The 48,697-nt window shown below is 74.5% G+C and carries 25 protein-coding genes; 12 read left to right on the forward strand and 13 right to left on the reverse strand.

Annotation, left to right across the window (positions count from 1 at the left end):
• Window positions 1-128: 128 nt before the first annotated feature.
• The 3 genes from ACZ6EJ_RS07040 to ACZ6EJ_RS07050 all read right to left on the reverse strand — a co-directional run bounded on the left by ACZ6EJ_RS07040 (window position 129) and on the right by ACZ6EJ_RS07050 (window position 3,295).
• Window positions 129-1,154, reverse strand: coding sequence for a 6-phosphofructokinase (locus ACZ6EJ_RS07040; RefSeq protein WP_469265110.1), 1,026 nt, complete (start codon window positions 1,152-1,154; stop codon window positions 129-131).
• A gap of 139 nt (window positions 1,155-1,293) precedes the next feature.
• A complete protein-coding gene (locus ACZ6EJ_RS07045; protein WP_469265111.1) occupies window positions 1,294-2,022 on the reverse strand; it encodes a type 1 glutamine amidotransferase in 729 nt (242 codons plus the stop codon).
• 34 nt (window positions 2,023-2,056) lie between these two features.
• On the reverse strand, window positions 2,057-3,295 hold the full coding sequence (locus ACZ6EJ_RS07050) for a MurT ligase domain-containing protein (RefSeq protein ID WP_469265112.1): 1,239 nt from the start codon (window positions 3,293-3,295) through the stop codon (window positions 2,057-2,059).
• Between the two features lie 114 nt (window positions 3,296-3,409).
• Between ACZ6EJ_RS07050 and def the strand changes: the two genes are divergently transcribed.
• Window positions 3,410-3,955, forward strand: coding sequence for a peptide deformylase (gene def / locus ACZ6EJ_RS07055; protein WP_469265113.1), 546 nt, complete (start codon window positions 3,410-3,412; stop codon window positions 3,953-3,955).
• Window positions 3,956-3,970: 15 nt separating this feature from the next.
• On the opposite strand, the gene ACZ6EJ_RS07060 is transcribed toward def, so the two are convergent.
• A complete protein-coding gene (locus ACZ6EJ_RS07060) occupies window positions 3,971-4,630 on the reverse strand; it encodes a TetR/AcrR family transcriptional regulator (protein ID WP_469265114.1) in 660 nt (219 codons plus the stop codon).
• A gap of 187 nt (window positions 4,631-4,817) precedes the next feature.
• Here ACZ6EJ_RS07060 and ACZ6EJ_RS07065 point away from each other — a divergent pair, with 187 nt between their 5' ends.
• Entirely contained in the window at window positions 4,818-6,044 is a 1,227-nt protein-coding gene (locus ACZ6EJ_RS07065; RefSeq protein WP_469265115.1) for an acyl-CoA dehydrogenase family protein, read from the forward strand.
• Window positions 6,045-6,098: 54 nt separating this feature from the next.
• On the opposite strand, the gene ACZ6EJ_RS07070 is transcribed toward ACZ6EJ_RS07065, so the two are convergent.
• Entirely contained in the window at window positions 6,099-6,587 is a 489-nt protein-coding gene (locus tag ACZ6EJ_RS07070) for a glutathione peroxidase (protein WP_469265116.1), read from the reverse strand.
• Window positions 6,588-6,601: 14 nt separating this feature from the next.
• On the reverse strand, window positions 6,602-7,150 hold the full coding sequence (locus ACZ6EJ_RS07075; protein ID WP_469265117.1) for a GNAT family N-acetyltransferase: 549 nt from the start codon (window positions 7,148-7,150) through the stop codon (window positions 6,602-6,604).
• Window positions 7,151-7,270: 120 nt separating this feature from the next.
• Between ACZ6EJ_RS07075 and ACZ6EJ_RS07080 the strand changes: the two genes are divergently transcribed.
• Window positions 7,271-7,507, forward strand: a complete 237-nt coding sequence (locus ACZ6EJ_RS07080; protein WP_469265118.1) for a DUF6011 domain-containing protein — start codon at window positions 7,271-7,273, stop codon at window positions 7,505-7,507.
• A gap of 4 nt (window positions 7,508-7,511) precedes the next feature.
• On the opposite strand, the gene ACZ6EJ_RS07085 is transcribed toward ACZ6EJ_RS07080, so the two are convergent.
• Both ACZ6EJ_RS07085 and ACZ6EJ_RS07090 read right to left on the reverse strand, forming a co-directional pair.
• Window positions 7,512-8,384, reverse strand: coding sequence for an acyl-CoA thioesterase (locus tag ACZ6EJ_RS07085; RefSeq protein ID WP_469265119.1), 873 nt, complete (start codon window positions 8,382-8,384; stop codon window positions 7,512-7,514).
• A gap of 55 nt (window positions 8,385-8,439) precedes the next feature.
• A complete protein-coding gene (locus tag ACZ6EJ_RS07090; protein WP_469265120.1) occupies window positions 8,440-10,953 on the reverse strand; it encodes a DEAD/DEAH box helicase in 2,514 nt (837 codons plus the stop codon).
• 137 nt (window positions 10,954-11,090) lie between these two features.
• Here ACZ6EJ_RS07090 and ACZ6EJ_RS07095 point away from each other — a divergent pair, with 137 nt between their 5' ends.
• On the forward strand, window positions 11,091-11,882 hold the full coding sequence (locus ACZ6EJ_RS07095; RefSeq protein WP_469265121.1) for a metal-dependent hydrolase: 792 nt from the start codon (window positions 11,091-11,093) through the stop codon (window positions 11,880-11,882).
• Between the two features lie 67 nt (window positions 11,883-11,949).
• Complete coding sequence (locus ACZ6EJ_RS07100; protein WP_469265122.1) at window positions 11,950-13,485, forward strand: ATP-dependent DNA ligase; 1,536 nt, start codon at window positions 11,950-11,952, stop codon at window positions 13,483-13,485.
• 45 nt (window positions 13,486-13,530) lie between these two features.
• Here the strand turns inward: ACZ6EJ_RS07100 and ACZ6EJ_RS07105 are convergent, their stop codons facing one another.
• From ACZ6EJ_RS07105 to ACZ6EJ_RS07120, 4 genes are all read right to left on the reverse strand, one after another.
• Entirely contained in the window at window positions 13,531-14,892 is a 1,362-nt protein-coding gene (locus tag ACZ6EJ_RS07105; protein WP_469265123.1) for an NAD(P)/FAD-dependent oxidoreductase, read from the reverse strand.
• Between the two features lie 227 nt (window positions 14,893-15,119).
• Window positions 15,120-16,901, reverse strand: coding sequence for an ABC transporter ATP-binding protein (locus tag ACZ6EJ_RS07110; protein WP_469265124.1), 1,782 nt, complete (start codon window positions 16,899-16,901; stop codon window positions 15,120-15,122).
• Window positions 16,898-18,748, reverse strand: a complete 1,851-nt coding sequence (locus ACZ6EJ_RS07115; RefSeq protein WP_469265125.1) for an ABC transporter transmembrane domain-containing protein — start codon at window positions 18,746-18,748, stop codon at window positions 16,898-16,900. Before ACZ6EJ_RS07115 ends, ACZ6EJ_RS07110 begins: the two co-directional genes overlap by 4 nt.
• A gap of 360 nt (window positions 18,749-19,108) precedes the next feature.
• Complete coding sequence (locus ACZ6EJ_RS07120) at window positions 19,109-19,693, reverse strand: MarR family winged helix-turn-helix transcriptional regulator (protein ID WP_469265126.1); 585 nt, start codon at window positions 19,691-19,693, stop codon at window positions 19,109-19,111.
• A gap of 114 nt (window positions 19,694-19,807) precedes the next feature.
• Here ACZ6EJ_RS07120 and ACZ6EJ_RS07125 point away from each other — a divergent pair, with 114 nt between their 5' ends.
• On the forward strand, window positions 19,808-21,616 hold the full coding sequence (locus ACZ6EJ_RS07125; protein WP_469265127.1) for an ABC transporter ATP-binding protein: 1,809 nt from the start codon (window positions 19,808-19,810) through the stop codon (window positions 21,614-21,616).
• Window positions 21,617-22,000: 384 nt separating this feature from the next.
• Entirely contained in the window at window positions 22,001-22,855 is an 855-nt protein-coding gene (mltG, locus tag ACZ6EJ_RS07130) for an endolytic transglycosylase MltG (protein WP_469265128.1), read from the forward strand.
• 51 nt (window positions 22,856-22,906) lie between these two features.
• Here mltG and ACZ6EJ_RS07135 read toward each other — a convergent pair whose 3' ends face one another.
• Window positions 22,907-24,025, reverse strand: a complete 1,119-nt coding sequence (locus ACZ6EJ_RS07135) for an NAD(P)-binding domain-containing protein (RefSeq protein WP_469265138.1) — start codon at window positions 24,023-24,025, stop codon at window positions 22,907-22,909.
• A gap of 139 nt (window positions 24,026-24,164) precedes the next feature.
• On the opposite strand from ACZ6EJ_RS07135, the gene ACZ6EJ_RS07140 reads away from it, so the two are divergent.
• The 5 genes from ACZ6EJ_RS07140 (at window position 24,165) to ACZ6EJ_RS07160 (ending at window position 48,482) form a co-directional block, all read left to right on the forward strand.
• A complete protein-coding gene (locus tag ACZ6EJ_RS07140) occupies window positions 24,165-24,632 on the forward strand; it encodes a secondary thiamine-phosphate synthase enzyme YjbQ (protein ID WP_469265129.1) in 468 nt (155 codons plus the stop codon).
• Between the two features lie 75 nt (window positions 24,633-24,707).
• Window positions 24,708-25,112 carry an FKBP-type peptidyl-prolyl cis-trans isomerase gene (locus tag ACZ6EJ_RS07145; protein ID WP_469265139.1) on the forward strand — a complete coding sequence of 135 codons (405 nt, stop codon included), beginning with the start codon at window positions 24,708-24,710 and terminating at the stop codon, window positions 25,110-25,112.
• Between the two features lie 744 nt (window positions 25,113-25,856).
• Entirely contained in the window at window positions 25,857-26,075 is a 219-nt protein-coding gene (locus tag ACZ6EJ_RS07150; protein WP_469265130.1) for an MbtH family protein, read from the forward strand.
• Between the two features lie 385 nt (window positions 26,076-26,460).
• Complete coding sequence (locus ACZ6EJ_RS07155) at window positions 26,461-40,911, forward strand: amino acid adenylation domain-containing protein (protein WP_469265131.1); 14,451 nt, start codon at window positions 26,461-26,463, stop codon at window positions 40,909-40,911.
• A complete protein-coding gene (locus ACZ6EJ_RS07160) occupies window positions 40,908-48,482 on the forward strand; it encodes an amino acid adenylation domain-containing protein (protein WP_469265132.1) in 7,575 nt (2,524 codons plus the stop codon). The genes ACZ6EJ_RS07155 and ACZ6EJ_RS07160 overlap by 4 nt, the downstream gene beginning before the upstream one ends.
• The last annotated feature ends 215 nt before the right edge of the window (window positions 48,483-48,697 follow it).

Here is a 48,697-nt window from a genome sequence, read left to right on the forward strand (position 1 = left end):
GTCCGGGGGGGCCTCTTTCTCCCCCTCTGGTGGGGGACCCCTCTGTTTTGTGCCTGTTTTCCGGCCAAGACCAAACCCCCCCCCGCCCCCCCGCGCGGCGGGGGCCGGTTCGAGGGACCGCGGCCCCCCTACAGCACGCACTCCGCCTCGGCGTACCGCTCGGCCGGGACCGTCTTCAGCGTCGCCACCGCTTCCGCCAGCGGAACCATGGCGATGTCGGTGCCGCGCAGCGCCGTCAACATGCCGAACTCGCCCCGGTGCGCCGCCTCCACCGCGTGCCAGCCGAACCGGGTCGCCAAGACCCGGTCGTACGCCGTCGGGGTGCCGCCGCGCTGGACGTGGCCGAGGATGACCGGGCGGGCCTCCTTGCCGAGCCGCTGCTCAAGCTCCACGGAGAGCTGCGTCGCCACACCGGCGAACCGCTCGTGGCCGTACACGTCCTTGGCGCCCTGTTCGAACTGCATGGAGCCCTCACGCGGCTTCGCACCCTCGGCCACCACCACGATGGCGAACTTCTTGCCCGCCGAGAAGCGCTTGCCGACCAGCTCGGTCAGCTCGTCGATGTCGAAGGGGCGCTCGGGGACCACGATCGCGTGGGCGCCGGCCGCCATGCCGGAGTGCAGCGCGATCCAGCCGGTGTGCCGCCCCATGACCTCGACGATCAACACCCGCTGGTGCGACTCGGCGGTGGTCTTCAGCCGGTCCAGCGCCTCGGTGGCCACGCCGACGGCGGTGTCGAAGCCGAACGTGACGTCGGTGGAGGCGATGTCGTTGTCGATCGTCTTGGGGACCCCGACGATCGGGAGACCGGCCTCGGAGAGCAGGTGGGCGGCCTTCAGGGTGCCCTCGCCGCCGATCGGGATGATCGCGTCCAGACCCAGGTCCGCCACATGGCCGCGGGCGCGCTCCACCCCGTCGCGCAGATGCGCGGGCTGGACGCGGGAGGAGCCGAGGATGGTGCCGCCGAGGGACAGGATGCCGCCCACCGCGTCCAGGTCGAGCTTGCGGTAGTCGCACTCCAGCAGGCCCCTCCACCCGTCGTGGAACCCGATGACCTCGTCGCTGTGGTCCACCACCGCGCGGTGTACGACGGAGCGGATGACGGCGTTGAGGCCGGGGCAGTCGCCTCCGGAGGTGAGTACGCCAATGCGCATGGCCCGAGAACCTTTGCAACGTGGGTCGACGACCGGACCACGTCGTCCGGCGGGATGCCCGCCACCCTACCGGCGCAGGGTGGCGGGACCGAACCGGCCGTCCGCCTGCTGGACGCCGCTCGGCTGAGCGGAAACCGCCTCAGGCGGGCTGGGTCGCCGAGGCGATCCGCTCGGCGCGCAGCGCCTCGTACCAGCGGTCGTCCGTGGGCGGCAGCGCGTTCACGTCGAGGGCCAGCTTCAGCAGCAGATCGGCGATCTGCGGGTTGCGGGCCATCACGGGGCCGTGCATGTACGTCCCGAACACCGTGTCGTTGTACGCGCCCTCCGTGCCGTCCCCGGTCCCGTTGCCCCGGCCGAACTGCACCCGCGCGAACGGCCGTGCCGTCGGGCCGAGATGGGTGACGCCCTGGTGGTTCTCGAACCCGGTCAGCGGCGGCAGGCCGAGGCGGGGGTCGATGTCCGCCAGCACGTCGCCGACGCACCGGGCCCCCTCGCCGCGGGTCGAGACCACGTCGAGCAGCCCGAGCCCGGCCTCGCGCTCGCCGAGGTCGTTGACGAACTCGTGGCCGAGGATCTGGTAGCCCGCGCAGACCGAGAAGATGATCGCGCCGTTGGACGCGGCCCGGCTCAGCCCGCCGTCGCGGCGCAGCCGCTCGGCCGCCAGCCGCTGCGGCCGGTCCTCGCCGCCGCCGATCAGGTAGATGTCGCCCGACGTGGGCACCGGCTGGTCGCTGCGCACGTCGACGCGCTGCACGTCCAGACCGCGCTGCCGGGCCCGCCGCTCCACGACCAGGGCGTTGCCCTGGTCGCCGTAGGTGCTGAGCAGGTCGGGGTAGACCCAGACCAGACGCAGACCGTTGTTGCTCATGCTTCGTCCTCTCCGGAGGTGGCCGGGGCCGGGGTCAGTTGCCGACACGACGGCGCAGATCCTGGAAGGCGGTGTAGTTGGCGATGACCTCGATGCGGCCGGGCGGGGCGTACTGCACGGCCTCGTCGAGGTTCTCGCAGACCCGGAAGTCCAGCCCGGCCACTTCCAGGCGGACCGCGAGGTCGAGCTTGCGGTCGCCGAGCACGAAGATCGGGTGGCCGGAGAGCTGGGTGTAGTCCACGTCCCACAGCCAGGAGGTGTCCGTGCCGTCCGCGCCGCGCGCGTTCACGGACAGGATCACCGGCGTCGGGGGCGGGTCGATCAGGGAGAACGTCTCCAGCCAGCCCGCCGGGTTCTTCGCCAGCAGCAGGCGCAGCTCGCGGTGGTGGAAGGTGACGACGTCGTAGCGTCCGGCCACCGCCTGCACCTGGTACATCCGCTCCAGCGCGACCTGCGGCGGCACCCCGAAGACGGCGGCCACGGCCGCCGAGCTGGTGGCGTTCGCCTTGTTGGCCCGGCCCGGCAACTGGAGGTGGATCGGCCAGGCCGACCCGTGCGGGTCCAGGACGTAGTCGCCGTTGAGCGCCCAGCTCGGGGCGGGGCGCCGGAAGCCGCACTGCCCGCAGAACCAGTCGTCGCCCGGACGCTGCATCACCCCGCCGCAGGAGGGGCAGGACCAGGCGTCGTCCTTCCACGCCTGACCGGCCGCCACCCACACCACGTTGGCGGAGGACGAGGCGGCCCAGACGATCAGCGGGTCGTCCGCGTTCGCGATGATCACGGCCTTGGAGCCGGCCAGCCCCTCGCGCCAGTGCTCCGCGAGCATCCGGGTCTCCGCCGCGCGGTCGAGCTGGTCGCGCGAGAGGTTGAGCAGCGCGATCGCCTTCGGCGTGGTGTCGCGGGCGACGCCCGCCAGGTACTTCTCGTCGACCTCGATCACGCCGTACTTCGCGTCCGAGCCGCCGGCCAGCGCCGAGGTGATGCCCGCGGGCATGTTCGCGCCCAGCGCGTTGGACACCACGGGCCCGGCGGCCCGCAGCGCCTCGGCGATGAGCCGGGTGGTGGTCGTCTTGCCGTTCGTCGCCGAGACGAGGATCACGTCCAGGTGCTGCGCCAGCCGCCCCAGCAGGTCGGGGTCGAGCTTGAGCGCCACCCGGCCGCCGATCACCGATCCGCTGCCCCGCCCCGCGGCGCGTGACACCGCCGCCGCGGCCTTGCCCGCCGTCACGGCCAGTTTGGCCCGCGGCGACAACGGCTCCGTGTTGCCTGCCATCGTCCTAGATCCTCCTTGCATCGGTCCGCGCCCAGCCTATCGATGTCCGGCGCGGCGACCGCACCGCGGCACCGCGGGAACGCCCCGGCCCCCGCGGAACGTAGGCTTGCCGCCATGCGAAACCGCCCGATCCCCGGCAGTTCCGGACTCGTCCGGGAGATGAGCCTGCTCGGCGACCCGGTGCTCCACCGCCCCTGCGAGGACGTCACCGACTTCGGCCCGTCGCTCGCGCGGCTGGTCGAGGACATGTTCGCCACGATGTACGCCGCACAGGGCGTCGGGCTCGCCGCCAACCAGATCGGCGTCCCGCTCAAGGTGTTCGTCTACGACTGCCCGGACGACGACGACGTCCGCCATCTGGGGCACGTGGTCAATCCCGCCCTGGTCGAGGCGGACGGACTCACCGTACGCGGACCGGAGGGCTGTCTGTCGCTTCCCGGCCTGGAAGCGGCCACGGACCGCTTCGACCGCGCGGTGGTCGAGGGGCTGACGATGACGGGCGAACCGGTGCGGATCGCGGGCGCCGGCTGGTTCGCCCGCTGCCTCCAGCACGAGTGCGACCATCTGGAGGGCCGGGTCTACGCCGATCGGCTGACCGGTCTGCGGCGGGCCAGGCTGCTGCGCGCGGCGCGCCGGGCCCCCTGGGGCCGCGAGGGCTGACGGCGGACCGGCGGGTCAGAACCCCGGACCGCCCTGGAGGTCGCCGGCCTCCGAGAGCCGGCCCCACAGCAGGTCGGCGAGGCTGCTCACCAGGCGCTCCCGCGAGCAGGGGCGGTCGCCGAGCCACCAGTCGCCCGCCGCGTGCATCATGCCGACGATGCCGTGGCCCCAGATCCGGGCCGTCTGCTCGCCGCCGGGCCCCAGGTCCACCCGCTCGGCGATCACCTGTCCCAGCTCCTCGCCGAGCCGGCGCAGCAGCGGGGCGGAGTGGCGGCCCACGTCGAAGCCCTGCTCGGGGGAGGCGGCGGCGGGGTCGCCGGGGCTGTCGGAGGGGTGCATCAGGAAGCGGTAGACCTGCGGGCGCGCCTCGATCGCGGCGAGGTAGGTGTCGAGCGTCGACTCCACCCGTTCGCGGCGGTCTGCCGGGGCGTCCAGGGCCGCGCGCAGGGCGCTCAGGAGGGCGTCGGTGTGGCGCTTGGCGAGGGCGCGGTAGAGCCCGCCCTTGTCCCCGAAGTGGCGGTAGAGGATGGGCTTGGTGATCCCGGCCTCGGCGGCGATCGCGTTCATCGAGGCGCGGGGGCCGTCCCTGAGCACCACCCGGTCCGCGGCTTCGAGCAGCTCGCGGCGGCGTCCGGCCGCGGTCCGCCGCGGCCCGGCGCCTGCTGCGGTCTCCATGTTCGTCTCTCCCACCCCAGGTCACGCGGCGCCCTCGCACCGCTTCTGCACGCCTGCGCAACGTAACACCCCGCCGAACGGGGCGGCCGATCGGTTCCGGGGTGGTTGACAGTTGCTACTTGCCGGTAACACACTGTTGTTACCGGAAGTAACACTCGTTTTTCGCCGCAGTGCCCGGAGGGGAAACATGGCCGAGTTCACGCTTGAGCTCAACGACGACCAGAAGCAGGTCCGCGACTGGCTCCACGGCTTCGCGGCGGATGTCATCCGCCCCGCCGCCTCGGAGTGGGACGAGCGTGAGGAGACGCCCTGGCCCGTCATCCAGGAGGCGGCCAAGGTCGGCATCTACTCGCTCGACTTCTACGCCCAGCAGTTCTTCGACCCTACGGGGCTCGGCATCCCCATGGCTATGGAAGAGCTGTTCTGGGGCGACGCGGGCATCGCCCTGTCGATCGTCGGCACGGGCCTGGCGGCCGTGGGCGTCCTCGCCAACGGCACCGAGGAGCAGATCGGCACCTGGATACCCCAGATGTACGGCGACCCCGACGACGTGAAGCTCGCCGCCTTCTGCTCGTCCGAGCCCGACGCCGGCTCCGACGTCGCCTCGATGCGCACGAGGGCCGTCTACGACGGGGCCAAGGACGAGTGGGTCCTCAACGGGACCAAGACCTGGGCGACCAACGGCGGCATAGCCAACGTCCACGTCGTGGTCGCCGTCGTCGACCCCGACCTCGGCTCCAAGGGGCACGCCTCCTTCATCGTCCCCCCGGACACCCCCGGCCTCACCCAGGGGCAGAAGTTCAAGAAGCACGGCATCCGCGCCTCCCACACCGCCGAGGTGGTCCTGGAGGACGTCCGCGTCCCCGGCCACTGCCTCCTCGGCGGCAAGGACAAGCTCGACGAGCGCCTCGCCCGCGCCCGTGAGCGCGCCCAGGCCGGCGGCGAGCGGATGAAGAACGCGGCCATGGCCACCTTCGAGGCCTCCCGCCCGGCCGTCGGCGCGATGGCCGTGGGCACCGCGCGCGCCGCGTACGAGGTCGCCCTCGACTACGCGCGCACGCGCAGCCAGTTCGGCCGGCCGATCATCGACAACCAGGGCATCGCCTTCCAGCTCGCCGACATGCGCACCCGCATCGACGCGGCCCGGCTGCTGGTCTGGCGGGCCTCCTGGATGGCCACCACCGGCAAGCCGTTCACCGCGGCCGAGGGCTCCATGTCCAAGCTCTACGCCAGCGAGACCGCCAAGGAGGTCACCGCGCAGGCGATCCAGATCCTCGGCGGCAACGGCTTCACCCGGGAGTACCCGGTCGAGCGGATGCACCGCGACGCGGCCATCTACACCATCTTCGAGGGCACCAGCGAGATCCAGCGCCTGGTGATCGCCCGGACGCTGTCGGGGATGCCGATCCGCTAGCGGGAACGGGCGGGGGGCCGTACGGGACACCCGTACGGCCCCCCGGACGCACGCTCAGCCGGGCAACTGGCCCTCGATCGCCGCGACGACCTGCGCCGACTCCGGCTCACTGCCCGGGCGGAAGCGGGCCACCGGCTCGCCGGCCGGCGAGAGGAGGAACTTCTCGAAGTTCCACTGGACGTCCCCCGCCTCCCCGTCCGCGTCCGCCACCTTCGTCAGCTCCGCGTACAGCGGGTGCCGCCCCGCGCCGTTGACGTCGGTCTTCTCCAGCAGCGGGAAGCTGACGCCGTACGTCGTCGAGCAGAACTCCCGGATCTCCTCCGCGCTGCCCGGCTCCTGCCCGGCGAACTGGTTGCAGGGCACGCCCAGGACGGTCAGCCCCCGGTCCCCGTAGGTCTGCTGCAACCGCTCCAGGCCCTCGTACTGCGGGGTCAGGCCGCACTGGGAGGCCACGTTCACCACCAGGACCGCCCGGCCGCCGTACGCGCCCAGCGTGGTCGGCTCACCCGCGAGGGTGCGCAGCTCGATGTCGTGCAGTGTCATGGAGTTCTCCCGGATCATCGCGTGGCGCCGCCCGCCGCCGGCGCGGCGGCGAGCTCCTTGCAGTAGAAGGTCGTCGGTTGCAGGATGCCCGCCGGATCGGCCGCGTATCCCGGCACGGTCCCCACCTCCGTCCAGCCCGCCCGGCAGTAGACCTGCTCGGCCAGACTGCCGGTCTCGGTGTCCAGGACCAGCAGCGTGATCCCCTCGGCGACGGCGTGCGCCTCCACGGCGTCCAGCAGCGCGCGGCCCAGCCCCCGGCCGCGGGCCGAGGCGCGGACCATCAACTTGGCGACCTCGGCGCGGTGGCGGGCGTTCGGCAGCGGCGCCCGGATCAGCGCGATCGTCCCCGACACCCGCCCGCCGTCGCGGGCGATCCAGATGCCGACCCGCCCCTCCTCGACGGCCGCCGCGCGCTCCCGCCACCAGGCGGCGGCCGCCTCCCGGTCCAGCGGGGCCAGGAAGCCGACCGAGAAACCCTCCTCGACGGTCTCCACCAGCAGTTCGGCCAGCTCGTCGGCGTACGTCACCAGTTCGGGTCCGGACACGTGGACGATCTCGGTCATGGGGCGGGGTCCTCTCCAACGGAAACGGGTCCGGCGCAGGGCCGGGCGGGCCGGGCGCACGGGACGGGCCGGGCGCCGCTCCCTATGCTGTCCCCCGAGAGCGAAGGAGCAGATCCTCCCGTGCAGTCTCCCGAACCATTCCCCGAGCCGTCGCCCGCAGTCGGCCGGGAAGCGCACCGCGGTGGAACGGCGGCCCGCCGCCTCGTCCGCTGCCGCCTCTGCGGCCGGCCCCTCACCGGCGCCGACTCCCGGCGCACCGGCCTGGGGCCGTCCTGCGACGCCAAGCTGCACCCCGCGCCGCCACGCATCCGCACCCGCCGCCACGAGGTCGACCAGGACCCGCTGCCGGGCGTCTGACCTCCTACGCGTCCAGCCGCCGGAACAGCCCCTCCTGCACCACCGACACCAGCAACCGCCCCGAGCGGTCGTAGATGCGACCGCGCGCCAGCCCCCGGCCGCCCGTCGCGATCGGCGACTCCTGGTCGTACAGGAACCACTCGTCCGCCCGGAACGGGCGGTGGAACCACATCGCGTGGTCCAGCGACGCCATGTCGAAGCCGCGCGGCCCCCACAACGGCTCCACCGGGATGCGCACCGCGTCCAGCAGCGTCATGTCGCTCGCGTACGTCAGCGCGCAGGTGTGCACCAGCGGGTCGTCGCCCAGCGGGCCCACCGCCCGCATCCACACCGCGCTGCGCGGGTCGGCCTCCTCGACCTCCTCGGCCGTCCACCGCAGCCGGTCCACGTAGCGGATGTCGAAAGGCTGGCGGCGGGCCATCCGCTCCAGCGCCTCCGGCAGCGCGCCCAGGTACGCGCGCACCTCCTCGGCGACCGTCGGCAGCTCCTCCGGGTCCGGGACGATGCGGGCCGGCGGCAACTGGTGCTCGAAGGCGGCCTCCTCCGGGCGGTGGAAGGACGCCGTCAGGTTGAAGATCGTCCGGCCCTCCTGCACGGCCGTCACCCGCCGGGTGGTGAAGGACCGGCCGTCGCGGACCCGCTCCACCTGGTACACGATCGGCACGCCGGGGCGGCCCGGACGCAGGAAGTAGGCGTGCAGCGAGTGCACCGGCCGGTCCGCGCCGACCGTCCGCCCCGCCGCCACCAGGGCCTGGCCCGCCACCTGCCCGCCGAAGACCCGCTGCAGGGACTCCTCGGGGCTGCGGCCGCGGAAGATGTCGACCTCGATCCGCTCCAGGTCCAGAAGGTCCACCAGACGCTCGGCCGGGTTCGTCATGCGCTCGCTCTCCACTTCCGCGGCCGGTGCGCCGCCGTCTTGGTCAGGGGTCCGTTCACAACTGCCCGACCTCGGTGACCCGGACGACCGCCCGGCCCTCCTCGTCGGACGCGGCCAGGTCCACCTCGGCCTTGATGCCCCAGTCATGGTCCCCGGCCGGGTCGGCGAACGCCTGCCAGACCCGCCACAGCCCGTGCGCCGGGTCCTCCTCGATCTTCAGCAGCTTCGGGCCGCGCGCGTCCGGACCGGTGCCGAGATCGTCGTGGGCGTCCCAGTACGCGTCCATCGCCTCGCCCCACGCCTCCTCGTCCCAGCCCGAGTCGCCGTCCAGCTCGCCCAGGTCGCGGACCCGGTCCAGCGCCGCCAGCTCCACCCGGCGGAACATCGCGTTGCGCACCAGCACCCGGAAGGCGCGGGCGTTCGCGGTGACCGGCTTGACCTCGTCGGCCCGCTCCTGCGCCTGCTCGGCCGTCTCGACCTCGGGATTGGCGAGCTGCTCCCACTCGTCCAGCAGACTGGAGTCCACCTGCCGCACCATCTCGCCCAGCCAGGAGATCAGGTCCTGGAGGTCCTCCGACTTCAGGTCGTCGGGGATCGTGTGCTCCAGCGCCTTGTACGCGCCGGCCAGATACCGCAGCACGATGCCCTCGGTCCGGGCCAGCTCGTAGTGCGAGGTGAACTCCGTGAACGTCATGGCCCGTTCGTACATGTCCCGGATCACCGACTTCGGCGACACCGGGTGGTCGCTCACCCACGGGTGGCTCTTGCGGTAGACGTCGTAGGCGTGCCACAGCAGCTCGCCCAGCGGCTTGGGGTACGTGACGTCCTGGAGCAGCTCCATCCGCTCCTCGTACTCGACGCCGTCCGCCTTCATCCGCCCCACGGCCTCGCCGCGCGCCTTGTTCTGCTGGGCGGCCAGGATCTGCCGGGGATCGTCCAGCGTCGACTCGACGACCGAGACCATGTCCAGCGCGTACGAGGGGGATTCGGGGTCCAGCAGGTCGAACGCGGCCAGCGCGAACGTGGACAGCGGCTGGTTGAGCGCGAAGTCCTGCTGGAGGTCGACCGTCAGCCGCACGATCCGGCCCTCGGCGTCCGGCGTCTCCAGCCGCTCGACCACCCCGCCGTCCAGCAGCGAGCGGTAGATGGCGATCGCCCGCCGGATGTGCCGCAACTGCGCCCGGCGCGGCTCGTGGTTGTCCTCCAGCAGCCGCCGCATCGCCTCGAAGGCGTTGCCGGGGCGCGCGATGACCGAGAGCAGCATGGTGTGCGTGACCCGGAAGCGGGAGCTCAGCGGCTCGGGCTCGGACTGGATCAGCTTGTCGAACGTGGTCTCCGACCAGGCGACGAACCCCTCCGGGGCCTTCTTGCGGACCACCTTGCGCTTCTTCTTGGGGTCGTCGCCCGCCTTCTTGACGGCCTTCTCGTTCTCGATGACGTGCTCGGGGGCCTGCGCCACGACGAACCCGGCCGTGTCGAACCCGGCCCGCCCGGCCCGCCCGGCGATCTGGTGGAACTCCCGCGCCCGCAGCGTCCGCACCCGCGTGCCGTCGTACTTGGTCAGCGCGGTGAACAGCACCGTGCGGATGGGCACGTTGACGCCGACGCCGAGCGTGTCCGTACCGCAGATCACCTTCAGCAGTCCGGCCTGGGCCAGCTTCTCCACCAGGCGGCGGTACTTGGGCAGCATCCCCGCGTGGTGCACCCCGATGCCGTGGCGCACGTAACGGGAGAGGTTCTGGCCGAACTTGGTGGTGAAGCGGAAGCTGCCGATCAGATCGGCGATCTTCTCCTTCTCCTCCTTGGTGCACATGTTGATGCTCATCAGCGACTGCGCCCGCTCGACGGCCGCGGCCTGCGTGAAGTGCACGATGTAGACGGGCGACTGCCGGGTGTCCAGCAGCTCGGTCAGCGTCTCGGTGATCGGCGTGAAACGGTACTCGTAGCTCAGCGGCACCGGGCGGGTCGCCGAGCGCACCACGGAGGTGGGGCGCCCGGTCCGCCGGGTCAGGTCCTTCTCGAACATCGAGACGTCGCCGAGCGTCGCCGACATCAGCACGAACTGGGCCTGCGGAAGCTCCAGCAGCGGGATCTGCCAGGCCCAGCCCCGGTCCGGCTCGGCGTAGAAGTGGAACTCGTCCATCACGACCTGGCCGACGTCGGCGTACCGCCCGTCGCGCAGCGCGATGGAGGCCAGCACCTCGGCGGTGCAGCAGATCACCGGGGCGTCGGCGTTGACCGAGGCGTCGCCGGTGAGCATCCCCACGTTCTCGGTCCCGAAGAGCTTGCACAGGTCGAAGAACTTCTCCGAGACCAGCGCCTTGATCGGCGCGGTGTAGAAGGTGACCTTGTCCTGGGCCAGCGCCGTGAAGTGCGCGGCCGCCGCCACCAGGCTCTTGCCGGAGCCGGTCGGGGTGGAGAGGATCACGTTCGCCCCGGACACCACCTCGATCAGCGCCTCCTCCTGAGCCGGGTAAAGGGTGATGCCCCGGGTCTCGGTCCATGACGAGAAGGCCTCGAAAAGGGCGTCCGGGTCGGCGGTCTGGGGGAGCTGGTCGATGAGGGTCACGCCCCCATCTTGCCTGGCTTCCGCCCCGAGGAGGGAACCGGCGGACCACACGAAGATCACGGGCGATACGCTGCGGTCTCGACCAGCCCGCGCCGCACCGGCGACGGGCGCACCACGCGCGGGGGCGGAACAGACTCATGATGGGACCGGCACACTCGCTGTCCGGGGCGGCGGCCTGGCTGGGGGTGGGCGCGGCGGCGACGGCGGCGGGCTGTGCGATGCCCTGGCCCGTCCTGGCCGTCGGTGCGCTGATCTGCGCGGGAGCCGCCCTGGCCCCCGACCTCGACCACAAGTCCGCCACCATCTCGCGCGCCTTCGGCCCGATATCCAAGACCGTCTGCGAGATCGTCGACAAGCTCTCGTACGCCGTCTACAAGGCGACCAAGGGCCCCGGCGACCCCCGCCGCACCGGCGGCCACCGCACCCTGACCCACACCTGGGTGTGGGCCGTCCTGGTCGGCGGCGGCTGCTCCGCGGCCGCGGTCACCGGCGGCCGCTGGGCGGTCCTCGCGATCCTCTTCGTCCACCTGGTCCTCGCGGTCGAGGGCCTGCTGTGGCGGGCGGCCCGCGTCTCCAGCGACGTCCTGGTGTGGCTGCTCGGCGCGACCAGCGCGTGGATTCTCGCGGGCGTCCTGGACAAGCCCGGCAACGGGGCCGACTGGCTGTTCGACGCGCCGGGGCAGGAGTACCTCTGGCTCGGACTGCCCATCGTGCTGGGCGCGCTCGTCCACGACATCGGCGACGCGCTCACCGTCTCGGGCTGCCCGATCCTGTGGCCGATCCCGCTGGGCCGCAAGCGCTGGCACCCCATAGGCCCGCCGAAGGCCATGCGCTTCCGGGCCGGTAGCTGGGTGGAGATGAAGGTGCTGATGCCCGCCTTCATGATCCTCGGGGGAGTGGGCGGGGCGGCCGCCCTCAACGTCATCTGAGGAGCCCCGGCCGCGGCCCCGCCCCGGCGGGCGGGCGGCGCGCCCCGGCCCGTAGCACCATGGCAGCATGTTGCTCGCCGAGCTCGCCCAGGTGTCCCTCGACGTCGCCGCCGCCTCCGCCCGGTCCCGGAAGGTCGCCCTCCTCGCCGGCCTCTTCCGCGACGCCGGACCGGACGACGTGCCCGTGGTCATCCCCTACCTCGCCGGGCGGCTGCCCCAGGGCCGGATCGGGGTCGGCCCGCGCGTCCTCGCCGACCCCGTCCCGCCCGCGGCCGAGGCCTCCCTCACCGTGCGGCGGGTCGACGCCGAGCTGACCGCGCTCGCCGCCGTCGCCGGCCCCGGCTCCCAGGCCCTGCGGCGCGAGCGGCTGCGCGCCCTGTTCGGCGCGGCCACCGCGGACGAGCAGCGCTTCCTGCGCGCCCTGCTCACCGGCGAGGTGCGCCAGGGGGCGCTGGACGCCGTCGCCGTGGACGCGCTGGCCGTCGCCGCCGGAGCCCCGCCCGCCGACGTCCGGCGCGCCGTGATGCTCGCCGGGTCGCTCCAGGAGGTCGCGCGGGTCCTGCTCGCGCAGGGCCCCGGAGCGCTCGCGGCCTTCCGCCTCACCGTGGGGCGGCCCGTCCACCCGATGCTCGCGCACACGGCCGCCTCGGTCGGCGAGGCCGTCGACCGGCTGGGCCCGTGCGCCGTCGAGGAGAAGCTCGACGGCATCCGGGTGCAGGTGCACCGCGACGGCGAGCGGGTCCGCGCCTTCACCCGGACCCTCGACGACATCACCGACCGGCTGCCCGAACTCGTCGCCGCCGTCGCCGCGCTGCCGGCCGGCCGGCTCGTCCTCGACGGCGAGGTGATCGCCCTGGGGGAGGACGGCAGGCCGCGGTCGTTCCAGGAGACCGCCGCTCGGGTGGGCTCCCGGCGGGACGTCGCCCGAGCGGCGGCGCACGTGCCCGTCGTCCCGGTCTTCTTCGACGCGCTCTCGGTGGACGGCGAGGACCTGCTCGACATCCCCTACACCGACCGCCACGCGGCCCTGGAGCGCCTGCTCCCGGAGGCCCTGCGCGTCCGGCGCACCCTCGTCGCCGACCCGGAGGACCCCCGTGCCCGCGCGAGCGCCGAAGCGTTCCTCGCCCGGACGCTGGAGCGCGGCCACGAGGGCGTGGTCGTCAAGGAGCTGACCGCCGCCTACAGCGCGGGCCGCCGGGGCGCGGCCTGGCTGAAGGTGAAACCGGTGCACACCCTGGACCTGGTGGTGCTGGCGGCCGAATGGGGGCACGGCCGGCGCACGGGCCGGCTCTCCAACCTGCACCTGGGGGCGCGGCGGCCCGACGGCGCCTTCACGATGCTCGGCAAGACGTTCAAGGGGCTGACCGACGCCATGCTGGAGTGGCAGACCGAACGGCTGCTGGAGCTGGCCGTCGAGGACGACGGCCACGTCGTCACCGTACGGCCGGAGCTGGTCGTGGAGATCGCCTACGACGGGCTCCAGCGCTCCACGCGCTACCCCGCCGGGGTCACCCTGCGCTTCGCGCGGGTCCTGCGCCACCGGGAGGACAAGGACGCACGGGAGGCGGACACCGTGGAGACCGTCCTGTCCCGGCAGCCGTGACCGCGCCCGGCGGGCGCCGGGCGCGGTCACGTGGCCGTCCGGCGGTCAGCGGCCGATGACCGCCGACTGGGTGTGCGCCTTGATCTGCTCGGGCGTCAGATAGGCGTCCGTGTACTCGAAGTCCCGCAGCTTCGCCGGGTTGCGGGCCTGGAATCCGGTGCGTACGAAGTCGTCGCCGGCGACCGCGTTCAGCAGCCAGTTCGTCATGACCCGCGTCTTGGCGACGTTCGTCCGCAGCGCCGACCAGTGGTATCCGCGCGCCACGGCCTGCGCGGGCAGCCCGTGCAGCTCGATGCCCAGCGGCTTGGACACCGCGTCCCGGCCGCCCAGGTCCACCACGAGCCCCAGGTCCTTGTGGACGTAGTCGCGCAGCGGCTCGCCGCGCAGGGACGCGATCAGGTTGTCCGCCACCACCCGGCCCTGGCGCATGGCGTGCTGCGCGGTCGGCGGGCAGACCGCCCCGTCGCCCTTCGCCAGGTCGGGGACGGCGGCGGCGTCGCCGAGCGAGAACACGTCCGTGGAGTTCGGCACCCGCAGTTGGGGCGTCACGGCGAGCCGGCCGCGCACCGTCTCCGCGCCCAGGGTGGCGACCAGCGGGCTGGCGGCCACGCCGGCGGTCCAGATCAGGGTCCGGCAGGGCAGCACCCGCCCGTCGGTGAACGTGACCTCCTCCGGCCCCGCCTCGGCGATCGAGACCCCCAGCGACACCTCGATGTTCCGCTTCCGGAGCACCTCCAGGGCGCTCCGCCCCAGCTTGTCGCCCAGCTCGGGCATCAGCTTGGGGGCGATGTCGATCAGATGCCACTTGATCAGCTTCGGGTCCAGCCGCGGATAGTGCCGGACGGCGCTGGTGGTGAGGCGCTGGAGGCACGCCGCCGTCTCGGTGCCCGCGTAACCGCCGCCGACCACGACGAACTGGAGCCGGGAGGCCCGCTCGGCCTCGTCCTGGCTGGCGTCCGCGAGGTCCAGCTGCGCGATGACGTGGTCCCGGATGTAGGCGGCCTCGGCCAGCGTCTTCATCCCGCGGGCGTTGTCGAGCAGTCCGGGGATGTCGAAGGTGCGGGTGACGCTGCCCGCGGCCAGCACGATGTAGTCGTACGGCTCGTTCACGATCTCGTCCGTGATCTTGCGGATCACGCAGACCTTCGCCGCCGTGTCCACGCCGATCGCCCCGCCGGGCACGATGCGGGTGCGGTGGCGGCTGCTGCGCCGCAGCGACACGGCGATCGACTGGGGGGTGAGCACCCCGGACGCCACTTGGGGGAGCAGTGGCAGGTACAACTGGTAGGAGAACGGTGTGACGAGCGTGATCTGCGCCTCTCCCGGAGCGAGCCTGCGCTCCAGACGGCGTACGCACTCGACGCCTGCGAAGCCGGCGCCGACAACGAGAATCCTGGGTGGTGCCACGGTCTGCGTCCCTTCTCGGGCTTGCGTGGTTCTGCGCTCGCCTGCCCCGTATACCGGGTGATTCACCCCTCATCCTCACCGGATGCTCTTCCGTCCGCCTCCCGACAGCGGCGAACGGGCCCCTGCCGCGGGGGCGGCACGGCCGCGCACCCCGCCGCCGGGGACGCGGACGGGCCGGGCGGCCGGCTGTCCGCCCGGCCGCCCGGCCCGTCCCGAAGCGGCTGACGTCACCCGTGCCAGGACCGCCACAGCGAGGCGTACGCGCCGTCCGCCGCCACCAGCTCGTCATGGCTGCCCAGCTCGCTGATCCGGCCGTCCTCCACCACCGCGATCACGTCCGCGTCGTGCGCCGTGTGCAGCCGGTGCGCGATCGCGATCACCGTGCGCCCTTCCAGCACACGGGCCAGCGACCGCTCCAGATGGCGGGCCGCCCGAGGGTCGAGCAGCGAGGTCGCCTCGTCCAGCACCAGGGTGTGCGGATCGGCCAGGACGAGCCGGGCCAGCGCGATCTGCTGCGCCTGCGCCGGGGTCAGCGCGGACCCGCCCGAACCGACCTCGGTGTCCAGCCCCTCGTCGAGGGCCTTCGCCCAGCCGTCCGCGTCGACCGCCCCCAGCGCGGCCCACAGCTCCGCGTCCTGAGCCCCGTCGCGGGCCAGCAGGAGGTTGTCCCGCAGCGAACCGACGAAGACGTGGTGCTCCTGGTTGACGAGGGCCACGTGCTCGCGGACCCGCTCCGCGGTCATCCGCGACAACTCCGCCCCGCCCAGCGTCACCTCGCCGGCGCGCGGGGCGTAGATCCCGGCCAGCAGGCGGCCCAGCGTCGACTTGCCCGCCCCGGAGGGGCCGACCAGGGCGAGCCGCGTGCCCGGAGCGACGTCGAGCGAGACCCGGTGCAGGACGTCGACGCCCTCCCGGTACCCGAAGCGGACGCCGTCCGCGCGGACCTCCCGGCCGTCGGGCCCGACCTCGGCCTCGCCCGCGTCCGGCTCGATCTCCCGGACGCCGACCAGCCGCGCCAGCGACACCTGGGCCACCTGGAGCTCGTCGTACCAGCGCAGGATCAGTCCGATCGGGTCGACCATCATCTGGGCCAGCAGCGCCCCCGTGGTCAACTGCCCGACGGTGAGCCACCCCTCCAGCACGAACCAGCCGCCGAGCAGCAGGACCGCGCCGAGGATCGTCACGTACGTGGCGTTGATGACGGGGAACAGCACCGAGCGCAGGAACAGCGTGTAGCGCTCCCACGCCGTCCACTGGGCGATCCGACGGTCCGACAGCTCCACCCGGCGGGCGCCGAGGCGGTGCGCCTCCACGGTCCGCCCGGCGTCCACGGTCTCCGCGAGCATCGCGGCGACGGCCGCGTAACCGGCGGCCTCCGAGCGGTACGCCGAGGGGGCCCGCCGGAAGTACCAGCGGCAGCCGACGACCAGCACCGGCAGCGCGACCAGCACGGCCAGCGCCAGCGGGGGAGCGGTCACCGTCATCGCGCCGAGCAGCAGCCCGGCCCACACCACGCCGATCGCCAACTGGGGCACGGCCTCGCGCATCGCGTTGGCCAACCGGTCGATGTCCGTGGTGATCCGGGACAGCAGATCGCCGGTCCCGGCCCGCTCCAGGACCCCCGGCGGCAGGCCGACGGACCGGACGAGGAAGTCCTCGCGCAGGTCTGCGAGCATCTCCTCGCCCAGCATCGCCCCGCGCAGCCTCATGCTGCGGGTGAAGACGGTCTGGACGGCCAGCGCCAGCGCGAAGATCGCCGCGGTGCGCTCCAGCCGCAGGTCGGAGACCCCGCGGGACAGGTCCTCCACCAGCCCGCCGAGCAGGTACGGTCCGGTGATCGACGCGATCACCGCCACCGCGTTGACGGCGATCAGGACGGCGAACGCCCGGCGGTGCCGCCGCAGCAGACTCCGTACGTACCTCCGCACGGTCGTCGGGGTGCCCACGGGCAGGGTCGTCGCCGACTCCGGGGCCGCGGGGTCGTACGCCGGGGGTGCGACGCCGATCATGCCCTCTCCTCGATTCCCTGGACGTTCTTCATGGCGGGGACGGTCGCGTCGCCCGCCGCGGCCGCCGCCTCCGCGTCGGTCTCCCGCGTGACGACCGCCCGGTAGCGCGGTTCGGTGCGCAGGAGTTCGCGGTGGGCGCCCACGGCGACCGCCGTGCCCTCGTGGACGAGGACCACCCGGTCGGCGACGTCGAGCAGCAGCGGGGACGAGGCGAAGGCCACCGTCGTACGGCCCCGGCGCAGCCGCGCGATCCCGGCGGCGACCCGCGCCTCCGTGTGCGAGTCGACCGCCGAGGTCGGCTCGTCCAGCACCAGCGCCTCCGGGTCGGTGACCAGGGACCGGGCCAGCGCCAGACGCTGGCGCTGGCCGCCGGAGAGCGACCGGCCGCGCTCCGTGATCCGGGTCCGCATCGGGTCCCCGCCGTTGTCGGGGGCGGCCTGCGCCAGGGCGCTGAGCACGTCTCCGCACTGGGCCGCCTCCAACGCCTCGTCGGCGGTGACCTGGCCCGAGGCCGGGACGTCCAGCAGCTCTGCGAGCGTCCCGGACAGCAGCACCGGGTCCTTGTCCTGCACCAGGACGGCGGCGCGGGCGGCCTCCAGCGGGATGTCGTCCAGGGCGACCGCGCCGAGCAGCACGGACGGAGCCGCCTGCGCCTTCCCCCCGTCCGCCTCGGCGTCATCGGTCTGCGCGTGGCCGCCGAGCCGTTCGGCCAGCCGGCCCGCCTCGTCCGGATCGCCGCAGACGACGGCGGTGAACTGGCCCGGCGGGGCCATCAACCCGGTGGCCGGGTCGTAGAGGCCGCCGGACGGGGCCGCGCCCTCGGCGGCCGCGTCGCCGACGTGGTCGCGCGAGCCGCGGCGCAGCGACAGCACCCGGACCGCGCGCTGGGCGGACGGCCGGGAGAAGGAGTACGCCATCGCGATCTCCTCCACGTGGCGCAGCGGGAACAGCATCAGGGTGGCCGCGCTGTACACGGTGACCAACTGGCCGACGTCGATCCGGCCGTCGCGGGCCAGCGTCGCCCCGTACCAGACCAGGGAGATCAGCAGGACGCCCGGCAGGAGCACCTGCACCGACGAGATCAGCGCCCACATCCTGGCGCTGCGCACGGCGGCCCTGCGGACCTCCTGGGAGGCGCGGCGGTAGCGGCCGAGGAACAGCTCCTCGCCGCCGATGCCGCGCAGCACCCGCAGCCCGGCCACGGTGTCCGAGGCCAGCTCGGTCGCCTTCCCGGCCTTCTCGCGCTGTTCGTCGGCGCGCCGGGTGGCGCGGGGCAGCAGCGGCAGGACGGCCAGGGCGAGCACCGGCATGGCGACGGCCACCAGCACGCCCAGGGACGGGAGGTAGAGGATCAGGCCCACGCAGATGAGCACGAGCGCGGTGGCGGCCGCGGCGAAACGGGAGAGCGCCTCGACGAACCAGCCGATCTTCTCCACGTCGCCGGTCGAGACGGCGACGACCTCGCCGGCCGCCACCCGCCGTGTCAGGGCCGCGCCCAGCTCGGCGGTCTTGCGGGCCAGCAACTGCTGGAGCCGGGCGGCCGCGGTGATCCAGTTGGTCACGGCGGCGCGGTGGAGCATGGTGTCGCCGACGGCGATCATGAGGCCGAGGGCCGCGATCAGGCCGCCGGCCATGGCGAGCCGCCCGCCGGAACGCTCGATGACGGCCTGCACGGCGAGCCCCACGGCGACCGGGAGGCCGGCGATGCCCAGTTGGTGGAGCAGCCCCCAGGCGAGGGCCTTGAGCTGCCCCGCGAGCTGGTTGCGGCCGAGCCACCACAGGAAACGGGGGCCTGAACGGACGTCGGGGTCGCCGGGATTCGAATAGGGAAGGTCGCGAATCTGCATGACGTCCCAGGGCTCGTGAGCGGAGATCCACACGGACCTCGAAGAACGGGGTGACGTGCAAGGCTCCCTGTTCCCCTCGCCCGGGGGCAACCGGTTTTCCGGCCCACCGCCCCCGGCCGGAGCCTCGGGTCCTCCGTGGCGGTCGGGCCGGATCGGCGAGCGGGGTCCGGTGCGCGGGGGCGCGAGGCGGAGGAGCCGGTGCGCTGCGGAGCGTGGACGGCCGACGGCGACGCCGCGGACGGGCGCACGGACCCCGCGAGCCCGGCATGACCCGGACGAGAGGCCCGACCCCCGGCGTGGGGCGAGAGGCGGCTCGGCGGCGCCGGGCCGTCCGGCGCGCGCCGCGCGCCCGGCGCGGACTCAGCAGCGGCGCTCCGGCATCCCGTCGACCAGCGCGGACAGCAGCCCGCCGAGGACCGCGCGCTGATCGGCGGTCAGCGGCGCCAGGATCTCCTCGGCGGCCGCCCGGCGCGCGCTGCGCAGGGAGCGCAGCGTGGCGCGCCCCTCGTCGGTGATCTCGACGCGGACCACCCGGCGGCTGTCCGGATCGGGGGCGCGCCGCACCCTCCCGCTCGCCTCCAACGCGTCGACCAGCGTCGTCACGGCGCGCGGGACGACCTCCAGGCGCTGGGCGAGGTCCGCCATCCGGGGGGCCGCCTCGTACTGCGCGACCGTCCGCAGCAGCCGGAACTGCGCGGGCGTGATGCCGATCGGCTCCAGTTGGCGGCTCTGGATGCGGTGCAGCCTGCGCGTGAGCCGCAGCAGTTGCTCGGCGAGCACGCCGTCGGCGTCGAGCGAGCCGTGCGCCTCATGGCGGCCGCGGGCTCCGGGCGCGGCTCGGCCGCCGGTCCCGGCGGCCGAGCGGGCGGCCGGTGCGGGGCCGGCGGGAAGCGGGTCGGCGGATGCGGGGTCGGTCTCGGCGTCGGGGGAATCCGGGGCGTCCATGCGGGAACAATATCAGGACGTTGTTCATTGTGAGTACAGGTAACAATGAGCTAGGCTCCCGACATGCGGGAGCCGCACGCATCCGGCCGCGCCCCACGCCCGACGAAGGAGCCCATGAAACCCGACGAACCCACGTGGACGCCCCCGCCCGGGGACCCGGCCCAGCCGCCCGCCGAGCTGCGCCGCATCTTCCGCCTTTTCCGCCCCTACCGCGGCCGCCTCGCCGTGGTCGGCCTCCTGGTCGGCGCCTCGTCCCTGGTCTCGGTCGCCTCGCCGTTCCTGCTGCGGGAGATCCTGGACACCGCCATCCCGCAGGGGCGGACCGGGCTGCTGACCCTGCTGGCGCTCGGCATGATCCTCACCGCGGTGATGAACAGCGTCTTCGGCGTACTCCAGACGCTGATCTCGACCACCGTCGGCCAGCGCGTCATGCACGACCTGCGCACCGCCGTCTACGCCCAGCTCCAGCGGATGCCGCTCGCCTTCTACACCCGGACCCGCACCGGCGAGGTGCAGTCCCGCATCGCCAACGACATCGGCGGTATGCAGGCCACGGTCACCTCCACCGCGACGTCGCTGGTCTCCAACCTCACGGCCGTCATCGCCACCGTCGTCGCCATGCTCGCGCTCGACTGGCGGCTCACCGTCGTCTCGCTGCTCCTGCTGCCGGTGTTCGTCGCGATCAGCCGCCGGGTCGGCCGGGAGCGCAAGAAGATCACCACCCAGCGGCAGAAGCAGATGGCCGCGATGGCCGCCACCGTCACCGAATCCCTCTCGGTCAGCGGCATCCTCCTCGGCCGCACCATGGGCCGCTCCGACTCGCTCACCCGCGGCTTCGCCCAGGAGTCCGAGCGCCTGGTCGACCTGGAGGTGCGCTCCAGCATGGCCGGCCGCTGGCGGATGTCCACCATCGGCATCGTGATGGCCGCCATGCCCGCCGTCATCTACTGGGCGGCGGGCCTCACCCTCCGCCCCGGCGCCCCCGCCGTCTCCATCGGCACGCTCGTCGCCTTCGTCACCCTCCAGCAGGGGCTGTTCCGCCCGGTCGTGAGCCTGCTCTCCACCGGGGTGCAGATGCAGACCTCCCTCGCCCTCTTCCAGCGGATCTTCGAATACCTCGACCTCACGGTGGACATCACCGAGCCGGCCGACCCCGTCCGCCTGGAGAGGATCCGGGGCGCGGTCGCCTTCGAGGACGTCGACTTCGGCTACGACGAGAAGCACGGCCCCACCCTCTCCGGCATCGACGTGTCCGTGCCCGCCGGCGGGAGCCTGGCGGTCGTCGGGCCCACCGGCTCCGGCAAGTCGACGCTGAGCTATCTGGTGCCCCGGCTGTACGACGTCACCGGCGGCCGGGTCACGCTCGACGGGGTCGACGTCCGCGACCTGGACTTCGACACCCTCGCCCGAGCGGTCGGCGTGGTCTCCCAGGAGACGTACCTCTTCCACGCCTCCGTCGCCGACAATCTCCGCTTCGCCAAACCGGACGCCACCGACGAGGAGGTGGAGGCCGCCGCCCGCGCCGCGCAGATCCACGACCACATCGCCTCCCTGCCCGACGGCTACGACACCCTGGTCGGCGAGCGCGGGCACCGCTTCTCGGGCGGCGAGAAGCAGCGCCTCGCCATCGCCCGCACGATCCTGCGGGACCCGCCGGTGCTGATCCTCGACGAGGCGACCAGCGCGCTCGACACCCGTACCGAACACGCCGTGCAACGGGCCATCGACGCCCTCTCCGCCGGGCGCACCACCCTCACCATCGCGCACCGCCTCTCCACCGTCCGCGACGCCGACCAGATCGTCGTCCTGGAGGACGGCCGGGTCGCCGAGCGCGGCACGCACGAGGAGCTGCTCGAACGGAACGGCCGGTACGCGGCCCTGCTCCGCCGCGACGCCCACCCGGCCCCGCTCCCCGCCCCCTGACCACGGCCCGAGCCGCCCCCGCACCGGCCGCCCGGCTCCGGGTCCCTGGCGGACGGCGGGATCGCCGTGCATGACGAACCGGCCCGCGCCGCGCACGATGCCGGCCGGCGGGTCGGCGACGGCGTTCATCCGGTCCTTCTCCCTGTACGGGGTGCAGGCGCGGGACCGCGCGGCAGCGGTCCCGCGGCCCGTCGCCCCCGCTCTGCGATCATCACCGCCCGGACGGGCGCGGAGCGAAGCGTCCCGAGACGGCCACGCGTTCCGGCGAGGACCCGCTCCCCTGTCCGCGTGTTCCGGTCGTGGTGCTACGGCGTTCGTGTCGCCGGAGCCGACGCCGGAGCGGAGGTGGCCGGCGCGGGCCGGGCTCCGGGTTACCGTGCGCGCATGGTGAACGAGTCCCCGGACGTCCGCCCCCGCCGCGGGCTCCGCCCGACCCGCCGCGGAAAGGCGGTCCTGTTCGTCGCCGCCCTGCTGGTGGCCTCGGCCGCCGTTCTCGTCCCGCTGGCCCTGACGGGACCGGACGAGGAGGAACGGGAGCGCCCCGGCCGCACGCTCGTGATCCCGGAGGGGCGACGCGCCTCCCAGGTGTACGAGGCCGTCGACCGGGCGCTCGGCCTGAAGCCGGGCAGCACGCGGAGGACCGCGTCCGCGCTGGACCTGGGCCTGCCCGCCCAGGCGCGGGGCAACCCGGAGGGCTACCTGTTCCCGGCCACGTACCCGCTGGACTCCACGACCACGCCGACGAGCCTGCTGCGCTACATGGCCGACACCGCGCGCAAGCGGTTCGGGGCCGACCACATCACCGCCGGGGCCGAACGCAACAACGTCTCCGTCTACGAGACGGTCACGATCGCCAGCATCGTCCAGGCCGAGGCGGACACGGCGGCCGACATGGGCAAGGTGGCGCGCGTCGTCTACAACCGGTTGCTCAAGGACATGCCCCTGCAGATGGACTCCACGCTCAACTACGCCCTCGAGCGCTCCACGCTGGACACCAGCACCGCCGACACCCGGATCGACAGTCCGTACAACAGCTACGAGCGCAAGGGGCTGCCGCCGACGCCCATCGGCAACCCGGGGGAGGAGGCGCTGCGCGCGGCCATCAGCCCCGCCCCCGGCCCCTGGCTGTACTTCGTCACGGTCGGCCCCGGAGACACCCGGTTCACGGACAGCTACGACGAACAGCGCAGGAACGTGGAGCAGTTCAACCGCAACCGGCGTTCCGATAAGGCGAGTTGACGAGCCGCACCGCCGGGGGCACGGCCCCGGCGACCGCCTGGGGCGCCCGGCTCAGGCGGCGGAGGCGGCGTCGACCGCCCGTCCGCCCTTGCCGCGCGGCTCCGTCCGGTCGCCGTCGGCGGCCTCCAGCAGTCGCATGACCGACCGGACCGCGGTGCGGCCCGCGCGGTTGGCGCCGATGGTGCTGGCGGACGGCCCGTAGCCGACGAGATGGACGCGTCCGTCCCGGACGGCGCGGGTCTCCTCGACCCGGATGCCGCCGCCCGGCTCCCGCAACCGGAGCGGCGCCAGGTGGTCCACGGCGGGACGGAACCCGGTCGCCCACAGGATCGCGTCCACCTCGACGGTCCGGCCGTCGTCCCACGCCGCGCCGGTCGGCGTGATCCGGTCGAACATCGGCAGCCGGTCCAGCACCCCGCGCTCGCGGGCCCGCCGCACCTCGTCGGTGACCGCCAGCCCGGTCACGCCGACCACGCTGAGGGGCGCAAGCCCCTCACGGACCCGCTCCTCCACCATCGCCACGGCCGCCCGCCCCCACTCCTCGGTGAACGGCCCCTCGCGGAAGACGGGTTCGCGACGGGTCACCCAGAAGGTTTGGGCCGCGTGCCCGGCGAGCTCCATCAGGTGCTGCGTACCGGACGCCCCGCCGCCGACCACGAGGACGCGCAGCCCCGCGTACTCCTCGGGCCCCCGGTAGCCCGCCGTGTGCGACTGCCGCCCCCGGAACGTCTCCTGGCCCCGGTAGCGCGGCCAGAACGGCCGGTCCCAGGTGCCGGTGGCGTTGACCAGCGCCCGCGGGGCGTACACCCCCTCCGAGGTCTCCACGCGCAGCCGCCCCTCACGGCCCTCCCGTACGGCGCCGACCTCCACGGGGCGGTGCACCCGGAGGTCGAAACGCCGCTCGTACGCGGCGAAGTAGGCGCCGACCACCTCCGCCGAGGGCCGGTCGGGGTCCGCGCCCGTCAGCTCCATGCCCGGCAGGGCGTGCATCCCGTGGACCTTGCCGTACGTCAGTGAGGGCCAGCGGAACTGCCACGCCCCGCCCGGCCGGGGCGCGTGGTCCAGCACGACGAAGCCGACGCCCGGCTCCAGCCCGGCCCGGCGCAGGTGGTAGGCGGCGGACAACCCCGCCTGCCCGGCGCCGATCACGACCACGTCCAGCTCGCGCACCCCAGAAAAGTTCACGCTTCTACTAACTTCACGGGGCCGCCGCTTCTTCCCGCGCCGGGCGGACCTGGCGCGGGACGCGCCCACCGGTCCGCCGGGGCGGAGGGCGTCGTCCCGGCCGCGCGGGAGAGAGGATGGAGCCATGTCCGATTCCTTCACCACCACGGTTCTGCACATCACCACGGGCGACTCGGAGAGCGTCACGGACCTGACCCAGGACTGCGCGGACTTCCTCCGCCGCGCGGCCGCCGGCCGGGACGGCCTGCTCAACGTGTTCGTCCCGCACGCCACGGCCGGGATCGCCGTCCTGGAGACGGGGGCCGGAAGCGACGACGACCTCCTCGCGGCCCTCCACCACCTGCTCCCGGCCGACGACCGCTGGCAGCACCGCCACGGCAGTCCGGGACACGGCCGCGACCACGTGCTCCCGGCCCTGGTCCCGCCCCACGCCACCCTGCCGGTGATCGGCGGCCGCCTGGAACTGGGCACCTGGCAGTCGGTCTGCCTGGTCGACACGAACAGGGACAACCCGGAGCGGCGGGTGCGGCTGAGCTTCCTCGGTCAGCGGGCGTCGGACGGGACGGCGGCGGGGGGCTCCGGCGTATCGTGAGCGCCTGCCGCATGGAAGGCCCATGTGACCGGTCGGCCCCTGCGCGGGGCCTCGGTGGCGAGCGCTGGGACCGTGATGAGCGAACTGACGAAGCCCGTGGTCGAGGTACCGGAGGGTGACGCGCCCACCGAGCTGACGGTCCGGGACCTCCTGGTCGGGGACGGACCCGAGGCGCGGCCGGGCAGGGTCGTCCAGGTGCACTACGTGGGGGTGGCGTTCGCGTCGGGGAGGGAGTTCGACTCCTCGTGGGCGCGGGACCGGCCGTTCAAGTTCGCCGTGGGCGGCGGCAGGGTCATCAAGGGCTGGGACCGGGGGGTGCGGGGGATGAGGGTCGGTGGCCGACGCGAGATCATCGTCCCCCCGCGGCTCGGTTACGGCAGGCAGTCGCCCTCCCCGCTGATCCCGGCGGGCTCGACGCTGCTCTTCGTCGTGGACCTGCTCACGGTGGCGGGAGGCCCGCCGGAGCGGCGCCCGGCTTGACGCGGCCGCCGTCCGCTCCCGCCCGACGCGGGTGACGCGCCCCCTGGCCCGGCGCGTTCCGTGGTCCGAGCGAGCCGGAAGCCGACGCCCTCGGCGACAGCCTCGTCGAGCGGTTCGTGGCGGAGGCGACAGCGGACGCCGCGACAGCGGGCGGCGCGGCGGCCACCGTGGCCGCGCCGCCCGTGCTCATCGCGGTGGCGGCGGGTGCGCTCGCCGACCGCACGCGCCGGCAGGCCGTCGAGCGCGCCCGCGTCGGGGACGGCCCGGCAGCGGTGGTCCCCGCGCTGCCGGCGCAGGCGCGCTCCGCCCGCTCGGCGGCGTCCCGGCCCCGCCCGGCCCTTCGGACCGTGCGCCCTCCTGGACCGGCGGCACACCCGGCCGGGAGGCCACCGGCTCGCGCGCTTCTCCAGCGCATCCCCCGCTGACCCGGCCGAGTTCGTCACGAATGAGGCGCATATGGGCGGAACGTTCCCATGGTCTTCGGCAGGCGTAAGGGGAATATGGCCTTCCAGTCGCCGAAGGTCCTTTAATGTGACCGGTATGAGCGGCCGAAGTCGGGGTACTGGCCACTCCGTATCGGTTGTCGCTGTTACTTACCGGTACGTCTGTCGCCGCCGCGCGTGATCGGTATCGTGCCGACTGGCTTGATTGTGAAGCCGTGTCAGAAAACGCTGAATCGGTATGTCTGGAAAGCTTTAGCGCGTATGATGTGAAGGTAGTAAGGAAAAACAGAGTGGGGGAGTCATGACTAATCCTTTCGACGACGAGTCGGAGCGGTTCGTGGCGCTGGTGAACGACGAGGGGCAATACTCGCTATGGCCTGCGCGTATCGATATTCCGGGCGGGTGGCGCGTCGACGGTCCGGAGGGGACGCGCCAGGAATGCCTTGACGTCATCGAGGCGGCCTGGAGCGACATGCGCCCCGCCGGCCTGGTGCGGGCGATGGAGGCCGACGCCGGCTAGGCCGGCCCCCGGCCGTCGTGCTCCGCTCCAGCTCGACGGCTTGCCGAGGTTTGTTCATCGAGCCTTTTCTGATCAGAAGTGATCAGACGTGATCGCGGATCGGTCAGATTTCGACAGGCAGTGATTTTTTTCGTCCACCTGTCATTCATGAGCCATGAGTGGAAATACGCGCGCCCTATTTCTGGGGTGCAACGGTAAAACGGTCGCGCGCTGGATCGTCGTGCGCGGTGTGATTCTCCGCCGTCCCCGATGATCCAGGCGCATCACCTATATCCAGGTGCACTGGTGCTCCGTCTCGCAATCTCCGCGGCGGTGCGATCTCGTGAACGATCCCGTGCGCCTTCTCCGCCGTCCCCGAAAACTCTCCCCGAAGGTGCAGACAGGCATGGGCGAAAACCGCTCTCTTCCCTCAGGAATGATGTCCGAGGAGTCCTTCGCATTGACCTCCGCCCAGCAGGGCGTGTGGTATGGGCAGCTCATCGACCAGCACAGTCCGAAGTACAACGTCGGAGAATGCTTCGAGATCGAGGGCGAGCTCGACGAGGGGCTGTTCGTCCGCGCGCTCGGCCGGGCGGTCGCCCTCTGCGACAGCCTCAACGTCGAGTTCGTCACCGCAGGTGAAACGGTCCGTCAGCGCGTCGTCCGCCGTCACGCGGACCAGGGCGACCGGCTTCGCGTGGTCGACCTCTCCGCCGCCTCCCCCGACCCCGTCGCCGCCGCCGAGCGCTACATGGCCGACGACATGGCCACCGTCGACCGGCTCGACGCCCCGCACCACCACTTCGCGTTGTTACGCCTCGGCCCCCGGCTGCACTACTGGTACGTCCGCTACCACCACATAGCCGTCGACGGCCTCGGCGGCGCCGTCTTCGCCCGCACGGTGGCCGACCTGTACACCCGTGCGGCGCGCGGCGAGGACCTCGCCGCGGTCGAACCGCCCGCCGCGCCCCTGCGCGATCTCCTGGCCGACGAGGCGGACTACCTCGGCTCGGACCGGCACGAGGCGGACCGCGCCTACTGGACCGCCAAGTTCGCCGACCTGGCCGCCCGCACGACCGCCGCCGACGGCGGCGCCGGGCCCGACGCGGACGCGCACGGCGGCACGCCGCTCCTCCCCAGACGCACCGACGCCCCGGCTCCGGCCGCGTCCGCCGCCTCGCTGCACGCCCGCGACACCCTGCCCGTCGCCCTCCTCGACGGCCTGCGCCGGCTCGCCGCCGGAAACCGCACCAACTGGAGCGCCGTCCTCGTCAGCGCCGTCGCCGCCTACGTCGGCCGGGCCACCGGAGACCGGGACGTCACCATCGGTCTCGCCTCCAACGGCCGCCACGGCGGGCTGCGGCACATCGTCGGCATGACCTCCAACATCCTGCCGCTCCGCCTGACCGTCACCCCGGACATGACGGTCGGCGCCCTGGTGCGCGCCGTCGCCGCCGAGATGCGCGGCGCCCTGCGGCACCGCCGCTTCTCCCGCGAACAGCTCGCCCGCGAACTGAACATGGCCGACGACACGGCGCGCCTGACCGGCGTCGTGGTCAACGTGATGGGCTACGACTACGACCTCGACTTCGCCGGCAGCCCCGCCACCTCCCGTCTGCTCTCCATCGGTCCGGTCGACGACGTGTCCCTCTTCGTCTCCGAACGGTCCGAGGGCGCGGGGCCGCTGATCGGCTTCGACACCAACCCGGAGCTGTACCACCCCGACGACGTACGACTGCATCAGCAGGCCGTCGTCTCCTTCCTGTCGGCTCTGGCGGTCGCGGACCAGGACACCCCGCTGGGGGACCTGCGGTTCTTCGACGACGCCTCGGCCGCGGAGCTGATCGGCCGGGGCCGCGGCGCCGCTCTGCCCGCCGGCGCCGCGGCCGCGGGCCTGCCCGAGGCGTTCGGCGCACAGGCGCGCCGAACCCCCCACGCCCCGGCGGTGGTGGACGGCGCCGCCACCCTCTCCTACCGGGAACTGGCCACGGCGGCGCGGGAACTGTCGGGCGCCCTGACCGGCCTGGGCGTCGGCGCCGAGGAGGGCGTCGGGGTCGTCGTCGGCCGCTCGGCGGCCGTCGTCACGGCCACACTCGGAGCGGTGGGGGCGGGGGCCGCGTACGTGCCGATGGATCCGGCCTGGCCCGCCGAGCGGCTGCGGCGCGCCGCGGAGGTCGCCCGCGTGCGCGCGCTGGTGGTCGACGAGGCCGCCGCCGCTCACCCCTGGGTGCGGGAGACGGCCGACGTCCTGCCGGTGATCGTCGTCGGGAGGACCGGTTCGATCCTGCGCGGCGCCCCGGCACGGCCGGGACCGCTGCCGGCGGTGGACCGCGGCGACCGGCTGGCCTACGTGATGTTCACCTCCGGCTCCACGGGTCTGCCCAAGGGGGTCGGCGTCACCCACTCCGACGTCCTCGCGCTGGCCGCCGACACCGCCTGGACGGACGGCGTGGCCGACGCGGTCCTGATGCATTCGGCGTACGTGTTCGACGCCTCCACCTTCGAGATATGGGTCCCGCTCCTGAACGGCGGCCGCGTGGTCGTCGCTCCCGGCGGCGTCCTGGAGGCGCAGACCCTCGCGGAGCTGGTGGCCCGGCACGGTGTGACCGCGGCCTTCCTGACGACGGCCCTGTTCGACGTGGTGGCCGAGGCGGACCCCGCCGCATTCGCCGGACTGCGCCTGGTCGCCGCGGGCGGCGAGGCGCCCACTCCGGGCGTGCTGCAGCGCGTGGCCGCCGCCGCGCCCGGCACGCGGGTCCTGAACGCGTACGGCCCCACCGAGACCACGACCTTCGCCGCACGCCACCTCGTCGAGGCCGACACGGCGGGCGTGCCGCCCATCGGCCGGGCCCTCGACGGAATGCGCCTGTACGTGCTCGACGACCGCCTCGCCCCCGTGCCGCCCGGCATCGTGGGCGAGCTGTACGTCGGCGGGCCCGGTGTCGCCCGCGGCTACCAGGGCCGCGCCGCGCTCACCGCGTCCCGGTTCGTCGCCGACCCCCACGAGGCGGGCGGCGGCCGCATGTACCGCACCGGCGACCTCGTGCGCTGGAACGCGCGCGGCGACATCGAGTACGTCGGACGGGCCGACGGGCAGGTCAAGCTCCGCGGGTACCGCATCGAACCCACCGAGATCGAGAACGCGCTGCTCGCCGATCCGGAGGTGCGCGCCGCCCGCGTCCTGGTCCGGGAGGACACCCCCGGCGACCGCCGGCTGGTCGCCTACGTCGTACCCGCCCCGGGCGCCCGGCTGGAGGAGACCGCCCTGGCCGTCCGTCTCGGGCGCACCCTGCCCTCCTACATGACGCCCTCCGCCTTCGTCACCCTCGACGAGCTGCCCCTCACCCCCAACGGCAAGATCGACCGCCGCGCCCTGCCCGCGCCCCGTGTGGCCGCCGCCAGGGACCGCGCCCCGCGCACCGCCTACGAGGAGGTCCTGGCGGGCCTGTTCGCCGACGTCCTGGGCGTGGCCGTCGGCGTCGACGACAACTTCTTCTCCCTGGGCGGCCACTCCCTGCTCGCCACCCGGCTCATCGGCCGCGTGCGGGCGGCCCTGGGCGCCGAACTGAGCCTGCGCACCCTCTTCGACCACCCCACGGTCGCCTCCCTCGCCGCCGCCCTCGACACCTCCGGGGCGGCCCGCCCCGCCCTTGCCCGACAGCAGCGGCCCACAGCCGTGCCGCTCTCCTTCGCGCAGCAGCGCCTGTGGTTCCTCGGCGGTCTCGAAGGGCCCAACGCCACCTACAACATCCCGCTCGTCCTCGAACTGGAGGGGCCGGTCGACCAGGAGGCCCTGCGCGCGGCCCTGGCCGACGTGGTGGCCCGGCACGAGAGCCTGCGCACGGTCCTCGCCGAAGAGGACGGCATCGCCCGGCAGGAGATCCTCGACGCGGCCGCCGCCGCGTCGCTCGTCCCCCTCGTCGTCGAGGCGCCCCCGGACGACGCGGCCCCCGACGCCTGGGCCGACGCGGCGGTGGACCGGTTGAGCGCCGTGCCCTTCGACCTCGACGGCGACGTCGGCGTCCGGGCCCGTCTGCTCCGCCTGGGACCGGACCGCCACATCCTGGTCCTCGTCCTCCACCACGTCGTCGCCGACGGCTGGTCCCTCGCCCCGCTCTGCCGGGACCTCGGCGCGGCCTACCGTGCCAGGACCGGGAGCACCGGCGGCCCCGACTGGCCCGCGCTGCGGGTGCAGTACGCCGACTACGCCCTCTGGCAGCGCCGCCTGCTCGGCGACGACGGCGACCCGGACAGCCTGGCCGCACGCCAGCTCGCCTTCTGGCGGGAGGCGTTGCGCGGCGCCCCCGACCTGCTCGACCTGCCCCTCGACCGGCCCCGCCCGGCGGTGCCCAGCCACCGGGGGGACGCCGTCCCCTTCGCACTGCCCGCCCCCGCGCACGCCGCGCTCATCCGGCTCGCCCGCGCGGCCGGCTGCACCCCCTTCATGGTGCTCCAGGCAGCCCTCGCCGTGACGCTGCGCGCCCACGGCGCCGGCGCCGACATCCCGCTGGGCGCCGCGGTGGCCGGACGCACCGACGAGGCCCTGGACGATCTCGTCGGGTTCTTCGTCAACACCGTCGTGCTGCGCTCGGACCTCTCGGGTGATCCGACCTTCCGTGAACTCCTGGCCCGGACGGCGGAGTTCGACATCGCCGCGTTCAGCCACGGCGACCTCCCCTTCGAACGGCTCGTGGAGGCGCTCAACCCCGAGCGGTCCGGCGACCACCACCCGCTCTTCCAGACCATGCTGGTCCTGCAGAACCAGGAGCGCGCGGCGCTCGACCTGCCCGGAGTCACCGTCCGCGACCGCTCCCGGCACACCGGGATCAGCAAGTTCGACCTGACGTTCTCGCTCACCGAACTCACCGAGGTCACCGGCTCCGGCGCTCCCGGGGAGCAGGCCGCCGAAGCCGTCCCGAACGGGATCGGAGGCTATCTGGAGTACGCCGCCGACCTCTTCGACGCCGCCACCGCCCGCGCCCTGTGCGCCCGCTTCGCCCACATCCTCACCCAGGCCGTGACGGAGCCCGACCGGAGGATCGGCGATCTCGACCCGCTCGCACCGGGCGAGCGGGAGCGCCTCCTGCGCCAAGGACGCGGCGAGGAACGGCCCGCGCCCCCGCGCACCGCCCCCGAAGCGGTCCGGGAATGGGCCTTGCGCACCCCGGACGCGGTCGCCGTGCGCGACGCGCACACGAGCCTGACCTACGCCGAACTCGACGCCCGCGCCGACGGCCTCGCCGCGGTCCTGCGGGAGCGTGGCGCGGGGCGGGGCGACCGGGTGGCCCTCGCCGCAGCCCCGTCCGTGGACACCGCCGTCGCCCTCCTGGCCGTTCTGCGGGCCGGCGCCGCCTACCTGCCCGTCGACCCGGAGTACCCCGCGGCCCGCATCCGGCACATGCTGGAGGACGCCCGGCCCGTCCTGCTGCTCACCACCGCGGACCTCCACCCCCGCCTGCCCGACTGCGACGTCCCCTGGCTCGCCCTCGACGACCCGGCCGCCCGGCTCGCCGGCGCCGCCGCGCACCCCCCGGCCGCGCCCCGTCCGGCGGATCCCGCGTACGTCATCTACACCTCCGGCTCCACCGGACGCCCCAAGGGCGTGGTCGTGCCGCACGGTGCGCTGGCCAACCACATGGCCTGGATGGCGCGGTACCTGGCCGTCAGCCGGGAGGACCGGATCCTCGTCCGTACCTCCACCAGCTTCGACGCCTCCGTGTGGGAGCTGTGGCTCCCGCTCATGCAGGGCGGCGCGGCGTGTGTGCTGCCGCACGAGGCCAACCGGGAACCCGGCGACCTCGTGTCCTGGATGAGCCGGTTCGACGTCACCGTGGCCCAGTTCGTGCCCTCGCACCTGGCGCTCGTCCTCGCCGAGGCGGCGCACGCCGCACCACTGCCCGGCCTGCGCGCCGTCCTGTGCGGCGGCGAACCGCTGCCGCGCGCCCTCGCCGACGACGCCGCCCGCCTGTGGCGGGCCGAGGTCCACAACCTCTACGGGCCCACCGAGGCGACCATCGACGCGACCGCGCACCGCGCGGGCGGGCCGCCGTCGGGCGCGTCGGCAGCGGAACACGCCGCGACCGCCGGGCACGCCGCCGGCACGCCGTCCGAGACCGTGCCCATCGGCCGTCCGGTCGACACCATGCGCGCCCATGTCCTCGACGACCGACTGCGGCCCGTACCGCCCGGTGCGACCGGCGAGCTGTACCTCTCGGGGCCCAACCTCGCCCACGGCTACCTGGGGCGACCGGGTCTCACGGCCGCCCGGTTCGTCGCCGACCCGTTCGGCACGGACGGGACCCGCATGTACCGGACGGGGGACCTCGTACGGTGGACGGCGCACGGCCTGCTCGACTACGTGGCCCGCGCCGACGACCAGGTCAAACTCCGCGGCTTCCGCATCGAACTGGGCGAGGTCGAGGCCGCGCTCCTGGCCCGCCCCGGCGTCACGGCCGCCTGCGCCCAGATCCGGGAGGACGTCCCCGGCCGGGCCCGCCTCGTCGCCTACGCCGTCACCGCGGACCCCGCCGCGCGCCCCACCGCGCTCCGCGACGCCCTGGCCGAGACCCTGCCGCACTACATGGTGCCCGGCGCCGTCGTCGTCCTGGACGCGCTCCCGCTCCTGCCCAACGGCAAGGTGGACCGCCGGGCCCTGCCCGAACCGGAGCCGGAGACCGGCGCCGCCTCCGGGCCCGTTCGGCGCACCCTCCAGGAGGACCTGCTCGCGGGGATCTTCGCCGATGTCCTGCACCGGCCCCACGTGGGCCCGCACGACAGCTTCTTCGACCTCGGCGGCCACTCGCTCCTCGCCATGCGCGTCGTCAGCCGCGTCCGCACCGTCCTGGGCGCCGAGATCGCCGTACGCACCCTCTTCGAGCACCCGACCGTCGCGGGCCTGGCCCGCGCCCTCGGCACGCCCGGCCGGGACCGCCCCGCACTGGTGCCGGCGGCCCGGCGGCCCGACCCCCTGCCGCTCTCCTTCGCCCAGCAGCGCCTGTGGTTCCTCGGCCGGCTGGAGGGCCCCAGCTCCACCTACAACGTCCCGCTCGTCCTCGAACTCGACGGCTCCCTCGACCCGAAGGCCCTGCACGCCGCCCTGGCCGACGTCGTCGAGCGGCACGAGGCACTGCGCACGGTCTTCCCCGAACGGGACGGATCACCGCACCAGTCGATCCTTCCCGCCGCCACCGCCACACCCGCGCTGCCGGTCGTGAGCACGTCCCCGGCCGAGCTGGAGGCGGCCGTCCTGGCCGCCGTGCGCGAGCCGTTCGACATCACCGCGGACCTCCCGCTGCGCGCCCTGCTCCTGCGCTCCGCCCCCGACCACCACGTCCTGGTGCTCGTCCTGCACCACATCGCGGCCGACGGCTGGTCCCTCGCCCCGCTCGCCCGGCACCTCGGCCACGCCTACCGGGCCCGCCTCGCGGGCCGGGCGCCCGAACTGTCGGCCGGCACCCCGCTCCAGTACGCCGACTACACCCTCTGGCAGCACGCCGCCCTCGGCGACGGCACCGCACCCGGAAGCGTCCTGAAGCAGCAGCTCGACCACTGGCACACCGCCCTCGCCGGGCTGCCCGGACTGATCGACCTGCCACTGGACCGGCCGCGACCGGTCACCACGGACCCCAGGGGAGCCGTCCACACCTTCGATCTGCCGCCATCCCTGTACGCCCGGCTCCTGCTCCTGGCGCGCGAGTCGGGCAGCAGCCTGTTCATGGTGCTCCAGGCCGCCGTGGCCACCGTGCTGCACCGCCACGGCGCCGGCGACGACATCCCGATCGGATCGCCCGTCGCCGGCCGCACGGACGAGGCGCTGGAGGACCTGGTCGGCTTCTTCGTCAACACCCTCGTGCTGCGCACGGACCTGTCCGGCGCCCCGACCTTCCGCGAACTGCTCGACCGCGTGCGCGACTTCGACCTGTCCGCCTACGCGCACCAGGACGTGCCCTTCGAACGCCTGGTGGAGAGCCTCAACCCGGTCCGGGCCCGCAACCACCATCCGCTGTTCCAGACCATGCTGGTCCTGCAGAACCAGGAGACCGCCCGGCCCGACCTGCCGGGCCTCACCGTCGAGGACCGGCTCGTCCACAACGGCCTGAGCAAGTTCGACCTCACCTTCGCCTTCACCGAGGAGTCCACCGAGGAGGGCGAGGGCCGCCTCACCGCCGGGATCGAGTACGCCACGGCCCTCTTCGACCGGTCCACCGCGGAGAGGCTGGCGGCCCGCCTGTGCCGCCTGCTGGAACAGGTGGCCGCCGACCCCGCACGCCCGCTCGCGGGCTACGACCTGATGGACGCGGACGAGCACGCTCGGGTCACGCGCTGGGGAAGCGGCTCCGCCCTGCCCGCGGAGCCCGCGGACGCCACCCTGCCCGCGCTCTTCGCCCACCGGGCGCGCCGCACACCCGACGCCCCGGCCGTCACCGGCGACGGCGGCTCCTTGACGTACGCCGAACTCGACCGGATCTCCGACGGCCTCGCCCGTGCGCTGGCGGGTCTCGGCGCCGCCCCCGAGCGCGGGGTCGGCGTGCTGCTCGCCCGGTCGCCGGCCGTGGTGTCGGTCTCCCTCGGCGTCGTCCGAGCGGCCGGCGCCTACGTCCCGCTGGACGCGAGCTGGCCCGCCGAACGGCTCGACCGGGTCGCCGACACCGCGGACGTGCGGGTCCTCGTCGTCGACGAGGCGGCCCTCGCCTCGCCCTGGGCGGCGGCGGCGGCCGGGCGCGTCCCGGTCCTCGTCGTGGACCGGCTCGGGCGGATCCTGCGGGGAGCACCCGAGCTGCCCGGCCGCCCGGCGGCGGTGCCGGGCACGGCGTCCCTCGCCTACGTGATGTTCACCTCCGGCTCGACCGGCCTGCCCAAGGGGGTCGGCGTCACGCACGCCGACGTGGTCGCGCTGACCGCCGACGCCGCCTGGCAGGGCGGCGCCGCCGAAGCGGTGCTGATGCACTCGGCGTACGTCTTCGACGCCTCCACCTTCGAGATCTGGGCCCCGCTCCTGAACGGCGGCCGGATCGTCGTCGCCCCGGACGGCGTCCTGGAGGCCCGCACCCTCGAGGACGCCGTCCACCAGCACGGGGTGAGCGCCGTCTTCATGACGACCGCCCTGTTCAACGTGATCGCCGAGACCGATCCGGGCGCCTTCGCCGGCCTCCGCCTCGTGTGCGCCGGGGGAGAGCTGGCCTCGCCGGACGCGATGCAGCGGGTGGCCCGCACCGCGCCGGACACGCGGGTCCTGCACGTGTACGGGCCCACGGAGACCACCACCTTCGCGACCCGCCACGACGTGAGGGCCGAACCGCCGTCCGGGCCCCCGCCCATCGGCCGCCCGCTGGACGGTATGCGCGGGTACGTCCTGGACGGCTCCCTGGGCCCGGTCCCGCCGGGCGTCGTGGGCGAGCTGTACCTCGCCGGCCGCGGCGTGGCACGGGGGTACGCCGGACTGCCGGGCCTGACCGCCACCCGCTTCGTCGCCGACCCGTTCGACCCCGAGGGCGGGCGCATGTACCGCACCGGCGACCTCGTCCGGTGGACCCGCGACGGACACATCGCCTACGTGGCCCGCGCCGACGGCCAGGTGAAGCTGCGCGGCTACCGCATCGAACTCGGCGAGATCGAGGGCGTGCTGGCCCTCTGCGAGGGCGTCGCCGCCTCCTACGCCGCCGTCCGCGAGGACATCCCCGGCGACCGGCGCCTCGTCGCGTACGTGGTGCCCGCCGCCGGCGCCCGCCCCGAACCCGGCGAACTCGCCCGCGCCGTCGGCCGGTCCCTGCCCGCCTACATGGTCCCCTCCGCGTTCGTCCTGCTCGACGCGTTGCCGCTGACCCTCAACGGCAAGGTGGACCACCGCGCCCTGCCGGAGCCCGGCCACGCCCCGGTCCGCGGACGCGCCGCCCGCACCGCCCGCGAGGAGATCCTCACCGGTCTCTTCGCCGACGTCCTGGGCCTGGACGGGGCCGGCGCCGACGACGACTTCTTCGCCCTGGGCGGCCACTCCCTGCTCGCCACCCGCCTCGCCGCGCGCATCCGCACCGCGCTCGGCGTGGAGATCCAGGTCAAGGCCCTCTTCGAGCACCCCACGCCGGCCGCGCTGGCCGCCGTGCTGGACGGCGCCGAACGGGCCAGGAGCCCACTGGAGCGCGTGCGCGACCGCCCCGATCCGCTGCCGCTGTCCTTCGCGCAGCAGCGCCTGTGGTTCCTCAACCGGCTGGAGGGGCCCAGCGCCACGTACAACGTGCCCCTCGTCCTGCGGCTGGACGGGCCGCTCGACGCGGACGCCCTGGAGAGCGCCCTGACGGACGTCGTGCGACGGCACGAGAGCCTGCGCACCGTCTTCCCCGAGACCGACGGGGTGCCGCGTCAGCTCGTCCTGGACGCCGACGGCGCCGACCTCGATCTCACCCCCCTCGACACCGACCCCGCCCGTCTGGACGCGCTCCTGGCCACCGAGGTGGCGCACGCCTTCGACGTGGCCTCCGAGATGCCCGTACGGGCCCGGCTAGTGCGGCTCGGGGCCGAGGCGCACGTCCTGGTGCTGGTCGTCCACCACATCGCGGGCGACGGCTGGTCCCTCGCCCCGCTCGCCCGTGACCTGGGCGAGGCCTACCGGGCGCGGGCGGAGGGGGAGGAGCCCTCCTGGAGGGAGCCCGCCGTCCAGTACGCCGACTACACCCTGTGGCAGCGCGCCCTGCTCGGCGACGAGAACGACCCGGCCAGCCAGGCGGCCCGCCAGATGGACTTCTGGCGCACCGCGCTCGCCGGGGCCCCGGAACTGCTCGACCTGCCCCTGGACCGCCCGCGCCCCGCGGTCCCCGCCTACCGGGGCGACGCGTTCGCCTTCCCCGTCGAGGCGGAGACCCACCGGGCCCTGGCCGCGCTCGCCCGGACCCGCGGATGCAGCCTCTTCATGGTGCTCCAGGCGGCCCTGTCGGTGCTCCTGGCCCGGCACGGGGCCGGGGAGGACATCCCGCTCGGCACCGCCGTGGCCGGACGCACCGACGAGGCGTTGGACGACCTGGTGGGCTTCTTCGTCAACACGCTCGTCCTGCGCACCGACCTGACCGGAGACCCCACCTTCGGCGACGTCCTGGACCGGGTGCGGGAGTTCGACCTGTCGGCCTACGCCCACCAGGACGTGCCGTTCGAGCGGCTGGTGGACGCGCTCGACCCGACCCGCGCCCAGAACCACCACCCGCTGTTCCAGACCATGCTCGTCCTCCAGAACCAGGCGGACGCGACCGTCGAGCTGCCCGGCCTCACGGTGACCGGCCAGCCCGTGCACACCGGCATCAGCAAGTTCGACCTGACCTTCACCTTCAACGAGACGTACGACGAGGCGGGCGGCCCGGCGGGCCTGGAGGGCAACCTGGAGTTCTCCACCGAGCTCTTCACCCACGCCACCGCCCACACCCTGGCCGCCCGGCTGACGCGCCTGCTCGCCACCCTCGCCGCCGACCCCGGACAGCGCGTCCACGCCGTCGACATCCTGGAGGCGGCCGAGCGGCACGGCCTGGAGCGCGCCGCCCACGGCCCCGTACGGCCGGGGGCCGCGCGCACGGCCCCCGAGGCGTTCCGCGCCCAGTGCGCCCGGACGCCCGACGCGATCGCCGTACGGGACGGTGCGCACCGCCTCACCTTCCGCGAACTCGACGCCCTCTCCGACGATCTGGCGCACCACCTGCACGGCCGGTCCATCGGCCGCGGCGACCTCGTCGCCCTCGCCCTGGAAGGGACCGCCGACCAGGTCGTCGCGATGCTCGCGGTGGCCAAGGCGGGCGCCGCCTACCTGCCCGTCGACCTGGACTACCCCGAGGCGCGCGTCGCCCACATGCTGGACGACGCCCGCCCGGCGCTGCTCCTGACCCACGGCGCCGCCCGCACCGCGCGGTACGCCCCGTCCGTCCCCTGCCTCGCGCTCGACGACCGGGCCTCCTGGTCCACCGGAAGCGCGGCGCCGCCCGGTGCGGCGCCGGACCCGCGCGACACGGCGTACGTCATCTACACCTCCGGCTCCACCGGCCGTCCCAAGGGCGTCCTGGTGACCCACGCCTCCCTGACCAACCACATGGCGTGGATGGCCGGGCACCTCGCCCTCACCGCCGACGACCGGATCCTCGCCCGCACCTCGCCGAGCTTCGACGCCTCGGTCTGGGAGACCTGGCTGCCGCTCCTGCACGGCGGCACCACCTGCCCGGTGCCGCCCGCCGTCAACCACGACCCCGCCGGACTGCTGGCCCGGATGCGTGCAGCGGGCGTGACCATCGCCCAGTTCGTGCCCTCGCACCTCGCGGTCGTCCTCGCCGAGACCGGCCCCGACGACGCGCCCGCCACCCTGCGGGCCGTCCTGTGCGGCGGCGAGCCCCTGGCCCGGTCCCTCGCGCGGCGCGTGGGACGGACCTGGGGCGCCGAGGTGCACAACCTCTACGGACCCACCGAGACGACCATCGACGCCACCGCCCACCACCACCGGGGCGAGGAGGAGGGCGCCCCGGCGGGGGAGGGGACCGTGCCGCTCGGCCGCCCCGTCGACAACACCCGCGCCTACGTCCTGGACGCGAGCCTCCAACCGGTGCCGCCCGGCGTCACCGGCGAGCTCCACATCGCGGGCGACGGCCTGGCGCGCGGCTACCTGGGACGCCCCGGTCTGACCGCCGCGCGGTTCGTCGCCGACCCGTACGGCCCCGAGGGCAGCCGCATGTACCGCACGGGCGACCTCGTCCGCCGGGACGCCGACGGCCTGCTCGCCTATGTCTCCCGCGCCGACGACCAGGTCAAGCTGAACGGCTTCCGCATCGAGCTCGGCGAGATCGAGGCCGCCCTCACCGCGCTCGACGGCGTCACCGCCGCCTGCGCCCTCGTCCGCGAGGACCGGCCGAACGAACGGCGCCTGGTCGCCTACACCGTTCCCGGCCGGCCCGACGGCGCCGGACCCCTCACCGACGCCGACCTGCGGACCCGGCTGTCGTCGGTCCTGCCGCCGTACATGGTGCCCGCCCTCTTCGTCACGCTGGACGCGCTGCCGCTGCTGCCCAACGGCAAGACCGACCGGCGCGCCCTGCCCGCCCCGGTCCGCCCCGCCGCCACCCGGCCGGGCGGGGAGCCGCGCACCGCCCGGGAACGCGTCCTGTGCGAGGTGTTCGCCTCCGTCCTCGGCGCCCCCGCCGTCCGCACCGACGACGACTTCTTCGCCCTCGGCGGCGACAGCATCCTCTCCATCCAACTGGTCAGCCGGGTCCGCGCGGCAGGTCTCCGCGTCACCCCGCGCGACGTCTTCGTCCACCGCACGCCCGAGGCCATCGCGGCCGCCGCCACCGCGCTCGACCAGGACGCCGCCGTGCCGGCCGAGCCGGGCGCCGGCGAGATGCCGCCCACGCCCATCGTCGCCTGGCTGCTGGAGCGGCCCGGCCCCACGGACGGCTACAACCAGTCCGGGGTGCTGCGCACGCCCGCGAACGCCGAGGAGGACACGCTCGTCGCCACCCTCCAGCTCCTCATCGACCACCACGACATGCTCCGCCTGAAGGTCGCCCGCCCGGCCGGGGGCGAGCCCGTACTCGAAGCCCTGCCGCCCGGCGCGGTGCCGGCCCGCCGCCGCTTCACCCGGGTCGACGTCGCGGGCCTCGGGGCCGACGCCGTCCGCGCCGCCCTCGCCGAGGCGGGCGAAGCGGCCCGCAGGCGGCTGCGGCCCGCGCACGGGGAGGTGATCGAGGCCGTGTGGTGCGACGCCGGCCCGCGCACGCGCGGACGGCTGCTGCTCGTCGTGCACCACCTGGCCGTCGACGCCGTCTCCTGGCGCGTCCTCGCCGCCGACCTCGCCACCGCCTGGCAGGGCGTCACCGAGGGGACGGCCGCGGCGCTGCCCGCCGTCGCCACGCCCTACCGCGCCTGGGCGCACCTCCTGGCCTCGCAGGCGCGCGGCGCCGCCCGTGCGGCCGAACTCCCGCTGTGGGAGGAGGCGCTGAGCACCCCCGACCCCCTGCTCGGGCACCGGCCGCTCGACCCCCGCCGGGACACCGCCGACCGCACCCGCACCCTGACCGCCCGCCTCCCCGCCACCTGGACGAAGCCGCTGCTCACCACCGTCCCCACCGCCTTCCACGCCGGGGTGGACGACGTCCTGCTCACCGGCCTCGCCCTCGCCGTCAGCTCCTGGCGGGCGCAGCGGGCCGGTGACCGGACGGGGGAGAGCGGACTGCTCGTCGATCTGGAGGGGCACGGCCGCGAGCAGATCGCCGACCACGTCGACCTGTCCCGCACGGTCGGCTGGTTCACGAGCCTCTACCCGGTCCGGCTCGACCCCGGACCCGTCGACGCCCGCCAACCGGGCGACTTCGACGCCGCCCTGGTGGAACGCGCCCTCAAACGCGTCAAGGAGCAGTTGCGGACCATCCCCGACCACGGCGTCGGCTACGGCATGTTGCGCCACCTCAACCCGGCCACCCGTCCCCGGCTCGCCTCCGCACCGCAGCCCCAGATCGGCTTCAACTACCTGGGCCGCTACGCCGCGGCGGCGGACGGGGACGGGGGGCCGGGCGCCGACTGGGAGGTCCTGCTCGACGGCGGCGGACCGCGCAGCCAGGACCCGGACATGCCCGTCCACCACGTCCTCGACGTCAACGCGCACACCGAGGACCTGCCGGAGGGCCCCCGCCTGGTGATCCGCTGGACCTGGCCCGTCGACCTCCTCGGGGAGGAGGACGTGGAGATCCTGTCGGACACCTTCGTCCGCGCCCTGCGCGCCATCGCCGAACACACCGAACGACCCGACGCGGGCGGCTACACGCCGTCCGACCTTCCCCTGGTCTCGCTCAACCAGGCCCAGATCGACCGACTGCAGAACAAGTGGGGTGGACGCACGTGACCGGCTTCCAACTGGAGGACGTACTACCGCTGACGCCGTTGCAGGCGGGAATGCTCTTCCACGCCCTGTACGACTCCCATGCCGTGGACGTCTACACCGCGCAGTTCGTCTTCGACCTCGAAGGCCCCGTCAGCGTCCCGGCGCTGCACGCCGCCGTCGGCGGCCTGCTGCGCCGCCACCCCAATCTGCGGGTCGGCTTCCTCCACGAGGACCTGGACGAGCCGGTGCAGGCCGTCGCCGCCGAGGTGCCGGTGCCGCTGGAAGAGCTCGACCTGAGCGCGGCGGACGGCACGGGCACGGCGCAGGAGCGGCTCACCGCGTTCCTGGCCGCCGACCGCACCCGCCGCTTCGACCTCACGACCCCGCCGCTGATGCGGTTCACCCTCGTGCACACCGGGCCGCAGCGGCACCGGCTGGTCATGACCAACCACCACCTCCTGCTCGACGGCTGGTCGATGCCCCTGCTCGTGCGGGAACTCTTCGAGCTGTACGCACGGGGCGGCGACGACGGCTCCCTGCCGCGGGTCGCCCCCTACCGCACCTACCTCGCCTGGCTGGCCCAGCAGGACCGCGGAGCCGCCCTGGACGCCTGGCGCGCCGCCCTGGACGGGATCGAGGCGCCCACGCTCCTCGCCGGGCGCCCCACCGCGGACGTTCCGGGCCCCGGCGAACTGCCGCTGACCCTCGTCCTCGACCTGGACGAGGCCACGACACACCGGCTCCGCGAGACGGCCCGCGCCCACCGGCTCACCCTCAACACCCTGGTCCAGGGGGCCTGGGGGCTGCTCCTCGCCCGCCTCACCGGACGCCCCGACGTCGTCTTCGGCACCACCGTCTCCGGCCGCCCGCCGGAGGTCCCCGGCATCGAGTCGATGGTCGGCCTGTTCATCAACACCGTGCCGGTACGGCTGCGCCCGGCGCCCGGCGAGACCCTGGCCGCGCTCCTGACCCGGCTCCAGGAGGAGCAGGGCCGCCTCCTCGGCAGCCAGTACGTCGGCCTGACCGAGATACGCCGCCTGACCGGACTGGACGAACTCTTCGACACCCTGGCCGTGTTCGAGAACTACCCGATGGACGCCGAGGCCCTGCGCACCGCGCAGCGGCAACTGCCCGGCCTCAGCGTCACCGGATTCAGCGGCACGGACGCGGCCCACTACCCGCTCACCCTCACCATCGCTCCGGGCGACGCGCTGAAGATCACCTTCGGATACCGGGCCGCCGCCCTGGACCGCGACGAGGTGGCCCGCACGGTCGCCCGCATGGGGCGTCTGCTGACCGCGATGGCGCGGGGCCTCGACCAACGCGTCGACGCCGTGTCCGTCCTCCTGGACGGCGAGCACGACACGCTGCTCGCCCAGGGGCGTGGGGGCGAACTCCCCGCCGCAGCACGGGAGATGAGCGTCGTGGACGCCTTCGCCCGGCAGGTCGCCCGCCACCCGGACGCGGTGGCGGTCTCCGGCGCCGGCGAGGAGCTCACGTACCGCGGTCTCGACGCGTCGGCCCAGGAGTTGGCGGGCGCCCTGGCAGGCCACGGGAGCGGCGCCGAGGCGGGCGTCGGCATCCTCCTGGGCCGCTCGCCCGCCCTGGTCACCGCCTCCCTCGCGGCGCTGCGCGCGGGCGCCGCCTACGTGCCCCTCGATCCGGCCTGGCCCGCCGAGCGGCTCGACCGGGTCGCCGAGGTGGCCGCCCTCCGTGCCCTGATCGTCGACGAGACCACCCGCGACCACGCCTGGGTGCGGCGACTGGGCCCCGACGTGCCCGTGCTGACGGTCGACGCCGCGGGCCGGGTGAGGCGGGGAGGCCCGGCCGCTCCGGGAGCCCTCCCCGTCTCCGCGGGCGGCGCCCGGCTCGCGTACGTGATGTTCACCTCCGGCTCCACCGGACTGCCCAAGGGCGTCGGCGTCACCCACGCGGACATCACCGCCCTCGCCGCCGACCGGGCCTGGGGGGACGGGGCGTCCGACGCCGTCCTGCTGCACTCGGCGTACGTGTTCGACGCCTCCACCTTCGAGATCTGGGCCCCCCTGCTGAACGGCGGCCGGGTGGTCGTGGCCCCCGCCGGGGTCCTGCAACCCGCCGTGCTCCGCGACCTCGTGGCCCGCCACGGCGTGACGGCGGCGTTCCTGACGACGGCCCTGTTCAACGTCATCGCCGAGACCGATCCCGACGCCCTGGGCCTGCTGCGCCTGGTCGCCGCCGGGGGAGAGGCCGCCGCGCCCGGCGTCTTCCAGCGCCTGGCCGCCGCCCACCCCTCCACCACCGTCCTCAACGTCTACGGACCCACCGAGTCCACCACCTTCGCCACCCTCCACCGCGTCCGCCCCGACGCCGCGCCCCACGGCGCGCCCCCCGTCGGCCGACCGCTCGACGGGATGCGCGCCTACGTCCTGGACGCGGCCATGCGGCTCGTGCCGCCCGGCGCCGAGGGCGAGCTGTACGTCGCGGGGCCCGGCGTCGCACGCGGCTACCTGGGCCGCCCCGGCCTCACCGCCACCCGCTTCGTCGCCGACCCGTTCGCCGGGACCGGGGAGCGCATGTACCGCACGGGCGACCTCGTGCGCTGGGGCGCCGACGGCGCCCTGCACTACGTGGCCCGCGCCGACCAGCAGATCAAGCTCCGCGGCCACCGCATCGAACCGGCGGAGATCGAGGCGGCCCTCCTCCTCGACCCGTCCGTGCGCGCCGCCTGCGTCCTGGTCCGCGAGGACCTGCCCGGCGACCGCACCCTCACCGCCTACGTCGTCCCCGTCCCCGGGCGCACGCCGGACCCGGAGCTGCTCGCCGCGCACCTGGGCCGCCGGCTGCCCGCCTACCTGGTGCCGGCCGCCATCCAGCCGCTCGACGCCCTGCCGACGACCCCCAACGGCAAGCTCGACCGGGCGGCGCTGCCCGCGCCCGCCACCTCGCCCGGCACGGCGGGCCGGCCGCCGCGCGGCGCCCGTGAGGAGATCCTCGCCGGGATCTTCGCCGACGTGCTCGGTGTGGCCCGCGTCTTCGCCGACGACGACTTCTTCGCCCTGGGCGGCCACTCCCTGCTCGCCACCCGCCTCGTGGGCCGCGTGCGCTCCGCCCTGAACACCGAGACCGACATCCGCGCCCTGTTCGAGAACCCCACCGTCGCGGCACTCGCCGCCGCCCTGGAGGAGGCGGACCGCCCCGCGCGCCCCGCCCTCGTCCCGCAGGAGCGCCCCGCCGCGCTCCCGCTCTCGTACGCCCAGCAGCGCCTGTGGTTCCTCCACCGGCTCGAAGGCCCCTCCGCCACGTACAACATCCCCTTCGCCGCGCGCATCGACGGGCCCCTCGACACGGAAGCCCTGCGCCGGGCCCTGCTCGACGTCGTCACCCGGCACGCCGCCCTGCGCACCGTCTTCCCCGAGGACGGCCAGGGGCCGCGCCAGCACGTCACCGCGCCGGGCGACGTCCGCCTGCCGTTCGTCCTCGAAGCCGTCGAGGCGCACGAGGTCGCCGACCGGATCAGGGCCGCCGCGAGCGAAGCGATCGACATCGAGCGCCACCTCCCGCTCCGGGCGACCCTGCTGCGCCCGGCCGACGGCGTCCACGTCCTGGTCCTGGTGGTCCACCACATCGCCGCCGACGGCTCCTCCCTGGCCCCTCTCACCCGAGACCTCGGCGCCGCCTACCGGGCCCGCACCCGTGCCGAGGCGCCCGTCTGGAGCGAACTCCCCGTCGACTACGTCGACCACACCCTCTGGCAGCGCCGTCTGCTCGGCGACGAGCACGACCCCGAGAGCGTCGTGTCCCGCCAACTCGCCCACTGGAAGCAGGCGCTGGACGGGCTGCCCGAGATGATCGACCTGCCGTGGGACCGGCCGCGGCCCGCCGTGCCCCGGCACACCGGCGCCACCCACCACTTCGCCCTCGACCCCACCGCCGCCCGGCAGGTCACCGAACTCGCCCGCGCCACCGGATGCAGCGTCTTCATGGTGCTCCAGGCCGCCCTGTCGCTCGTCCTCTCCCGGCACGGCGCGGGCGACGACGTCCCGCTGGGCACGGCCGTCGCCGGACGCACCGACGAGGCCGCGTCGGATCTCGTCGGCTTCTTCGTGAACACGCTCGTGCTGCGCACGGACCTGACCGGCGACCCGACCTTCCTGGAACTGCTGGAGCGGGTCAAGGAGTTCGACCTCTCCGCGTACGTGCACCAGGACGTCCCCTTCGAGCGCCTGGTCGAACTGCTCAACCCCGCGCGCTCGCAGAACCACCACCCGCTCTTCCAGACCATGCTCATCCTCCAGAACCACGCCCCCGCCGCCCCCCTCGACCTGCCCGGCCTCACCGTCACCGGTGTGGAGGCCGACCCCGGAGCGGCCAAGTTCGACCTGTCGTTCACCTTCACCGAGACGGACGACGGCAGCGGCGCGCCGAGCGGTCTGCGGGGGACGGTCGACTACGCGACGGAGCTCTTCGACCCGGCCACGGTCCACGGCCTCGCCGAACGGCTCGCCCTGCTGCTCGGCTCCGTCTGCGCCGACCCCGAGCGTCCGCTCAGCGACTACGACGTGCTCACCACCGCCGAGCGCGCCCGTCTGACCGCCTGGGGCACCGGCCCCGACCAGGACGCGCCCGCCTCCACCGTCCCCGAGCTCTTCGGGCAGTGGGTCCGGCGCACCCCCGGCGCCCCGGCGGTCCGCGACGCGGACACCACCCTCACCTACGCCGAACTCGACGCCCGCGCCGACGCCCTCGCCCGCCACCTCACCGCACGGGGCATCGGCCCCGAGGACCGGGTGGCGGTCGCCCTGCCCCGCACCAGCGAACTCGTCGTGGCCCTCCTCGGCATCCTCAGGAGCGGGGCGGCCTACGTGCCGCTCGACCCCGACTACCCGGCCCGGCGCCTGTCCTACATGCTCGACGACGCCCGGCCGCGCCTCCTCCTCACCACCCCCGCCATCCACCGCCGGCTGCCCGCGTCACCGGTGCCGCACCTGCACCTCGCGGACCTCGCGGACAGCTCCGCCCCGGCCGTCCCCGCCCGGCCCCCGCTCCCGGCGCATCCCGCGTACGTCATCTACACCTCCGGCTCCACCGGCCGTCCCAAGGGCGTCGTGGTCACCCACCGGGGCGCCGGCGCCATGGCCAGGAGCCAGAGCGAGCGGATGCGCGTCACGCCGGGCAGCCGGGTGCTGCACATGGCCTCGGTGAGCTTCGACGCGGCGTTCTGGGAGCTGTGCATGGGACTGCTCTCCGGGGCCTGCCTGGAGATCGCCGAACGCGACGCCCTGCTGCCCGGCCCGCCCCTCGCCGCCCTGGTCCGGGAGCGGGGCGTCACCCATCTGACCCTTCCGCCCGCCGCCCTCGCCGTGATGCCGCCCGGCTCGCTGCCCACCGGGACCACGATCGTCCTCGCCGGTGAGGCGTGCACGCCGGCCCTGGTGCGCTCCTGGGCGCGGGACCGGTTCCTCGTGAACGCCTACGGCCCCACCGAGACGACCGTCTGCGCCACGATGAGCGCCTTCCAGTACGCGGAGGGGCCCCTCGCCCCCGACCGCACCGTGCCCATCGGCGTCCCCGTCGACGGCGCCCGCGTCCACGTCCTGGACGACCGGCTGGCGCCCGTGCCGACCGGCGTCGTCGGCGAGCTGTACGTGTCCGGCGCGGGAGTGGCCCGCGGGTACCACGACCGGGCCGCCCTGACCGCGTCGCGGTTCGTCGCCGACCCGTTCGACCGGACGGGAGGCCGCATGTACCGCACCGGCGACCTGGTGCGCTGGACGGCCGAGGGGGAACTCGTCTACGTCTCCCGCGTCGACGACCAGGTCAAGCTCCGCGGCTTCCGCATCGAACTCGGGGAGATCGAGGCCGCCCTCACCGCCCTGCCCGCGGTGGGAGCCGCCTGCGCCGTCGTCCGGGAGGACCGGCCGGGCGACCGGCGCCTGGTCGCGTACACCGTGCCCGCGGACGGGGCGGCGCACTGGGACGAGGCCGGAGCGCGCGCCCACCTCGCCGCCACCCTGCCCAGCCACATGGTCCCCGCCGCGTTCGTACGGCTCGCCGCCCTGCCCCTCACCCCCAACGGCAAGACCGACCGGCGAGCCCTGCCGGCGCCCGAGGCGACCGCGCCGACCGGGAGCCGCGCGCCCCGCACCGAACGCGAGCGCGCGCTGTGCGAGGTCTTCGCCCGGACGCTCGGTGTGCCGCGGGTCGGGGTCACGGACGACTTCTTCGCCCTGGGCGGCCACTCGCTGCTCGCCGTCACCCTCGCCCAGCGGATCGAGGAGCGGTGCGGCCGGCGCCCCTCCCTGCGCGACCTGTTCGCGACGCCCACCGTCGAGGGCGTCGACAGCCTCCTGGAGCGGACCGCGGGGGAGCGGGACGCGGAGCACGCCGCCGCCCCGGACCTCGCCTCCGAGGTCCGCCTGGCCGCCGACGTCCAGGGCCCCGGCCGGCCCGTCCCGGACGGCGCCCCGGCCCCGGAGCCCGCACCCGGCCGCGGCCGGCCCCGCCGCCCGTCCCAGCGCCCCCTCCTCACCGGAGCCTCCGGCTTCCTCGGCGCCTTCCTCCTGCGGGACCTCATCGAGGCCACCGACGGCCCGGTGGACTGCCTCGTGCGAGCCGAGGACGAGCGCAGCGCGTCGCACCGGCTGCGGGCCAACCTGGAGCACTACGGCCTGTGGCGCCCCCGGTACGCGGAACTGATCCGTCCCGTCCCCGGCGACCTCGCCGCCCCCGGCCTCGGACTGTCACCGGACGACCGGGCCGCCCTGGCCCGCCGCCTCGGCCCGGTGCTGCACAACGGCGCACGCGTCAACTTCGCCGCCGCCTACGGTGATCTGCGCGCCCCGAACGTGGCGGGCACCGAGGAGCTGCTGCGCCTGCTCGCCGACTCCGCCTCACCCGGAATGCACCACGTCTCCACGACCAGCGTCTACGCCCCCGCGCCGGGTTCCGGCCCGGCGACCATCACGGAGACCACCCCGACGGGCCCGGCGTCCGCACTGCCCGACGGCTACGCGCAGAGCAAGTGGGTCGCGGAGGGCCTCGTCGGGCTCGCCCGCGAACGCGGTCTGCCGGTGACCGTCCACCGGCCCGGCCGCATCAGCGGCGACACCGCCACCGGGGCGTGCCAGGACCGCGACCTGCTGTGGCAGCTCATCAAGGGATGCCTGCAGGCGAAGGCGGTGCCGGACCTGCCGCACGGGTCGACGGACTGGGTCCCCGTGGACTACGTCAGTGCGGCGATCGTGGCCTTCTCCACCTCGGGCCGCACGGGCGCGGAGACCTATCACCTCACCAATCCGGACGCGCCGGGCCTGGACCGCGTCTTCGAGGCGGCCGCCCGCCTCGGCCACGAGCTGCGGACCGTCACCGCGGCCGACTGGCGGGAACGGGTGGCGGCACAGCACGACAACGCGGCCCAGCTCTTCCTCGGCGGCGAGGAAGAGGCCCGGCAGCCGGCCGCGGACCACCGGCGCTTCGACTCCACCCGGACGGCCAAGGCGGCGGCGGACCTGGGGGTCCACCTGCCCCAACTGACCGACGAGACCCTGGACCGCTACATGGCGTACTTCCACGGCACGGGCTTCCTGCCGCGGCCCTCGACGGTCACGTGACGACCCGGCGCCGAAGCGCCCGGCGGCGGCTGCCCGCACCGCCGGGGACTCCGCGGTCCCCGAGCGGCGGACCAGCCGCGGCCGGGGGGGGGGGGGGGGGGGGGGGGGGGGGGGGGGGGGGGGGGGGGGGGGGGGGGGGGGGGGGGGGGGGGGGGGGGGGGGGGGTGGGGGTGGGGGTGGGGGGGGGGGGGGGGGGGGGGGGGGGGGGGGGGTCG

Source organism: Streptomyces sp. NPDC041970 (genome assembly GCF_055588985.1).

Bases quoted from the DNA above. Each gene is read 5' to 3' on its own strand.
- ACZ6EJ_RS07040 (WP_469265110.1), bottom strand. From the start codon at position 1,154: ATGCGCATTGGCGTACTCACCTCCGGAGGCGACTGCCCCGGCCTCAAC.
- ACZ6EJ_RS07045 (WP_469265111.1), bottom strand. From the start codon at position 2,022: ATGAGCAACAACGGTCTGCGTCTGGTCTGGGTCTACCCCGACCTGCTC.
- ACZ6EJ_RS07050 (WP_469265112.1), bottom strand. From the start codon at position 3,295: ATGGCAGGCAACACGGAGCCGTTGTCGCCGCGGGCCAAACTGGCCGTG.
- def (WP_469265113.1), top strand. From the start codon at position 3,410: ATGCGAAACCGCCCGATCCCCGGCAGTTCCGGACTCGTCCGGGAGATG.
- ACZ6EJ_RS07060 (WP_469265114.1), bottom strand. From the start codon at position 4,630: ATGGAGACCGCAGCAGGCGCCGGGCCGCGGCGGACCGCGGCCGGACGC.
- ACZ6EJ_RS07065 (WP_469265115.1), top strand. From the start codon at position 4,818: ATGGCCGAGTTCACGCTTGAGCTCAACGACGACCAGAAGCAGGTCCGC.
- ACZ6EJ_RS07070 (WP_469265116.1), bottom strand. From the start codon at position 6,587: ATGACACTGCACGACATCGAGCTGCGCACCCTCGCGGGTGAGCCGACC.
- ACZ6EJ_RS07075 (WP_469265117.1), bottom strand. From the start codon at position 7,150: ATGACCGAGATCGTCCACGTGTCCGGACCCGAACTGGTGACGTACGCC.
- ACZ6EJ_RS07085 (WP_469265119.1), bottom strand. From the start codon at position 8,384: ATGACGAACCCGGCCGAGCGTCTGGTGGACCTTCTGGACCTGGAGCGG.
- ACZ6EJ_RS07095 (WP_469265121.1), top strand. From the start codon at position 11,091: ATGATGGGACCGGCACACTCGCTGTCCGGGGCGGCGGCCTGGCTGGGG.
- ACZ6EJ_RS07100 (WP_469265122.1), top strand. From the start codon at position 11,950: ATGTTGCTCGCCGAGCTCGCCCAGGTGTCCCTCGACGTCGCCGCCGCC.
- ACZ6EJ_RS07110 (WP_469265124.1), bottom strand. From the start codon at position 16,901: ATGATCGGCGTCGCACCCCCGGCGTACGACCCCGCGGCCCCGGAGTCG.
- ACZ6EJ_RS07115 (WP_469265125.1), bottom strand. From the start codon at position 18,748: ATGCAGATTCGCGACCTTCCCTATTCGAATCCCGGCGACCCCGACGTC.
- ACZ6EJ_RS07120 (WP_469265126.1), bottom strand. From the start codon at position 19,693: ATGGACGCCCCGGATTCCCCCGACGCCGAGACCGACCCCGCATCCGCC.
- ACZ6EJ_RS07125 (WP_469265127.1), top strand. From the start codon at position 19,808: ATGAAACCCGACGAACCCACGTGGACGCCCCCGCCCGGGGACCCGGCC.
- mltG (WP_469265128.1), top strand. From the start codon at position 22,001: ATGGTGAACGAGTCCCCGGACGTCCGCCCCCGCCGCGGGCTCCGCCCG.
- ACZ6EJ_RS07140 (WP_469265129.1), top strand. From the start codon at position 24,165: ATGTCCGATTCCTTCACCACCACGGTTCTGCACATCACCACGGGCGAC.
- ACZ6EJ_RS07145 (WP_469265139.1), top strand. From the start codon at position 24,708: ATGAGCGAACTGACGAAGCCCGTGGTCGAGGTACCGGAGGGTGACGCG.
- ACZ6EJ_RS07150 (WP_469265130.1), top strand. From the start codon at position 25,857: ATGACTAATCCTTTCGACGACGAGTCGGAGCGGTTCGTGGCGCTGGTG.
- ACZ6EJ_RS07155 (WP_469265131.1), top strand. From the start codon at position 26,461: ATGGGCGAAAACCGCTCTCTTCCCTCAGGAATGATGTCCGAGGAGTCC.